Genomic DNA, 57671 nt, shown 5'->3' on the forward strand with positions numbered 1-57671 from the left:
CTTTCCACCTGTCAAACACTTTTGCGAAGAAATTTGTATTTTTCTGCAACACAGCAAAAGTGTGTTCCAACCACCCCACAAGACGACGAAAACAAGCCTCTGAAGCACAAGGATTTTTTTCAGAGTTGCACAAAAAACAGGCTCCAGAAGGAGCCCTGAAAATATTTCATTTTTTTGACTCCCAAGCCCTTTAAAAAGAGCTTTGAACCCATTTAATTCCAATTTAATTCAAATTAATTTGGAAAATTCGGTCTTATTTGTTCTTGAAGTCGGGCTTCCGCTTCTCAACGAAGGCCGCCATGCCCTCTTTTTGATCTTCAGTAGCAAACAAACTGTGGAACATGCGGCGCTCAAAAAGCATTCCTTCGGACAAAGACCCTTCAAATGCCCGATTGATGCTTTCCTTGGCCATCATTACAGAGGGATTTGAATAGGCGGCAATCACCGTGGCCGCCTCAATGGCCTCGTCCAGGCACTTGTCAGCGGGGACGACACGGGAAACCAGGCCTGCACGCTCGGCTTCTGCGGCATCCATGAGGCGACCAGTCAAACAGAGGTCCATGGCTTTGGCTTTGCTGATTGCACGGGGCAAACGCTGAGTGCCGCCAGCGCCTGGAATAATGCCGAGCTTGATTTCAGGTTGACCAAATTTGGCAGTGTCGGCACAAATAATGAAATCGGTCATCATTGCCAACTCGCAACCACCGCCCAAAGCAAAACCCCGGACAGCGGCAATCACCGGTTTACGAATGTTGCGGATGGTTTCCCAGTTGCGAGTGATGTATTCGCTTTTATAGACATCCATGTAAGTAAATGTGGCCATGGCGCCAATGTCGGCCCCAGCTGCAAAGGCCTTGTCGTTGCCAGTGATGACCATGGCACCGATGTTGTCATCGGAATCGAAGTCCATCAAAGCCTGGCCCAACTCCGTCATCAACTGGTCGTTCAGCGCATTCAGCACTTGGGGGCGGTTCAAGCGCACCAAGCCCACCTTGCCGAGGGTTTCTACAAGGATGGTTTCATAGGTCATGTTCAGTCTCCTGCTTATTAATTAATAGGGATGGAGAAAGTCTAACCGTTCAAATTCGAGGAATTGACGACTGAAAAGAGTTTTGAAGGAAGACGTGACTTTATTTTCTGTCTAGGACAAAATAGGGGCACTTTGGACAAAACAGGCAGTAAAGAATGACAAAGTGCATATTTGTAATGGGCGCCAACAGTGCAATCGCCCAGGAATTGATTCAGTTGTGCGTGAATTCGGGCCAGGAGGTGATTGCTGCGGGACGAAACACTGCGGTACTTGAGGCCCTGTACGGCAGCACGTCGGGCGTACATATAGTAGAAGTTCTGGCCTGTGACTCCAGTTCAGTGGACGCGGCTTTTCAGGCTGTGGTTGCAGAAGGCCGGCATGTTGATGGCTACGCACATTGCGTGGGTTCCATTTTGGTGGCTCCACTCGTTAAAACCAGCGACGCTCAACTTGACAGCGTCATGCAGGTCAACCTGCTTTCGGCCATGTACGGCTTGAGGGCGTTTTTGAAACAAGCGAAGGCTCAAGGTGTAGGTGGCTCAGCAGTGCTGGTGTCGACCTGTGCAACGGGGATCGGTGTACCCAATCACGAGGCGATTGCAGCGGCGAAGGCTGGCGTTGAAGGCCTGGCCAAATCAGCAGCTGCCACACATGCGGCTGACAATATTCGGATTAATGTGGTTGCACCGGGTTTGACCGACTCACCCATTGCTTCGGCGTTCCTGAAAAGTGACATGATGCGGGCAGCAAGTGCCAAGCAATACCCACTCCAGGGCGTCAACACCCCAGCTGAAGTTGCACAAGCGATGCATTGGCTGCTGAGCGAGGGCTCTAGCAGGATGACCGGCGCCGTATTGAATATCGATGGGGGATTCCGAAATATCCGCCCTCTTGTGAAGTAAACCCCATCCGATTGACAGAAGGGCTAGCCATGCAGTACCAGACACCCAACAAATTTGAACCGAGCCGCCATGCCGCATTGGATGCATTGGCAAAGGTAGACCCGACACTTTACAGTCGCACCCGAAATTTTCTGGACGGAGCAGTGACCGGCCTGTCGCCATGGATTACCCATGGTTACTTGAGCGTTCGGGAGGCCACCCAAGTGCTGATGGAGAAATATCGCCTGAGTTTTGAGGACAAGCTGATTTTTGAATTCGCTTGGCGAGAGTTCTTCAAACATGCGCATGCTGAATTAGGCAATGGGATTCTGAGTGATGTACGCAGACCCGTTTGGTCAGGCAGGTATAACCAACAATTGCCGGACGATATCCGGGAAGGCCGAACCGGGGTTGAAGCAATTGATGCCGGAGTGGCCTTGCTTTACGAGACTGGCTATTTGCACAACCATGTGCGGATGTGGATTGCCTCGTACGTAGTACACATGCGCAAGGTGCACTGGAAAGTGGGCGCTGACTGGATGTATACCCATTTGCTGGATGGGGACCTGGCTTCCAACCATTTGAGCTGGCAGTGGGTGGCTGGCACGTTCAGCCACAAGCCTTACGTGTTCAACGCGGACAATGTAAAGAAATACGCGCAAAAATGGGATTGTAGTGACACTGCGATCGACACCGACTATGAAGACCTTGAATCGATCGCTCGGAGCAAGCGCGATGTGGGGCGCGAGAGAAATGCGCCACCCGTTGGAGTCGCTGAGCCGACTAGCCACCGCTTCGATCTTGAGCTATTGAGCGACACGCTAAAGCGCAAGACGGTGGATCTTCGCCAGCAGGCTGGTGTTGACTCGTGCAGCGCACTGATGAGCAACTTCAAGAAGATCAATTTGGTTCACCCTTGGGATCTGAAAGCTTGTTTTGATTTGACGCAAAACGGGGAGTTGCGCGTGGGACTGATTGACTGTGCGTTTCACAAAGCGCACCCGTGGAATAAACAGCGATGGGATTTTGTGTTGAACGCCATGGAAACGGGCTGCGACCAGATCTGGGTTGTAAACACGGATGACATTGGACACTGCACAAGCATGTTGGCCAGCTTTATTAAAACCGGTGCCGAGTTTGAATTAAGAGAAACATTGAATTCAGGCTACTTGATGATGGGGCGATGCTTTCCGGTGCGATGGGCGCTAGAGGACAAGCTCCTACCAAACCCGACCCGCTTTCAACAGAGTTTTTCGCGCTTTTACAGAGAAGCCACCTTGATGGCAGGTAGCCTAGAAGAGGCGATACATGGCGGCATTTTGGTGGATTGACAAATGGCACAGGCATTGAAAACGCACTGGATGAATGTTCTTGGTTACGCAGGCTTGATTCCTTTTTTGGGTTTGGCCGTACTGACCGGGATTTACACCGGCACGGAGACTGCCGACCAACTGGCCAACTACAACCTGATTTATGCCTTGTGCATTGTTTCGTTTCTGGGTGCTGTGCATTGGGGATTGGCCATTTCGCTGAGTAGCCAGGACCAAGCCACTTACCTAGCAGGGTTGGACCAAGCGGAATTTGAAACTCGAAGTTTTATCTGGGGTGTGACGCCCTCGCTGTTGGCCTGGTTGGCAGGCGCATTTTCACCACCCCAGTTCACCCTGTGGATTCTTGTACTGATTCTGGTTTTGGTGTGGCTAGTTGACCAGCGCTTTTTAAAACCCATGAAAGCGTTTGATGCTTACCTGCGCTTGAGAAACCACCTGACTTTGGGTGCAATTCTTGGATTGCTGGTGACCGCCTGCTTTGCCTAATGGTGTAGTCTTGAATCAAGACTGATCAGAAGCAAGGATGGAAAAAGTATGTTCAAGGCTGTATTTCTTCAGAAAAACGAACAAGGCGAATTCAAGGCCAGTGTTCAAGAGCTGGACGAGAGTCAGCTACCTGGATCTGGCGATGTGCTGGTTCAAATTTCCCACTCTACGCTCAATTACAAAGACGGCCTGGCTATTTGCAACAAGTCGCCCGTGGTGCGCCAGTGGCCCATGGTGGCGGGTATTGACGGCGCGGGTACTGTTCTGGAAAGCGCCCACTCAGGGTTCAAGCCTGGAGATGAAGTGATTCTGAATGGGTTCGGTGTGGGTGAAACGCATTGGGGCTGCTTGGCAGAAAAAGCCAAATTGAAAGGTGACTGGCTGATCAAACGCCCCGAGGGCCTGAGTGCGGCGCAGGCGATGGCAATTGGCACTGCGGGCTACACGGCTATGTTGTGTGTGCTGGGCCTGGAGAAAAGCGGTGTGAAACCGGAGAATGGAGAAGTTTTGGTGACGGGTGCGACCGGTGGTGTCGGCAGCATTGCTATTGTGCTGTTGAACAAGCTTGGATACACCGTTGTTGCCACCAGTGGAAAACCTGAGCAAGCCGAGTTTCTGAAGGGCTTGGGTGCCAGCGAGGTATTGGACCGCAAGTTGCTGAGTGAACCCGGGAAATCCTTGCAACGGGAGCGCTGGGCTGGTGTAGTGGACTGTGTTGGTTCGCACACTTTGGCCAATGCTTGTGCACAAACAAAATACGGCGGCACAGTGACCGCTTGTGGGTTGGCTCAAGGCATGGATTTGCCCTCTTCGGTGGCGCCGTTCATTTTGAGAGGTGTTGCCTTGAAAGGTATTGATTCAGTGATGGCGCCGCTTGCGGTACGTGAAGAGGCATGGCGCAGACTGGCTTCAGACCTCGATTTGAACAAGCTGAATGATTTGACCCGCACCCTTTCATTGGAGGGCGCGATTGAGGCTGCCGCGGAAATTATGGCGGGAACAAACACTGGCCGAGTGTTGATCAAAATTTAATCTACAGACAATTGACATGTTGCATTACCAAATCACGGTGGCAGACCCGAAAGGCCACTATTTCGATGTTCAGCTGCAATTCGAAATTGCACCGCAACAACTGCAAGGCCCTGAGGACAAGCGCTGGATTGATTTGAGCTTGCCCACCTGGATTCCGGGTAGCTACCTGATTCGGGAATTTTCCCGAAACGTGCTGTATGTGCGAGCGAGTGTGGGATCGGTTGAAACTGCTTGCAGCCGGAAAAAAAAGGACATTTGGCGTGTTCACGTGGATGCCGCGCAACTTGTGCCGGCTTCGCAATCACTGTTAATTCAGTGCGAATGGCGAGTGTACGCCTGGGATTTGTCAGTGCGCGGTGCACACCTGGATGATACTCATGGTTTTTTCAACGGGACCAGCTTGTTTTTGTGCCCAAAGGGATTTGAACAAGAAGCAGTTGAATTAACCATTTCAAGACCTGGGGAGTATTTGCGGGATTGGCTAATTGCCTGTGGTTTGCCCAGCCAGCCAGGCACATTGAAAGACCGTCATGGTTGCCCGGTGTTGCGGGCGGGAGGCTCAGTCAGGTTTAAGGCGAACGACTTTGACAGCTTGATTGATCACCCAGTGGAAATGGGTGAATTGCAGGTTGAAAGTTTCTTGGCCTTCGGCGTTGAACATGTATTCGCCGTGTATGGCGCCGATACAGACCTGGACTTGCAGCGCATTTGCAATGACATGAAACCGGTGTGCGAAGCGCAAATTGCCCTGTTCGAGCCAGAAACCAGGCAAGCGCCATTTGAACGCTATGTGTTTATGCTGCATGCGACCGACAACGGCTATGGTGGACTGGAACACAGAAACAGCACCGCCCTGCTTTTTAACGCGGGAGAGTTGCCACAACGCGGCGTTGAAAAAGCGCCCAAAGGGTACGAAGGCTTTTTGGGGCTTTGCAGTCATGAGTACTTTCATTCCTGGAACGTGAAGCGGATGAAGCCAACCGCATTTGTTCCCTACGACTTGACCCGGGAAAACTACACTCGACTACTTTGGATTTTTGAAGGCTTCACTTCCTATTACGACGATGTGATGCTGGCACGCGCCGGCAAATTGAGTGAAGAGGCTTACCTGAAAAGCGTGGGTAGAAACATTGCGCAGGTGATGAAGGGACCTGGCCGCTTGAACCAAAGCGTGGCCGACAGTTCTTTCGATGCCTGGACCAAATACTACCGGCAGGACGAAAACGCACCCAACGCCATTGTGAGTTATTACACCAAAGGCGCGCTGGTGGCTTTGTGTATTGATTCCGCACTTCGACGGCAAACCGGCGGACAAAAATGCCTGGACGATGTGATGCGATTGATGTGGCAAAGAAAGGGATTGAGCGGAGAGGGATTACAGGAAAACGAATTTCCAGGTTTGGTGCTTGAAGCCACCGGAGTTGACCTTGGACAGGAAATTTCGCAATGGACACAGAGCACGGAAGAGCTGCCAGTGGGCGATGCGTTAAAGGCTTATGGTTTTACACTCAACCAAACCCAAAATGATGAGCAGATTTACCTCGGCTTACACGGCCAATTCAAAGCCGAAGGCATGTTGGTAAAACAGGTGATCAACGGCAGCCCAGCGCATGCAAGCGGAATTTCAGCAGGCGATTTACTGGTGGCTTTGGGCGAAAAAAAACTGACCGAAACGCACTACAAACGGCTGTTGGCAGCAAGCAAGCCAGGCGCTGAACTGCGGGCAGTTGCATTTCGAGCGGAGCGATTGCTGGAATTTAAGTTGGTGGCAGGCAAACCGGCGTCCAATGAATGGACGATCCAGAAACTGGAACAGATTGAGGGCGATACTGTTCCTGCTCCATGGCTTTAATAAAAAAGATCGGCCAATGCCTGACCTGGCGAGGGTGCTCTCATGAACGCCTCGCCTACCAAGAACGCATGGACGTCGTTTGATCTCATCAATGCCACATCTTCACGGGTGGCTATGCCACTCTCGGTAATCAACAAATGTTCAGGGCCCACCCTGCCCTTTAGGTCGAGCGTGGTTTGCAATGAGGTTTCGAAGGTTCGCAAATTGCGGTTGTTCACGCCGATTAAAGGTGTTTTCAACTGCAAAGCGATGTCCATTTCTGGTGCGTCGTGCACTTCCACCAGCACATCCATACCCAGTTCATTGGCGCACTGCTCGAGTTCCAGCAGTTGAGGCAGCTGCAAGGCCGAAACAATCAACAAGATGGCGTCAGCACCCAAACCACGGGCTTGCACAACCTGATAGGTGTCGATGATGAAATCTTTTCGGATGCAAGGCAGGCCGCTGGCTTCGCGGGCCATGTCAAGGTACTGGGGCGCGCCTTTGAAGTATTGAATATCGGTGAGAACTGACAGGCAGGTTGCACCATGCTCGGCGTAACTTTTCGCAATTTCAACGGGGTCGAAGGGTTCGCGCAAAATACCTTTGCTGGGGCTGGCACGTTTTACCTCTGCAATCACAGCGGGCAAACCTTTGGCCACTGCCGTTTTCATGGCGTTGGCGAAACCCCGCGTCGGCGCCAGCCGCGCGGCTTTGGTCAACCATTGCACTTCAGACAATACCTGTTTGCCCTGCGCAATCTCTTGGCGTTTTGTGGCGAGAATTTGGTCAAGAATGTCGCTCATGATGCTGCCTTGTTTCATTGCTCAATCGACTTGGTAAAGTCGACGAATTCATTGAGTTTGCGTATCGCTGCTCCACTGGATACTGTTGCGCGGGCGATATCGATGCCCTCCTTCAGGCTGCTAGCGACTCCTGCTGTATACAGGCCTGCTGCGCTATTGAGCAACACGATGTCACCGATGGCACCACCCTTGCCGTTCAATGCATGGAAAATTTTGTCGCGAGACTCTTGAACAGAACCGGCATGCAAGCTGCCATGTGAGGCACGAGTGAGGCCGAAATCTTCGGGTTTGATGCTGTAGTGCCTGATTTCACCATCACGCAGCTCCGCAATATTTGAGTCGCATTCGATACACAATTCATCCATGCCATTTTCACCATGAACAATCAGCGCTTGAACCGAACCCAATCGCCGAAGCACTTCAACCTGCAATTCCAGTAAATTGGCGCTGTACACACCCATGACCTGTCTCTTGGCATTGGCGGGATTGGTAAGCGGACCCAGAATATTGAACACAGTGCGCACACCCAATTCTTTGCGGACTGGACCTGCAAAACGCATGGCGCTGTGATGATTTGGGGCAAACATGAACCCGATGCCGACCTGATCGATCGACTGTGCAACCTGTTCTGGTTTCAGATTGATGTTGGCACCCAGCAATTCAAGCACATCGGCGCTGCCGGAATTCGAGGACACGCTGCGACCACCATGCTTGCCCACTTTTGCACCAGCACCAGCCAGCACAAACATACAGGCTGTTGAAATGTTGAATGTTTGTGCACCATCGCCACCGGTGCCGCACAAGTCAACAACCTCGACACCAGCGGGCAATTCAACCGGTGTTACCAGATCTCGCATCACCTGCGCAGCCGCGGCCACTTCCTCTGCTGTTTCGCCTTTGACCCGCAAACCCACCAGCAAGCCAGCGATTTGCGCTGTGCTTAGACCGCCACTCAACAATTGCTGAAATGCAGCACGTGTGAGTTCGTGCGACAAATCTTGCCCGGCAAGCAGCTGGTTCAATGTTGCGGAGTAATTAAAGGGTTGCGACATGACGTTTGAAATTAAAAAAGTTGGATTCATTAAGCGCTTGGGAAATCAGGCGGCCGTAGGCGATTTGACGCGCTTTAAAAAATTCTTCAGAAGGTCATGACCGCGATCACTCAAAATAGACTCGGGGTGAAACTGAACCCCTTCAATATCCAGTGTTTTGTGTCGCACACCCATAATTTCACCGTCCGCCGTTTCTGCCGTGATTTCGAGACAGTCGGGCAGGCTTGCCCGCTCAATGGCAAGTGAATGATAACGAATGCATGTGAGTGGATTGGGCAAACCCTCGAAAACACCCACGTTGCTGTGATGAATCGGTGATGTTTTTCCGTGCATGATGGTTTTTGCACGCACAACCTTGCCACCAAAAGCCTCGCCAATGGCCTGATGCCCAAGACACACGCCCAAAAGCGGCACCACACCGGCCATGCGCTGAATAATTTCAATCGACACGCCAGCCTGCGCCGGCGAACAAGGGCCTGGGGATACGCACACGGCACGGGGTTTCAAAGCCAGCGCTTCATCGACGGTGATCGCGTCGTTCCGAACAACATGAACCTGTTGACCCAACTCGCCAAAGTACTGGACTAGGTTGAAGGTAAAACTGTCGTAGTTGTCGATCATCAACAGCATGGCGGGCCTGCATTTCAAATAAAGGGGGGATGAACAAGTGCGTGTTTGATTAAAATGTTAACACAAGCACTACCAAGCCCCCTTGCGGGTAGAAACAATCACGACAGCTCTCCATCCAGCCCAGCTTGTACAAGCTCAGCGGCACGCATGACCGCACGTGCCTTGTTTTCAGTTTCAAGCCATTCACTTTCGGCAACCGAGTCGGCGACCACGCCAGCTCCAGCCTGAACATAGAGAGTTTGATCCTTGACCACCCCAGTACGAATGGCAATTGCCACATCCATGGTGCCTGTGAAGCTGAGATAACCGCAAGCACCACCATAAACGCCTCGTTTGGTGGGCTCGAGTTCGTCGATAATTTCCATGGCGCGAACCTTGGGTGCACCGGAAAGCGTGCCAGCTGGGAACGTAGCGCGCAGTACGTTCATAGCGCCCATGCCCGGCTTCAAATCACCCTGAACATTGCTGACGATGTGCATGACATGTGAATAGCGCTCAATGATCATTTTCTCGGTGACCTGCACTGAACCCACTTGAGCAATGCGACCCACATCGTTGCGGGCCAGATCGATCAACATGACGTGCTCTGCAATTTCCTTGGGATCGGCCAACAGTTCTTCTGCCAGCGCAGCGTCTTCTTGTGGTGTTTTTCCGCGAGGGCGAGTACCGGCAATCGGGCGCAGTGTGACCAAAGGAGACTTGCCTTCGACCTGATCTTGCCGCACCAAAATTTCCGGTGATGAACCCACCACCTGAAAGCTGCCAAAGTTGTAGTAGAACAAATACGGCGATGGATTCAAGGAGCGCAAGGCGCGGTACAACATGAGCGCGTCTTGCGTGAAGCGCTTGCTGAGCCTTTGGCCCAGAACCACCTGCATCACATCGCCAGCGGCAATGTATTCCTTGGCTTTGGCAACCATGTCAAAGAAATAGTCTTTGCCCATGCTGCGTTCGATGGGCGTGCTTTCGCTGTTGCCAGACGCAGGAATGGCGATGGGCTGACGAAGTTGACCCATCAGCCGCTTGACCTCAGCGACGCCATTTTCATAGGCGTTGGGCTTGGCCGGATCGACAAACACGATGAGCTGAATGGTGCCCTGAATGTTGTCCACCACCGCCATGCGATCGGTGAACATGAGCAAAATATCGGGAATTCCGAGGTCATCCGCCTTGCGACTGGCTTCCAGGCGTGGCTCCATGTAGCGCACCGTGTCATAACCGAAATACCCGGCGAGCCCGCCAAAAAAACGAGGGCTTCCCTTGACCGGCGGCACTTTGAAACGGGCATGGTATTGCTCGATGAATTGCAGCGGATCGCCGTTGAATGTTTCCAGCGTTTCCAGTGTGCCGTTTGCATGTTGCTGTTGCACCAACACCGTATGCTCGATCACCTTGATTGTGATGCTGGAAGGCAAACCCACGAAGGAATACCGGCCCGAGCGTTCGCCACCGACCACCGATTCAAGCAAGAAGGTGTTGGGCTTGTTGGCCAGTTTGAAGTACACCGACAAAGGTGTATCGAGGTCGGCATAACAGCGCGCAATCAGTGGGATGCGGTTGTAACCTTGCGCGGCAAATTCATCGAATTCAGTTTGAGAAATCATTGTGGTACCCGTGCGCCCAGCAGGCGTTGTGCAGCTTCCTCGATTGTGTTCACGATGCCATCGCACTGTGTTTCATGAACAGATCGCCCTTCGTTGTAACCGTAGGGCAACAGCCAGCACTCAACGCCTGCAGCATTGGCAGCCAGCGCATCGTTCACGGAATCGCCGATCATCAAGGCTTGCGAAGGATCAACGCCGAGCAGCTTGCAGGCATGGGTTACAGGCATGGGGTCCGGTTTTTTTACCGGGCAGGTGTCGCCACCCACCACAACCTCGAAGTAATGGGCAATGCCGGTGCGCTCCAACAGGGGTTTTGTGAAACGCTCAGGCTTGTTGGTCACCACCGCCAGCTTGTAACCCCCATTTTTCAACAACTCCAGCCCTTCTTTCACGCCGGGATAAAACACCGAGTGATTGCCGTTGATATGGGTGTAGTGGTTTTGCCAGTTGGCCATGGCCTGTGCATACAGGTCAGGTGATGCTTTTTCAGTCATGCTGCCAGTCAGGCTTCGGTTAACCAGGTTTTCCGCGCCCTTGCCCACATACACGGCCACTGTTTCCTCAGGCAAAACAGGTTTGCCCAAGTCAACCAACATGGCGTTCACTGCGGCGGCCAGATCGGGCACGGTGTGTAAAAGTGTTCCATCCAGGTCGAACAATACTGCTTGCTTGGTCATGATTGTTTATCTCGTAGTGGCGAGCTCGGCGCGCATTTGATCGATCACGGCCTTGTAGTCGGGCTTGCCGAAAATGGCTGAGCCAGCAACAAAGGTGTCGGCACCTGCACGCGCGACTTGCGCTATGTTGTCGGGCTTTACGCCACCATCGACCTCAAGACGAATATTCTGGCCACCCTTGGCCACATGGGCATCAATACGCTTGCGCAATTCGGCCAGCTTGACCAAAGCTTGAGGGATGAAACTTTGACCGCCAAAACCGGGATTCACTGACATCACCAAAACAAGGTCAAGCTTGTCCATGACGTGATCCACCCAGGAAATTGGGGTGGCCGGGTTCAGCACAATACCGGCCTGACAGCCAGAATCACGGATCAGGCCCAAAGTGCGGTCGAGGTGATCTGTGCCTTCGGGGTGAACACTGATGAGGTTTGCGCCAGCCTTTGCAAAGTCGGGAATAATTCGATCCACAGGACGAACCATGAGGTGGACATCAATCATTGCGGTGGTGTGGGGGCGCAGGGCTTCGCAAACCAAAGGGCCAATCGTGAGGTTGGGTACATAATGATTGTCCATCACGTCGAAGTGAACCCAGTCCGCGCCAGCTGCAATCACATTTTTCACCTCGTCGCCCAAGCGGGCAAAGTCGGCAGAAAGGATACTGGGGGCGATAACAAACGGGTTCATGGTTGGCCTTCGATGGAGAATTCGACAATCAAAGCAAGAGTTTAAACGAAACTACCCCCACGAAAAGGCTTTGCAAGCGGCTTCGGATTTGTGAAATCGGGGGTTTGAAGTCATACTTGAAATCTATAGCAACATTCACAAGCCACACCGCATGAGCAGCCCGTCACCGTATCAGTTTGAAGTTCGAGTCAGCACCCAGTTTCTGGAAGAGCAAAGTGACAAAGACAAAGGCCCTTATGTGTTCGCCTACACCATTGAAATTGAAAATGTGGGCGAGAGAACTGCGCAATTGTTAAGCCGCCACTGGATTATCACCGATGCGCACAATATTGTTCAGGAGGTGAAAGGCGATGGGGTGGTGGGCGAGCAACCCACTCTGCGACCAGGCGAGCGATTTGAGTACACCAGTGGCTGCCCCTTGCCCACCCCGGTGGGTACAATGAAAGGCAAATACACCTTTGTGGGCGAAGGCGGCGAGCAGTTTGATGTGCCAGTGCCCGAGTTTTTGCTGTCAATGCCCCGGGTGCTGCACTAATCCTTGTCGGGGGGCGTGCTTGGTGCTGATGATTCTTCGTCGGGTTTTTCGACTGGATGATCTACCCTGGCCCTCAACGTCCACCACATAATGAACACGATCAGGCCCAAAGCCAAAACCATTTCCGCAATGAGTAACCACATGTCCAATCCACTCCGTTGTTGGTGGCCCAGCACCGTGCTGGCCGCCTTGATTCTATCTGGATGCGCTACTGCTCCGACCCCGAAAACGGCTGAATGTTCATGCCCGGCAGGAGAAAAACAGGCCCAGACCGAGAAAAAAGATGAAAAACCGGCCCTGCCTCTGTTTGTGAAGTCTGACTTTTCAAGCTTGCCAGGATGGAGCACCGCCAACCACGGGCGTTTTCTGGAGGCATTTTCAGAGCAGTGCTCAGTCAATGGCAATGCCTTGGCCAAACGCAAAGCCACCCCCACCGGTTTGCTGGAAGCTTGCCGCAAAGCCCGACAAAACCTGAGCGGGAATGCGCTGCTGCCAGCACAAATCTGGATGGAGGCGAACTTTGATGTGTGGCAGCTTCAGCAGGAAGACGGCAAGAAAGAAGGTTTGCTGACCGGTTACTTTGAACCCCTGTTAAAAGGTGCACGCCAGGCACAGGGTGCATACAATGCGCCACTTTACGGCGTGCCCGCGGATTTGATCACCGTGAAGCTAGACGAACAGTACCCGGAACTGAAAGGAAAGCGTCTGCGTGGCCGTCTGCAGGGCAATACGCTGGTTCCTTTCTTTGACAGGGCGGAATGGGAGCGCTTGGGACCAGACCGTGAAAAACCGATTGTTTGGGTAAACGACAAACTGGACGCATTTTTGTTGCAGGTGCAGGGTTCAGGCCGGGTGACCTTGCCAGACGGCAGCGTGATTCGCTTGAGTTACGCCGAGCAGAACGGCCACCCATATAAATCCATTGGGAAAGTGCTGGTGGATCGCGGAGAGTTGACCGCTGCGCAGGCTACCATTCCGGGCATCAGAAACTGGGCAAAAGCCAACCCCGGCAAGCTGGATGATTTGCTGAATGCCAATCCGAGCGTGGTGTTTTTCAAGGAAAACAAAGTACTGCGCCCACAAGAAGGCCCCGTGGGCGCCATGGGTGTTCCCTTGACTGGCCAACTCAGCCTGGCGATTGACCGTGAAAAAATACCTTATGGCAGCCCGATCTGGATTGAATCCAGCAACCCGGTGACCAACGCGCCCATCGCGCAGGGCACCTTGGCACAAGACACGGGCGGCGCCATTCGGGGCCGGGTACGTGCTGACTATTTCTGGGGAACAGGTGAAGAGGCTGGTACAGCCGCTGGCCTGACCCGCCAACCCTTGAAAATGTGGCTGATTTGGCCCAAGGGCACGCCCCTGCCTGAAAGCGGAAGCTGAAAACCCCAAGGCCTTGCATCAGTTTTTATTTGGCCCTTGACGCTGCTGCAATACGGCGATTCAGGTCAGCGGAAGGAATGGCACCGCTGACGCGTGTGCCATCCTGGAAAAATACGGTTGGCGTACCTGATACGCCCATTCCCCGACCCAAACTGACCAGATCTTCAATTGGTGGATTGCAATTGCCGTTTCCAGTGGGAGATTGGTCTTTCAGCATCCAGTCATCCCACATCTTGGACTTGTCACTGGCACACATTACTTTTTGCGCCTTATCGACGGAATCGCGGCCCAGGACTGGATACACGTAGGTGTACACCGTGGTGTCTTGCAGTTTGGTCAAAGTTTCCTTGCGAAAACGTTTGCAATAACCGCAGTTGGGATCTTCAAACACGGCAATTTTCCGGCTGCCGGTCCCGTAAACGGTTTTCAAGGCCAAACCCAATGGAAGATCTTTCTCGAAGTTGATGGCATTGAGCTTGTCCAGCCTGGCTTCGGTCAAATTGGCCATGGATTTGCTTTCCATAAGCTCGCCCAAAATGAGATGGCTGCCACTGGCATTGGTGTAAATGATTTTTTTGGTGCCATTGTGATTGACCACCACCTCAAACAAACCATCGATAAACTCGATGTCGCTGACCGATACCACCTTGACACCGGATGCCCCCAAAGACTCATTCACAGCTGCCGTAATGCGTTCAACCTGCGACTTGCTTGCCGCCGCCTGCACAGGCTGAACTGATTGGGACAAGGCCCACGCGCCCGCTGACAAGGCAATTACAGAGAAAACAACAGCACTGCTGCGCTTGCGAAGGGACAAAGGTAGATTGAATTTCATAGGCCTGCTTGGGTAAAAATGATGAATTGTAGTTAGGACACGCTTGAAGGCAATTTGTTCATTGCGCCAGGACTTTTCAGTTGCAGCTAGCGCATGGCTTGTTGGGACAACCAACGTTTGAGCATGGGCAATTGGTTGACAAGGTGCATGCCTTTGTTGCGCACCCAGGCAGCACCTGGCAGGTCGAGACGAAACAAGGTGTGCAGGCCATCGGTAAGAAAATGCACAGGCGTGCAAGCCGCTTTGCGACGACGCTCCCAGGCGCGCCACAATTGCTCGTCAGCAAGGCCCAGGCGCTGCACGGCCAGAAGGCGCTTGCGTGAGGTGAGCAAATTGGCCAACTCGGCTGCGTCCTCAAGCCCGAGGTTCAGACCTTGACCCGCCAGGGGGTGAATGACGTGAGCGGCATCGCCCATCAATACAACGCCGTTGTCGAACCAAACCGGCGCAACACCATGCTTGAGCGGAAATGCGTAAGTTTTACCCACCAGCACCAGATCACCGTAAAGTTCTTGAACCGCGGCGCCCGAGAGGGACTTCACACGATTGACCATGTCTGCCGGGCTGAGTTGTAGCAACGCCTGGGATTGCGACAAGGGCATGGACCACACCATGGACACATGTGGCCCCGGCAGCGGCAACATGGCCAAGACGGAATCGCCAGCAAACCATTGGCGTGCAGCCCCGTGATGCGGCTTCTCAATGGCGAAGGTGGTAACCACGCCTTCAGCACTGTAGTCATCAAGCGCGAAATCGAGACCAGCCTGCTTGCGGGTTTGGCTTTGCGCACCGTCTGCGGCGATCAGCAGGGGAACACGCACTGTTTTCAGGTTGGTCACCACGGCCCATCCCTCTTTTTCGCGGGAAAGGCCCTCTACCCTTGCATCAAGCCAATCAATGCCGGGCTGGTAGCGCATGGCTGAGAACAACACATCGAAGAGGCAACTTTGCTCAATAATCCAGGTGAGGTAGTCAACCCCAGTGTCACTCGCGTTAAAACGCAAATGGCCCTGCGCATCGCCGCTGGAATCGCCCCACACCTGCATCTCGGTGACGGGCTGCACTTTCTCGCTGGGAATGTTGTCCCATACCCTTAGCCGGTCAAGCACGCGTTGGCTTCGATGTGACAAGGCAAAAACCCGGGGATCGAATCGCTGATCGGGATTGGGCTGAAACTGGGGCGGACGTGCTCCAACCACCAGCACTTTGAAACCAGAACTGGCCAATACCAGAGAAGCAACCAGCCCCACCACACCGCAACCAATAATAGCCACATCGTAGCTGGACGTTTGTAGAGGCTGCACGCTTGTAAGATTGCTCATGGGTCGGGAGGACTGGCTTTATTAATTATTGAACATGCTACAGCGATTTTGCATTTGTTGTTTGCGCAACGTCAAAGTTTCGGATAAACTTGCGGGCTTCGGTAGTGAACACCACCGAAAACGCGTGGCCGAGTAGCTCAGTCGGTAGAGCAGAGGATTGAAAATCCTTGTGTCGGCAGTTCGATTCTGTCCTCGGCCACCACCCACCCCTTGTACTGCCTGGTACACCACAAAAGGGGAGCCTCCTAATGTATTTTCCAAGTGCATTTCAACGCTTTCATTAGCTGCTACACTTGTTCCACAAGAAATAAATCAAAACTGGCGCCACGCCCTGCTTCACAACGCCACACTGCGCACGAATGGATCGATGACCAAGCCCAATGAGGTGGCCGAGGCTTTAAGACTGGCCGAGCTATATCAACTTGCGATTCTTGACACTCAACCCGAGGAGGGTTTTGAGGCGGTGGTTGATTTGGGCGTATCTGCCTTCAATTGCTCAAGTTGCATTGTTTCATTTGTCGACTCGGACCGCCAATGGTTCAAGGCTCGCCGTGGCTTTAACAGCCTGCATGCAGACGAGACCCCGCGCGATATTTCAATTTGCACCCACACAATCAAGAAGGACGAACCCATGGTCATCCCGGACTGCACCCAGGATGAACGCGTGAAAGACAGTCCGCTGGTGACCGGGTCGCCCTGGATTAGGGCCTATTTGGGCGTACCCATCAAAACCCCCACGGGTGCCAGAGTAGGTTCATTCTGCCTGATCGACACAAGCCCCAGAACCTGGAGCAGTGCTGAAATCAAAATGGCGAAATCGATGGCTGCCTTGGTGGAAGTATCGCTGGCCAACCGACAACAACAGGCACAGGGCGCTTATTCACGAGAGCCAATTTTCCAGGATGGACATAGAAGCGACTTTGCAGGCCATGAACAATCCTATGCAAGCTGGAGACGACACGGCGACGAGAGTTTTATTGCATTGTCACCCAACCTGGAGGATTGGCTTTGCTTAAGCCACAGCCCGAGGGTGAGTTGGGCCTGGTTCAACGGCTTGATTGTGAGAGAGCACCTCCACGATGTTGAACTGGCCAGGGAACTTGGCAACGGCCAGGTGTTTCAATATCAAATCCAGTTGCCCAATGGCCGGCTGTTGACCCTGAAAGAACGAACCTACAAAACCCCCGAAGAGGAAGGTGAAGCACTGACGGTGGGCTTGCTACAAAATATTGCTGTGGCTGCACAGCTGCCGCGCACCGCCGTACAAGGCCGCCCCAACCCCCTGGACACCTTGAAAACAAACACCTTGAGTTTTCTTGCGGAATCAACTCGAGGGAAACTGGTGTTGGATTTGAACTTCAAATTAGTGCAACTTGGACAAGTTGACGACAGTGAGCTTCACCGGGTGAAAGACAACCCGTCGGTTCTCGATTTTATATATGAGGAAGACAGGGAAAATTTAGTTCGGGAAATGGAAACGGTATTGGGAACGCGCCTGAAGAAAAAAGCATTCGCCAGAATCAGGCTACCTGACAGCAAACCCGTGTGGGCGCGCTTTGTGATTGACCGCCCCGCCCCCGGAATTGAAACCAGCCGCAAGGCACTGGTGCTTCAGTACACCAAGATGGTGAATGAATCGACGATGGTCGACCGCAATCTGTTTGACCAAACCTTGTTGGGGATGACCGAAAAACTAGGAGGCTTGGGCACCTGGTTTTACCATGTCGACAGCGGTTTGCTGAAGGTGAGCGATCAGTTCAAAGCCATCTGCAAAGCCACCGAGCTGCCTTTGGGCAGTATCTTTGAGCTGACAGAACTGTTGACCCGATTGACCGGGAAGAACATGGCATCGACCTTGATCGAATGCATCAACAACCGCCAGGCCGCCCACATTGAATGCGAGGTGAACTTCGAAAGACTCACTGGGCAACGCTGGTTTCGCTTCAGCTTTCAACCCATTAGCAACGGCCTGGGCAGCAGCAGTGGCTTGTACGGCTCGGTTGAAGACATCACCCACACCAAGCACCTGGCGCAGGAGTTGTCCCGAAAAAGCACAGCACTCAACCAGGTACTGAATACCCTGACCGACGGCACGCTTGAACTGGATGAGGCCTTGCAGGTTGAGGCCATGGATGCGAAAGCTCGGCCTTTGATTTTGGGCAAAGAAACCTTCATTCACCAGGCAGCCATTGCCGATGTGTTGCCAGGATTGGACTTATTGGAGTTTCGAAAACGCCAATCCGAACTTCGACGGCAGGGCACGACAGGAGATTTTGAATTTTTCAACACTCGAACCAATCGTTGGTTGCGATTGAAATTTTTGCCTCGGGAAGACGGGCTGACTATTTTGCTGCGAGACATTACCCAACGCAAAGCGATGTACCGGGATTTGTTCATGGTGGGCTCTGCAATTGAGCAGATTAATGAAGTGATTATGGTGACCAATGACCTTGGCAGCAATGCCACTTCTTTTCAGTGCATTTACCTGAACTCGGCATTTGAAAACGTAACCGGACAAGCTGTGGCAAAGTGGTTGGGCCGTAACCCGTACCCCTTGATTGCGGACCGCCTGCCGCTGCGCGACTTCAGAAAACTGCTGGTCTCCCTGTTAAAGCGAGAGAAGCTGACCATCAAAACCCGTTATGAAACCGACAATGGTGCGCATGTACCCTGCGAGATATTGGTGTCGCCTTTTGTCGACAAAGAAACCGGAACGCCTTGGTCTTTGATTGTTTTCAGGCCATCGAGCACCTGATAATGGGCGCAATCAAAAAATAATATGTACTGAGCCTGCTTTTGAACCTTGCCCTCACATTGCCCAAATTGCTAAAGGCCGTGGTACTCGCCACGGGCCTTGCGCTCGCCCATGGGCAGGCCATGGCGGTGGATTATTCGCTTAGCGGATTCGGCACTGTTCAATACACACTGGGCGACAACGAGCAGAAATACCTGCGATTCATCAACGAAGACGGCACCTTCAAAGTCAACTCGATTTTGGGGGCGCAGCTGGATGTCAAGTTCAATCCCCAACTCAGTGCGACCGTTCAATATGTTGTTGCACCGAAGCTGGACAACGACGAAGACGTTGAAATTGACACCCGCTGGGCTTTCGTCACCTACAAGCCCAATGACAACTGGAGCTTTAAGGTTGGCCGCCAGCGACTGAATTTTTATCTGGATTCCGAGAATCTGGACGTTGGCCAAACCTATGTACCCGCGAATTTAAGCCCCGAAATCTACTACAACGCGGGTGTTCTTGGCACAGATGGATTTTCAGCGAGCTACCAGTTTGAAGACACTGGTGGCCGTTATTGGCGACTGCAGGCAATCGCTGGCAACAGGGATATTATTCAACGCTTATCCAACACCACCGCAGATTTTCCAACCAATCGATATGAAGTGGCCGGTTTTGTCATCGGTGTAGATGGTGACCGATACCGATTGCAACTTGCACATCATGAATCACAGCTGGATCGGGAAATACGCCAGTTCAACGGGCGACGGGTGGTTGGAGGCTCGCTCAATGCGAGACTACATTTCACCAACTTGGGTGCAGAGTACGACTGGCAACGCTACACGCTTCGTGCGGAATTAAGCCAACTCGAATTTTCATCCACCAACAAAGGCGTAATTCCTGACTTTGGACCACAAGTTATTATCGTGGACACTCCCGAGTTTGAAGAGCATGGTGGCAACCTTACACTGATTCGTAAAATTGGTGGGCAGCATGCGATTTACACCAGCTTGGGCCGGTTCATTTCCGAATTTGATGACCAGTACTCGATCGCGATTGGTGGAAAGTATGCGCTGAGTGCATCTGACTCGCTCAAAGCAGAAATTCAACATGTGGTGGAAAAAAATACTCGACCGCAGTTGTCTGACAACCGCATTCCCAACACTACGTTCAATTTCCTGAGCGTGTCTTACAACTGGGTGTGGCAATGATTGCGCGCACGACCAGTTTTGTGAAGGCCGCTGCATCAATTGCCCTGTATTTGATGTTGGGGGTGGTTGGTGCCGCCTCGGCTGAGGTGTATGTGGTGTCGTCGGCAAGCCACCCGGTGAATGAAATCGCGATTCGTGAACTGCGCAGCATTTACAAAGGCCGTTTAAGCCAGGTGAATGGGCACCGCCTGACGCCGGTGAATACAGCCCCGGGCACCACGGATCGTGATGAGTTTTTACAACGTATCATGAATTTGAACGAACTGGACTACACGGGCTACTGGCATGTACGCCGATACACGGGCCAAGGTACCCCCCCAGTTGAGGTGGACAGCAAGGAAGAGCTATTTGCCACACTGAAAGAGCAGCCTGATGGAATTGGTTATGTGTGGGTACCACCTGGCAGCAAGCCGAGGCTGCCAGATGGCTTCAAAGTGATTCGCCTGAAATAAGGCAAAAATCAGATTGGTACGATCTTTTTATTCTTTGGTGTAGCCTTTGCTCAAGGGCAGCCACCACGTGAAACCAAACACCAGTGTTTTCAATACCACTTTGCCCACAGGAAGATTGAGTGCGCGCAAACGGTTGATGGCCAACGGAATTTCAAGCACATGCGCCAGCAAGATGATGGCTGCAAAAATTGTGAGAAAGGGAACATGAAAACCCAGCAACCCGACCAATGGAACGATCAGCCAAAAAACCACCAAGCCCGCTTGAAGCCCGTACCAAACCCGTTGTTCGCCCATGAGTGTGCCCCACTTTTGTTGATGTAGGGGAAAGTGTAACTCAACGGGTCAGCACTGCCGTGTTGAAGCAATCCATGTTATCGACTTGAACATAAACTTCATTGGCTTCCAGCCCCAGTACTTCAAGAATTTCATCAAGACTGCTGCCCAACGAGTTCAAACCAGCCCGCAAAACCGGGTTAGTGGCGAGTACGTTGAGAATTCCGTTCAGGGCATTCACACCGGTATTCAAATTGGTCAGCAAATTGCCAACGCCCTGGGAAGCCTCAAAGCTGTAGGAAGTGGTCACGGTTGGATCTGGATAGCCCACCATGGCGATATCATTTGCGCTGCCACTGCCCACATTCGCATTCACTGTACGTTGCCCCAACAGAGGCAAAGAGGGCAAGCGCAGCGCAGCAGCGATTGGGGTCGAATCCAGATCAACTGCAACCGAAGAATCGGACTGAGGCAGCTTGCAGTCAATGTCTTTGATATCGACGGAGCCACCACCGGCAGTCACGGTTAAATCAAGCACACCAATTCGGCTCGAAACCGCAACTTGTTCTGTACGTGCCGTAGCGATTACTCTCCCATCCGTGTTCCGCTTGGTAGCGACAAACAACTGGGGGGGACTCAGCACTGAAACATTCAGGGTGTTACCCAAATTAAGGCGAATGCCATTCCCACCCACCCCACTTGCCGCGGCGAAGCTGGAGGCGAAGGCCAAATTACCCAAGCGAACCGAGGCGCCGGCAAACTCGGAGTCTCCACTGGTATCCGCGGACAATATTTCACTGAGCAAAAAGTCGACTGTGTCTGCCGGACCATTGCCAGGAATTGCAATGACTGGAGCCTCCGGACCTGCAACACTCAATGCAGCATCCAGCAGGCGGGCAGCGGTAACCTCGGTGTTCAATAAACGCGCCATGTCCAGTTGATCACCAGTTCCAAACACGCCCAACTCAACGCCCAATTGCAGCAAGTCCACCTGGGCGTTTGACGCCAACAGGCCCTGAAACCCCAACAAATTCAAGCGCAATTCGGTACCGATGGCGCTCATCAAGGGTGACAAACTTGATCCATTCAAATTCAAAGCCAATAAATTGGTACCCACCAAACCCGAGATCACCGGGGTGACAGTGGCTTCAGCCACGGCCACAACCGGTTCTGTGCCCAGAAACGCAGCGGGCACATTACGCACCAGACGCACCAACACGGAACGGTCGCAAGCGTTGGCTGGCAGCAAGGTATCTGTGCCCCTGACATTGCAATTGATCGAGATATTGTCAGTGCTGTCGTCAAGGCCATTGCGCCTTGCATAATCAACAGCCGCGGTGAAGCCTTGAGGGGCGTTGCCAATGTCGCTGGCAGCCGCCTTGGCGGCCAGATCAGCAATACGTTGCACTTCCTCCTTCTCCCACACCACTTGCCCCAAACCCAACACGGCCAAGGCACCCACGGTCATCAGCATGATGAATACTGTGAGAATGGTCATGGCTCCGCGCTGGCGGGACGACACTAAAACGGACCTGGAATGTTGTGTGGACATGTCAATGCTGCAATGGCGAACAAGCTTGATTTTGCATGAAAAACCATCAATTTGATATCCGAAGCTGGCGGGAAATCTGCATTCAGATCGTGTTTTCAGTACCGGCTTATTTGCTGTCTTTGAGGAACTTACCAAGTATTCGTTTGCTGGGTTTGAGGCGACCAACCAATGCTTTGGCCACACTGGCGATGATTTCCATGGGAGCAGCCAGCGGAGAGGTTTGCGCATGCGCGCCCAGTTCAATCAAAGTGGCGGCGTCAATAACACCTGTTTTGCCTTGCAGCAAAACAACACCCAATTCGGGATTGTTGGCCTTGATTTGGTGAAGCAGCGGGGATTGACTGGCTTGCTCCGCATCAATCAACATGACTTTTACTTCATATTGCTGGATTGAACTCTCAGCCAGCTGCAATCCTGAACTGGACAGAACACGCTCAAACTGGTTTGATGCGGCCAGTTGAGCCTCTAGCGCCAAACGTGAGTCTTTGTTTGAATCGACGATAAGCACCGTTGTCATTGCCCCCTCCCTTTGGTATTTGGAAGTTGTTTAGCAATTAAGGTGCCAGAAACACAGAGGAAAAAAGGCCCTTTTTGGTGCAGGCCCTGGTTTCGACCTCGAGATCAGGCCCTGCCGAGCATGGCCTTGATTTCCCGCCACAAACTGTCAATTTCCGCAGCCGATTTGGAATTCGGCGCGAATTCATTGACCGATTTACCCAAGCCGACACTGATCACAAAGTCGTTTCGCTCATGCACAATAGTGCGACAAATCTTGGCTGTGGCCTTGAGCTGTTCAAACACGATTTCCGGGGTGCTGCTGAACACCGAAGCACCGTTGATGACCCAGGTTACTTTACTACCAGCGTCTGATGCCCACTCTAGTGTGCTGCTTGCGCTGTGAATGTCCAGCGGGCTAGCCTTGGTGGGAATTAACACCAGGTCAGCATGCTCCATGGCGTCCTTGACCCATTTTTTATCTGTGGGGGGCATGTCAATAAACACATAGTCATAGCCCTCGTCCTCAAGTTCGGAAAGCGCAATCACGATGTCATTGAAACCCACCTTTCGTACATCTGGATAATCGGCTTCACGCAATGAATCCCAAAAGCGGCTGGACCCCTGAGGATCCAGATCAAGCAAAGCCACTTTCTTTTTGCCCTGCTGGCTGGCCAAGGCAGAAAGATTCAAGGAAAGCGTTGTTTTCCCAGCCCCGCCTTTGCGGCTGCTAATGATGATGGTTTTCATGGGTGGACATCCTGTGCAATAGGAAATTAAAGCAATATCGAGAATTTATTCTAACCTGCCGATGCAGTGGGGAAAAAGTTGTTCGATGCGGCTTGGCCGCAACGGCATTTGAATGCTCTGCCGGGTCTGCCACAGGGGAATTTGATCAGTCAATAATTGGCTTCCCACCCAGCCGTCTTGCCCACCCAGCAGCACAAAATAATTTTCATCGGGATCGGAAAGGTCGGAGAGGTGCCGACTTTGAGAACCGTAGCTGGTCTCATCAAAACCCCGAATCAAGTTGTGTGCGTTTTTCATTAAGGTTTCCCGGGAACCCGCAGCAGGAAACGATTTCGAAGAAAACAACTTACCCAGCAAAGGCACATGCCCAAGCACATGACGCAAGCGGATTTTGTGCAAATTACCCCAAAGTTGCCAATGCTGAGCCTTGCGGTTTGCCTCGTCTACACACAGCGACACAATTTTAACCCGCTCCGCGTCGGTGAGATTTTCAAGGTCTTCCATCAAACAGGCTGACAGATAAGACCATTGATCCATGAGGCTGGGTGTTCGGCCCGCGTAGCGCAAAACTGACAGTTGCTTTACCAACGCAGCCAATAAAAATTCGAATTGAAGCGCGGCAAAACTGTCGGCGGTGTAGGCACCGCCCCACAAATCAATTGAATTGCACAACACAGCCTGTTCACTGTTGCGCAAGTAGGGGCGGCAAAACTCAGCCAGTTGACTGGACAATTGATCGGCTAGCGGTGAGGTCACATCCAGTTGCAGAGCCAATAGGGTTTGTGGAGTGAATCTTTTTTGAGAATTGAACAAAGCCCGTGCCCGCATGACGCGATCGTCGCCATTGAACAGAAACCCCAAGCCGGTTACCTCTGAAGGCCGGTTGTTGGCAGACACAATAAAACCAGCAGCCGGGTTGATCACACTGGGGAAATCGCGGGCACACACCTGCACCGACCAGTGTTCACTGGCCATGGACTCGGCCAATACCCAATCGTCTTCCGGGAAACCGGGCCGCTTGGGCAAGGTGGCTGCCAACACATGACCAATATTTCCAGCCGTATCAGCCCCCAGCACATTGAGCGGAGTGACGCCCACGCCATGCATGGCTTGCTGCAACTGTTCTACCTTCTGCGCCTGCATGCCCTGCAAAAAACTGGTGATTTCATCGGTAGGCCAGTGCCCTGCCCAACGCAACGCCAGGTTGTCTTTGCCGCACAAACGCCCCAAAGCCGCGCAATCTGTAAGCACAGGGCCATGGGGGGAGAACCTGAGTTTTCGAGTTCGAGACCATGAAAAGCGGACCCGAATTTTTACCACCTGCTCGGCCGTATTGTGCAAGGTGCTGTCGTCCAGGCGCACCAGATCTGACGATGCGGCACGCAAATTGGTGCCGCCCCAAGCCAGGTTTGGGTTTCTCCCAAGGCCCAGTATGGGCACGCCCGGAAACATCAAACCCACACACTGGTAAGTGGGCGTGCGCAGCCCCACCATCATCCACACATTGGGCAAGTGCTGACCCAGGTGGGGGTCGTTCACCATGAGCGGCTTGCCGCTTTGTGTGCGTGTGCCATGTACCACGATTGAATTGCTGCCAGAACGAGAGAGACTATTCAGAAACTCGCCAATTTGCTGGGCTGTGCTGGGCTTGCCGGAATTCGGACTGTCGAAACTGGTGGACACACCTGCCCCCACTCGGCGAAGCCGGTTCCACCATTCGATGAAGTCACCCGACAGGCGATGCTCAATCAGCGAGAAATAAATAGGCCAGTTCACATCGGCGCCCGCCAGCCGCCCAAACAGCAAAATATCCAAAGGGGTGTACGGTTCAGGTTGAATGCCCAAAAACTTTTCATCGACCCCACGCTTGCGCTGGGCTTGAACACAGTTCAACCCAGCCACAAAGCCTTCGACCCATTCCTGGCTGCTTTTGGGCATATTGGACCAAATCTCAGGTGCGGCACGGCCAAAATTGAGCAAGCGAATCAGGTGGTCCATGTCGACAAAGCCACGCCCACCCATTTCAGCCAGGCGGCCTTGAGCAAGGCGCTTCAGGAACTGCAACTGCGGGCCACGTTGAAACTCTGTGATTGTGCCCAGTGCGAAAGCACCATCGCGGTCCGAACCAGAAAAAACGTAGGGCACAAAAAATTCGTTGAATCGAATGAATGTGCCCGCAGGAAACGGCAAGCTTAAAGCCTTGAATTGTTGCAGCCGGTCTTCAAGTGTGTAGGTGGGATAGCGAACTGACAACCAGCCCATGGAGCTGGACAAGCGGGCCAGCCCCCGTGCGAGTTTGCGAAGCAGGGGGTTTTGGGAAGGACCTAGGGATTTGAGCAAAACAGGTCAGGCTGAAGGATTGTAGATACTCCTGAGGCGACCCTTAAGAGAGGCCGTAGGAAACCAGTTTCCCCAGGCGTTTCTGGAGTTTCTTCTGAAGGCGCTGTTGGCGAGCCGCTTTGAATTGCCCACCCAGCTTGTTAACCCAAACCATGGCTTGGCGCATTGAACACACTCACATTGAATTGACGTCAAAGTGTGATTGTGCAGCTCTCAGGTTGCAGGGATATGACAGAAAGGGCTTGAAGAAGATTACGCCACTTTCTTTTTGCGCTTTGCAGCGGCCGCCTCGATCTCAGTGTGCATGGCCACAAATTCGTGGCTAAGCTTGTGCACGGGCATGAAATGAATCATCGGCTTGGCCGCTTCATGGCTTTCACGAATTTTCACGGAAGAGGACAAGCAGGTGTTCAACACCGGGTGCCCCTCCTCCAACAATTCAGCCACCAATTTTTGCGGCAGGCTTGCGCGGGGCTGAAACTGGTTGACCACAATGCCCTCCACCTCAAGCGCGGGGTTGTGGTCGGCGCGTATTTCATTAAGCGCATCCATGAGGTTGTACAAGGCGCGACGAGAGAATTCATCACAATCGAAAGGAATGAGCACTGAATCAGCCGCAATAAGCGCAGAGCGCGAGAAGAAGTTCAAAGCGGGGGGCGTGTCGATATAAACACGGTCATATTGACCTTTTAGTTCATCGAGCGCTTCGCGCAGCTTGAAAATTTTGTAGCGAGATTCAAGCTTCACCTGTAGCTCTTCAAGTGCGGGGTGGCTACCGAGCAAATCAAGATTCTCATAGGGTGTTTCAACCACAAATTCAGCGCTTTTTTTGGGGCGAATTTTGAAGTTCAAGGCTTGATCGAAAAAATCAGCCAAGGAATATTCAAGAGGCGCCGAACCGCGACCCATGATGTATTGGGTGCTGTTGCCTTGCGGATCAAGATCGATCAACAGGGTTTTCAAGCCACTGTTGGCTGAGATCGCCGCCAGGTTGCTGGTAATGGTGGATTTGCCAACCCCACCTTTTTGGTTGAAGACCACCCGACGCATGCGCAATTCCCCTTAGACGATTTTTTTCAATACTGTAACAACTTTTTCGAACACTTTGCCATAGGGAGCGCGCAGCAGGGGCGCCGCATTGAATCTGGATTGCTCCAGAACAGGTTTAAGCTGAGACATTGCATTGAAACCCACCAAGCCGTGATACGCACCCATGCCGCTGGCACCCACCCCACCAAAGGGCATGTGGTCGTTCAGCACATGCCACATGGCATCGTTCACAGTAACACCACCAGACACGGTTTGACTCAATACCAGTTCCTTTTCAGCCTGTTTGCTGGCAAACAAATAAAGCGCAATCGCTCTTTCTTTGGATTGCACCTGAGCCACAGCCTCCTCGAGTGTCCGATACGCCAGAATTGGCAGAATGGAGCCAAATACTTCTTCCTGCATCACGCGCATATCCGCACTTGGATTGATGACGAGGGTTAAAGGAAACTTTTTGGCTGCTGGCTCGAACACCTCGTGAGCCGGATTAATCTCGATGATTTCTGCCCCCTTTTTTCGGGCATCTTCGACCAGGTCGCGCAAACGTTCCATGTGCCTGGAATTAATAACGCATGACACATCGGGGTTGTTTCGAATGGTAGGGTACTGCTTGTGGGAAGCCCGCTTCACCTCAGAAATAAAACGCCTGAGCTGACTTTCATGCACCATGGCGTAATCGGGTGCAACACACACCTGCCCGGCATTGATCATTTTGCCGTGCGCAGCACATGCAGCGGCCTGCGCCACATTGCCGCTGGGCGCAACAATCAAGGGGGACTTCCCCCCCATTTCCAGGGTCACCGGGGTCAGGTTCTCGGCTGCCGCCTTGGCCACCAGACGCCCTACCCTTTGCGAACCTGTGAACAACAAATGGTCAAAAGGCAGGCGAGAAAAAGCCTCTGCAACAGTTTCATCACCCTCGATCACGGCCACATGTTCTTCGCCAAAATTGCCTTCCAGCAAACGGGCCATCAACGCGGAAGTTCTTGGGCTGTACTCGCTGGGTTTGAGCATGCAGCAATTGCCCGCGGCCAGCGCTGAGGCCAGGCCCGCAAAGCTGAGATACACCGGAAAATTCCAGGGAGTAATAATGCCAATCACGCCCAGGGGCTGGGGTTTGATGTAAGAAACCGACGGGCGAAGCTGCAAGGGCGTGGGCACTTTGCGCACCTTCATCCACAAACCCAGGTGCTTTCGGCTGTGCCGGACAGCAGACAGGCTGCTGACGATATCGAGCATGGTGGATTCATGGCGGGAACGATGGCCGAAATCTTCAGACATTGCATCGAGCAACTCCTCTTCATTGCGAAGAATGATTTCTTCAAGCAAATCCAGGTTGCTGATTCGTTCTTGTTTGGTGGGGTGGGGATTGGCCCGGTAGGATCGCTGTTGGCAATCGAACACATCCTGCAATCGTCCACTGACCAGTTGTAGGTTATCGACTCGATCCAACAATCCATTCTCCGTATCACTGAGATTTGATTGTGAGGGCGCTTACAGTTGTACACAACCCCCTCAAATGAACTGTGTGGAAAAGAAAAAACGGGCCGATAAAGCCCGTTTTTTCAATAACTTACAGCTTTCTTACAAAAATCAGGCTTTCTCGCCCCGGCGATCGAGGAAGTAGGCCAATGCCGGCAGGAATACCACTGCGCCCACCATGTTCCACAAGAACATGAAAGTAAGCAGCAAGCCCATGTCGGCCTGGAACTTGATGGGCGAGAATGCCCAGGTGGCCACACCGATACCCAGAGTAAGACCTGTGAATACAACAGCCTTGCCCGTGGATTTCAGGGTTTCAAAATAGGCATCGGCAAACGGCATGCCCTCTTTCAAATACTCCTCAAGCTTGCCGTAGATATAAATGCCGTAATCCACACCGATACCCACACCCAGCGCAATCACTGGCAAGGTAGCTACTTTTACGCCAATGCCCAGTGCAACCATCAGTGCTGAACACAGCAAGGAGGTGAGTGCCAGGGGCGCGATGATACAAATAACAGTGCGCACCGAGCGGAAGGCCAGCCAAACCAGAATGGCCACTACACCATAAACCCAAATCAGCATCTCGGTTTGAGCACGTTCCACCACTTCATTGGTGGCTGCTTCAATACCGGCGTTGCCCGCTGCCAGTTTAAACACAGCATCACCCGTGTCGTTTTTGGCAATGAAGTCTTCGGCTGCTGCGACCACGCGCTTTAGCGTGTCAGCCTTGTGATCTTCAAGGAAAACAATGATTGGCATGAAAGAACAGTCGGAACTGAACAAACCGTCGGACAGGTTCATGCCACTGATGGTGCCGTTCAACACGAACTGGTTGCGGTTCAAAGCATTCCATTTCAAGTCGCCCTCGCTATAGGCGCTGATGACAAACTTGGAACGATCGGCCAATGAAATACTGCTTTGTACCCCGGGTACCTGCTCAATCGTCCACTGGAACAAATCCACAGCCGCCAGCGTGTTGTACTTGATACAACCGTCCATCTCGGTTTCAACCATGACCACAAACACATCGGTACTGGTGGAGTAGTTGTCGGTGACGTAGGCGTTGTCCAAGTTGTAGCGCGAATCGGCACGCAGCTCGGGGGCGCCTTTGTCAAGGTCACCAATTTGTACATTGGCATTGCCCCACAGGCCCACGGCCAACAAGGCCAGGGCAACTGCCAATGCACCTTTTGCCATTTTGGCTTGCGCAAAACCAGCCAGAAAGTGCCACAACTTGTTGCTGCCAGACTCGTCTTGCTGAAGCTTGGCAACCGCTTTCTCGTCGACACCTGTGTAGCTCATAATCAGCGGCAACAACACCAGGTTGGTAAGAATGATGACGGCCACACCCACCGAGGCTGCAATTGCCAAATCGCGAATCACAGGAATGTCGATCACCATCAGGGTCGCGAAACCGAAACCATCGGATACCAGCGCAGTTAAACCGGCAATGTACAAACCACGGAAAGCCAAACGGGCTGAGTCTAACCTGTTGTGCCCTTCACCCTGCTTGTGAGCGATGGCGCCCACAATTTGAACACCATGGCTTACACCGATCGCGAAAACGAGAAAAGGCACCAACATGGAATACGGGTCAAGCCCCATGCCCATGGCATTGAGCAAGCCCAACTGCCAGATAACAGCAGTGATTGAACAGGCCAGTGTGGCCAATGTGCTTTTTACACTGCGGGAATAGAAAAACAACATGACCAAAGTGATGAGCACCGCGATGCCAAAAAACATCACCACCTGGGTTGCACCCTCGATGAGGTCACCTACAATTTTCGCAAAACCAGTGACCCGGATTTCAATTTTGTCGGAATTAAACTCATTGCGAAGTTCGGCTTCAATGCGCTCGGAGAACTCTTTGTAGTCCAGACGATTGCCGGTCTCAGGATTAATTTCCAGCAGCGGCAGGTAAACAATCGTACTTTTGAAATCGTTGCCCACCAAGCGACCGATTTGCCCGGAAAGCTCAACGTTCTGACGGACCTGGGCAATGCTTTCTGCATCACCGTTGTAAGTGGCAGGGATCACCTGCCCGCCTTCCAGACCTTCCTCAGTCACCGAGGTCCAGCGGGTATTCGCTGTCCACAACGACGCCATTTCCGGGCGATTGACACCAGGAATGTAAAAGGCTTTGTCGGTCACCTGCTTCAGGGTTTCAAGGTACTCGGCATCAAAAATATCGCCTTCCTTGGTTTGTACCGTGACGCGCACCACGTTGCCAAGGCTGGTCAAGTCGGCCCTGTTTTCAAGAAAGTTGACCACATACTCGTGGTTGGTCGGAATCATTTTTTCAAAGCTGGCAGCTACTTTCAGCTGCGTGGCCTGCCAGGCCAGCACGATTGTTGCGATCAGCATCAGCAACATGACCAAGGGTCGTTTACTGAAAATCAATCGCTCGGCCAAAGGGGCTTTGGTTTTTGTTGAGTCTGGAGAAGTCATTGTTGTGTTGCGTCCGTGTGTTGGGTCCGTTTATTTGAATTCAGACAGGGGCAAGGTTTTGAAACCACGCAGACCCGCCAACAGAATTTCTTGGTCGTTCAGTTGCACCACGCTGGCGGAGGGCAACTTGTCGGCTCGACGAGTGACTTGAATGGAGCGGAAGTCGTCTGTGCTGCGCGCTAAAATACCGCGCGATCCCACTACCACCATCGAGCCATCAGCCAACACAGTAGCGCCACTGAAAGTCTCTCTCAATTTGGTGTCCACTTCTTCCCACTGATCGCTACCGAATGGCAAGCGGAATGCGTGACCACGCAGGCCGACAGCGACTACAGTGCGAGTATCGGGCGCTTCCAGCAATGCAAACACTGAACCATCGTAATCAATTTTTTTGCTGGTCCAGGTTTCGCCTTCATCGGCGCTCACCAACACAGTGCCTTGCTCGCCAGCCACCCAGATTTCGCCAGTTTTGGAAAGCAACATGGTGTTCAGATGGTAATTGTTGGGGTTGCTGGTTCGGTCGCCCAAGTAGGTCCAGCTTGCGCCTTGATCTGTACTTTTCAGCAATTGGCCGTAAGCACCTGCCACAAATACATTGCCGTTTCCATTCACAATTACATCCAGCAGCGGCTTGGATGGGCCAACCTCAAAATCGCCTTGTGCCAGATCAAGGGTAAACATGGCTTCTTCAGCGGCCACCTCAAGCGCCTCGCGCACATCGGCGGGTGCGTTTTCGGGCAGATTATCCACTTGTTCTTGCAGCGCATCTGCTTTGGCTTGAACAATGTCGAGCACAAACTGGTTAATGGTTCCACCGTCGATCAACTTGACCCAGTTCACGCCACCATCTTCAGTTTTCAGCACCACACCATCATGACCCACCGCGTAGCCCACCGCATCGTTGGCAAAGGCCACCGAGGTCAAAGTGACTGAAACAGGCACTTTGCCCGCAGTCCAGGTTTGTCCGTTGTCTTCGCTTTTCAGAACCTGACCAAACTCGCCCGCTGCAAACAGGTTTTTGCCGACACGCTCTACATCAATCAGCAATGAGCGGGTTGCATTTGCGCTAGGAATTGCAGGAATTTGAAGCAGATCAACCTTGGCAGTAGACAGACTGCCATAGGTAATTAAACCCGCGCACAGCAAGGCGCCCATTAGCAGCGTAGAAGCCGCTTTGTTGGAAAAACGATTCCGGAGAAACATTGAAGATCCTTTGAAATTAAAAAAGGCTACAAAGGGACCATGCCCCCTTGTAGCCTGAACTTACCCGCGATTACTGAACGCCGAGTCGACGCAGGCCGGCCGGTGTATAGTTGGCGCGGTCTGGCGTGAAGTCGAATACGAACGGCTGTTCTGCTTCATTGGTCAAACCAATGGTCAGGTAACGGCCAGACTGCAAGTCGTACAAGGCTTCAGCAGCGTAGAAAGGAACCATTTCGTTGTAATACTGAATGTTGTGGGCTTCAGCAACGCGCCACAATGCACCTTTGCCATCGTAGTGGTCGATGATGGAGGCTTGCCAGTTGTCTTCGTTCACGAAGAATACGCGCTTGGCGTAAATATGGCGTGCATCGTTCTTCAAGGTTGCTTCCACTTCCCATACACGGTGCAACTCGTAGCGCAGGTTCTCCGGGTTCATGTGCAGAGGTTGGTGAATTTCCTTGTAAGTCAGCTTGTTGTTGGCCAAACGGTAGGCGTTGTACGGAATGTACATTTCCTTCTTGCCCTTCAACTTCCACTCGTAACGGTCTGGTGCGCCGTTGTACAAGTCGTAGTTGTCGGTTGTACGCAGGCCGTCAGCCGCTGTTCCCGGTGAGTCGTAGGCCACTTGGGGTGCACGGCGTACGCGGCGTTGACCAGCGTTGTACTGCCATGCACGGCGCCCTTCCTTTACCTGGTCCAGTGTGTCGTGCACCAGCAGTACGTTGCCGGAAACAGAAACCGGGCTCTTCAGGATTTGATAGAAGTAGAAGTTGATGTTTTCATCTTCACCGGCCTTGTAGAAATTGGGCAGGTTGCGAGGGAATACCAGGGTGTCTTCAATGCGGTTGATAATGAAGGTGCCATCGCGCTCCACTGGTACCTGAACGAAATCGCGCTTGGCTGCACCGCCACGATAACGGGTCAAGTGATTCCAAATAACCTCAACACCATTTTGTGGAATTGGGAAAGGAATGGCCTGCTCAAAACCAACCACGGAGTTACCGTCGTTTTCAGTTTTTGCGTTGGTTGCGTTTTTCTTGGCGGCGTCCAACACTTTCTTGGGGTAAGCCGTGGTGCGGTGTGTTTTATACACATTCATTTTGAATGTGGGGTACTTTTTCAGCATTTCCAGCTGACCTGGTGACAGGTTGGCTTTGTACTGCTCTGCGTTTGCACCAGTGATGGTGAACAATGGCTTTTCATTGGCGAATGGATCCACCAAGTGTTGCCCTGGCTTGTAGCCTGCTGGTGCCTTGGTCAGGCCGCCGGTGTAGGCAGGAATGGTACCAGCGGCATTGCCCGCTTTTTCAGCACCAAATTCAGTCAGGGTTGTGCCCAGCTTTGCCGCTTCTTGCGCGCTGACAGCCGCTTGCGCGGTGCCAACGGCAAACAAGCTTGCCAGAGCCAGTGCTGTGAGTTTTGTTTGAAACTTCAACATAAAAATTCCTCCAGTGTGTCTCTGTTCTTAGAATGAGTAAGATGCGCTCAAAGAGATGAAATCGCGGTCGCGAAGTACATCGTAATCAGCTGCATTGGTGAACGTGGTGTAGTTGATTGATGCACGGGTGTTGGCATCAAATTCAAAACCCAATCCCAAACCAACCGACTGCCGGCCTTCGTTGAAGGCCTGACCGGGCTCAGGTGACCAGCCATCGACATCGTGTGACCATGCGATGCTTGGAATCAAATCTACGCCCATGAATACATCACGGTAAGTGGCTTGGGTGCGCATGCGATAACCCCAAGAGAACTCCGTGACGAAGCCGTTGAAGTCGCCTGTTTGTGTGGCCGAACCAAATACAGGCTGACGACCATAACGGATACCGCCGTTCCTAACATCGGGCAAACCGTCTACAAACACCGCAGCGACTTCACCGACGAACACAACCTGACTTGAACCCAAAGCACGGTCAAATGTCTTGATGAAGGTGTTCTGAATTTGCGTGACGTCGAAACGATCAAAACCATTGACGATCGAATTCAATGGAGCATTGGCTACGCGCTGGTTTAGCGCTGTTGGCACGGTTGCTCCACCTAAGGCGCCTGCCAATGCATTGGAGTTACCGTTAGTCAAACCGGCACGCAACAAATCCGTCGCATTGATCTGAATCGGCAGGTCTTGCACCAGTGATGCCTCACCGGACCATGCCCAACCGCCAACGTTAGTCGCAAAACTAACACCAAATACTTTTTGATCTTCTGGGTAATCGATCACATAGGCTGAGTCAGACAAGGGGCCAAAAGTACTGTTGGGGTTGCTGCCTTTACTCAAGCTCGCCAAGGGCAGGCGTGTGTGATATTGCATTGCATACACACCGAGTTCAGCATCCAGCGACTCAAAGTAACTTCTCAAGGCCAAACCAAACTGACCACCATCGTCAGGTTGACGATCCAAAGTCCGATTGATAAAGAAACCAGCTGGGAAGTTCGCTGAATCTGTCAAAGCAGGCTGGAAGGCCAGACGATCACAACCGTCGGCAGCAAAGTCTGCCCCAGAAAAGTATGTACCACATCCCTCGGGAACCGTTTTGCGCCATTTCAACTGAACGAAGCCTTCCAGACTGGTAGTGTCAGTCAAACCAAGGTTCGCATACAACATTTCAGCTGGCGTGAAACCTTCCTTCAGTTCAGCGCCGGGGCGGCGGAATGCTGATACGTCAACTGTATTCAAGCCAGCGATCGGACTCAAAATAAAAGTGCTTTCACCCCAGCTAACAACTTGTTTACCCAAACGAAGATCTAGTGGCATGCCACCTACATTGGTGTTGATATAACCAAATGCGTCCAACAAATCAATGCCATCAAAACGCGCGTACGGGTGGAATCCGCTGTCCTCCAGTTTTTGGTTTCTGGCATTACCTGTTGGCTCATGACCATGAAATACTTCGTCGTTGTTCAAAGTGTGGTCATAAAACCATTTGACGCGAGTAAAGAAGCCGTAATTGTCCTTCTTCAATTCAAAGTCGTGAACGCCTTTAATAATGGTTGAGAATGGATCGCCTTTCTCGAAGTTCAAATTGCCGTCATCGCCCGTATTGGATGCGCCAGTTCCGCGCAATCCTTCAGCATTAGTATTACCCGGGGAATACAGAGTGCGGTCTGCGCCCTGGATACGAAAGCTGGTACCCACGCTTACGGTGGAATTTACGCTAAGGTCGAAATCGCCAACTTGAAAATTGGCAGCCTGTACAGGCATTACAGCCGCGGCTAATACACCTGCCGCGATCATGTTGCGCACGGCAACGTGTGTTCTTGTTTTAGTAAAAGAATGTTTATTCATGTAGCCCCCAAATAATTATCGAGTCAGCAGGCGCAATGCACCTGCAATCGCCGAACAACCCCAGAACCGAGGATGTCGGAAAATCAACTGAAAAATCGAATAGTTGTTCCGGCCTGCAACAGGCGCGAACCAACCTTATGGGGAACTTCGAGAACCTTGAGAAAAATAAGACATGTCACCTCCAGTAATTGCACCTTGATTGATGCTTTTTGCTAATTTTTTGCTTAGTGTAAAGCAGCTTCCCAAAAAATAAAACCGTAATTACAGTTTTAGTAATTTAGAGCGCCTTATCTAAAAATGTACCACCGGAGTAACATGAAATGTTGCGCGAATTGTCAATACTCGCAATTTAGTAGTAATTTCACTACAAGGCTTGTCAGGACTTGATTCCGAGATATCGGCTTACCACATTCTGAATTCGTGTTTCAAATTCTTGGGTGCGAAATTTGATGGGGCCCGCATCGCGCAAGCGGGCATTGTGCAAGGCACCGTAAACCATCTGAATGGCAAAAGCCAAGGCCCGCAACGGGTCTGGGTGAACGGTGCTGTCGATGTGTTGCAACAGGGGCTTTGAAACCGTGGTGATAAAACCAAAACCCACATCCCTCATGGGCGTGGATTCGATAAAGCCTTTGGATTCCCGAATGAAAGCTTCGGTCAAGATTGAGCTGTATTCGCCCTGAAAAATACCTACAAGAAAACTGACTACTTCGTCGCAAATCAATTTGCCTTCCACGCCAACCCAGTTGCGGTCGTCAAACTGGCTGGCGGCGCTCATCAGCAACTCTTGGCAGCTTTCGGCGATCAAGGCGTCAAAGTAGCTTTCTTTGTCTTCAAACCGGCTGTAGAACGAACCCACGGTGCAACCCGCTTCAGTGCAAATGTCCTTGATTGAAATTTCCTCAAGCACGCGGGTGTGTAAAAGCTTGCGCCCGGCTTTCAGCAGGTCGTGCCGCTTTTGAAGGCTGCGCGCCTGCATGGCTGGGCGTACACCTTGGGTATTTTCTATAGCTTCAGCTTTGGCTTGGTTTTTCACTGGAAATAAGAGCGCCCACGTGGAGTGGGCGCTGCAAGTAATCGATTAACAGCCGGATTATGGCATTAAATTTTGCAATGTGGGTAAATTCAAAGTGCCACGCAGCGCCACCAAAGGGGTGACCAGGTCGCGAGAGGCGGTTACCAAATATTGCGGGTGATAGCCGTAAACCAGCAGGCCCAGTGTTTCGCCTTCAGCCAACCGTTCAGCCACGCCAGCCAATTCCACATGGCGCTTGCCGAAACCGCGAATGGGCGTCACCTGATCATCGATCAAGCGCCATGCTCCATTTCGATTCACGCCCAACCCGACGAACAACATGGGGTCGCAGCCTGGCTCAAGCCCAGCCAACCCAATGGGCGACATGGCTGTTGCTGAATAGATTTGACTGCACAGCGGATTCATCAACATGTCAACCGGTGCCGCGATTTCAAAGGTCGCAGTTGGAATACCTGCCACCACATTAACACCAGCGGGCAAGTCGATGGGCATGACCGCGGGTGCAAACGGATAACGCAAAATACCAGTGACCGCACTGGTGAGCACATTCAATGGATCCGCCCCTGGCGTGAAATCGATTGCCACTGGCTGGGTATTGCTGTTGGTCGGCTGGCCCTTGGCTTGTGGACCCAGGTTGCTGAAGAATGTGTTTTCGTTCACCCACACTGCGGCGTTTTCACTGGCTGTGCCTTGGCCCACATCGTCATTCAGGCTTAGGCAAACTTTGCCTTTGTTCGCAGCCAAGGTTGTGAAAGCATTGGACTCGCTGGCATTTTTAATTGCAGCTGCCTCTTGGGGCGTAAACAACTTTTCAACCAGAAATGCAAATTGGGCCTCGGGAATGCTAAGGGCACCACAAGCAAAAGGGCCACCTGGCTTCTGGAACTCAATTTCATTGAGACCATTTTGTGCGCCCTGCTCAGTTAGGTCAGCCAAACCGGGGACCATCGAAGGCGACAGAGGCAGAATGTGACCACTTTGGTGGGTCAGCAAACGTACATCCGCTTTTTTGCCTTTGTCATCCTCAAGCGCGCGGTAGCAGCTGAAATTGTGGAATGCGTCGTTAAAGTTGAACAAAGTGTCCCGAAAGCCTTGCGTGAACAAGATATCGACTGGATCAGGTGTTTTCTGGGCCAGGCCAGGCGTGACTTCGCTTTGAAGGAAAGTTTGTGCACCAGCTGCTTCAGAGTCGCACCAATAACTTGGACTGTGGTAACGGAAAAACTCCAGCGCACCTTCCGGAAAACGATTGGCGGTGGCGCCGCGCAACAGGGTTTCGCGGATTAAGTTGTCTTGCCCGCTGGTTTGCAAAGCCATGGGGTCGCCTGCTTGCAGCTTTGGGCTCAAAGAACCCAATTCGCCGCCGGCCACCAACAGCAAGGCCCATCCCGACTTCACGGTGCCGATGGGCTTGACATTGCCCCCAGCGGGCTCAAAATTTTCGATGCCATACGCGCCGCCAGGGTTCAAGCTGTAGCGCAGGTCATTCCATGCAATGTCGGGGGTAAGCGCATCCAGGCGTTTCAGTGGATCAATGTTGTGAATCAGCAATTGATAGCCACCACCGTAACTGCCACCCGTGGCACCAGCCACCATGTTGAATTCACGATTGCCCGCGGGTTTGGGCGAACTGGCGTAACGCAGCCAGTCCAGATTGGCCTCGGCCCAGTCGAGAATTTGAAGCAAATCCTGACCTTCAAAATCTGGATCAAGAACACGAACTGAACCGCCGCTTTCACCAAAGCCGCGCTGGTCAATACTGATTACTCCCGCACCGGCCTCGATCAGGTCACCCATAATTCCCCGCGGGCTGCTGGCGCGTGAACCGCCGTAGCCATGGCCTTCCAGCACCAATGGGTTGCCACGTTCGCAGTTGAACTCGGCAGGCTCAAACACGGTGAATGCAATGTTGTGGCCGCTGGCCGACTGCAAGTTGACGCTGTATATTCCACCACCTTCGCGGGGCTCTTCACTGCTGGCGCTGCAAGCGGGGGCCGTGAAATCACGGGGGGCTCCCTCGAAATCTGGGTTATTGGCATTCACCAACACCACCACGGCTTGCTCAACTTCTTCGTTGGGGTTCGTGGGGTTGTTGGGGCCTGCAACCCCCGCCGGGGTGTCGTCGCTGCCACAGGCTGCAAGGCCCAAGGTGGCGCCCAAAAGGGCGACAAGCAACAGTTTGCTGAAGGGTACTACGGTCATGAGTGTCTCCTGCCATCTCCGCCCCGTGTAACTTGGGCATTGTGGATTTGTGTTTGTATCCACTTGTTACCGGGAGATGACAGGATTTAGATGCACCCGAAGTGTCGCTAAGCCGACACTAGGTCGACACTAAGCAGCCCTACACCCGATTTATACCTGGTGGTACATGCGATACCAGGTGGCAAATTCGGCAATGCCTTGCGCCAGGGGGGTGACCGGCCGGAATTGTGTGGCCAATTGCAACGCACTGACATCGGCACAGCTTTGGCTTTTCTCCAGAATTGGCCCCGTGATGTATTCCTTGATCGCGGTTTTGTCCAAAGCATGTTCAAGTGCTGCGATCAATTCTTCAATCGACACCGGCAAGCTGTTGCCCACATTTAAAATTCGCCAGGGCGCATTGCTCGTGGCCTGATCTGGGGCTTCAACCAGCCACACCGGGTTCGGCTCGGCCGGGGTGTCGCTGGCGCGCAATACCGCTTCAACCAAATCGGAAATGTAGGTGTAATCGCGGGTGTTGCGGCCGTCGTTGTAAATTTGAATGGGCTTGCCTTCCAGAATACGTTTGGTGAAAGCAAACAACACAGAATCAGGTCTGCCCCAAGGACCGTACACCGAGAAAAACCTTAGGCCAGTGGTGGGCAAATTAAACAGGTGACTGTAGGAATGGGCCATTAATTCGCAGGCACGTTGAGTGGCTGCATCCAGGCGCTGAGGGTGATTGGCGCTGTCGCGCTCGCTCATGGGTTTCTGAAAACCCGCGCCGTACACGGCATGGCTGCTGGCGTAGGTTAGGTGGTGAATCTTGAAATGCCGGCACGCTTCCAGCAACGACACAAAACTGTTGATGTTGTTTTGCACACATTCGGCGGGCTTGTCTTGCGACAAAAATTTATCGGTTTGACCTGCCAGGTGAATGACCCGCTGAACCTTGTAAGTTTCCAGGCATTCATGCAGTTGTGTGCTGTCGCAAAGGTCGGCGCGCACTGTGTGATACTTAGAACCTGTGGCTTTGGCAATTTCATCAAGCATGGTCAAGCGCTCGCGCTTGAGCCGAGTGTCGTAATGGCTGTTCAGTGAATCAAAACCGATAACCTTGTCGCCGCGTTCCAGCAATGCCTTGGCCGTGTGAAAACCGATGAAGCCAGCATGGCCGGTCACCAGCACGGTTTGTTTTTGGCGGGCCTGTTTGACCAAGCCTGGATCAACCGCCTCAAGCTCGGCCAATTCCTCAGTTTGCAGTTCCTCTGTTTTGGGTGCTGCATTTTTGAGCTGATCCGGGGCCGGGGAGGCCTCCATTTTGATTCCCATATTGGTTCTGCGTGTGGGTTGGAGGAACCTAACCTTACCCGAAACCAATTGATTGTCAATCGGCTTGTTAATTCACTGAGCGCCTTTTCAATGCGGGTTCCAACATGGCGAGAAGTCTCTCAAGGCAGTCCGAAACACTGAGTGCTTGAGTTTGCAGCACCAAGTGCGGACTCCCTGGTACCTCGTACGCAGCGCTGATTCCGGTGAACTGCGTAATGTCGCCGCCGCGCGCCTTGCGATACAGGCCCTTGGGATCGCGTTGTTCGCACACCTCCAGAGGCGTGTTCAAATACACCTCAAAAAACTGATCTTCATTGAACAAGGAACGTGCCTTGTTGCGGCTTTCCGCCTGCGGCGAAATAAGCGATACAATTACCACTAAACCAGCGTCAACCATCAATTTACTCACCTGCGCTGTGCGCTGTACATTGGTGGCACGGTCTTCTGGCGAGAAACCTAGATCGTTGTTCAAACCAAGACGCAAGCTGTCGCCATCCAGCACGGCAGTGTGAATACCCTTGCGACGCAAAGCATCGTCAAGCGCGAATGCGAGCGTGGTTTTCCCCGCACCGCTCAAGCCGGTGAACCACACCACGCATGCGGCATGCCGCTTCATCAATTCATGCTGGCACGGGGAGCTCATTTTGCGCACAGGTGATCAGTTGCGGGTGTTGGGCTTCATCCAGGTTCATGATCACCCCATTTTGACAATCTGGGATGACAACGGTATCAAAAAACTCGCGTGCAGCACCTTCAAAAGTAACCGCTTGAATAACCTGGCCTGTTTTCAAATTAACGGCGATCAGTTGGCAACGGTCTGGCATTCGCAGCGCTTTCAAGCGATCATGCAAGGGGAAGTTGGGTATGTAGCCATCGTGCCTCGGTTTGCTGATACCAAAAATTGCATAATCGCCAACAAAGCTTAAACCCCGACCATACCCACCCACGAATGCAATGCAATCGTAGCGTCCGCTTGCCAGGTCAATACGCCCTATTTCGCCAGCACCGCTGTTTAAAACATACAACTCGCCGTTGTACAAACGTGGGCTGTGTGGCTGAACCAACCCGGTGCACACGGCCTCTTGATCGCTTGTTGACCAAACCTGCCCACTGTTGAATGGCAAGTTGCGCCAACCTTGTGGCTCGGCGGTTGCAGCAAACATGCTGACGTATTTCAATTCACCTTGGTCCATACAAAGACCATTGAGGTGGCAACAATCCTCGGGGGTTAATTGGGTGATGAACTTGGGTTGCCACACGGGCTTGAAGCTGTGTACCGGGCTAAGCGATGCAACACAACCGTAGCGCGCTGCGACAAACAGCGGCTGCCCATGTTGATCAAAATCCAGTTCATGGGTATCCAGGTCGCCCGTGAAATGAATACTGCGCGGGCTGTAGCTACGCTGGTAAACCGGACTGGACACTTGTGGGTGAGCCAGTAAATCGTAATACAGGCGAATGTCTGTTTTACAAGCCACCGCCAGGTGGTTGCCATGAATGGCCATGCCCATGCACAGGGGAAACTTGACCACGTGAAAATTCAAACTGCCAGAGTTTTGCGCACTCAACACATGCAAGTCGCCCATGCTGCGTGTGCCCAACAAAACTGTGAAACCAAGCTGTTGCTGCAACGCTACCCACTCGGGATCACAATGCACTTGCGTATGCGCTAAAGGGTTTGTTGGCTGAAGAAGCTGGTTTTGCACTGTCGCACCTTCGTTTGAAGAATGATAGGAACAGAACCAGATTATTCGAGCCTGAAGGTTTCGCCTTCACCCTTCGCGGTTACCCCATTTTGATCCAGCTGGCTTTGATCGATTTGCCCGCCGCGATCACCTTCACCTGATTGCCTTCGGCATACAGTTCAATGCCCTCACTGGCGACTGATACTACTTTGGCTTGCCCGGCATTCACGATCACGGTTGCAGTGGCATAGCTGCCATCGAGTGCACTGGTGCTGACGGTGTAGTGACCATCCGATTTGGCAGCAAACAGCACGGCGGGTAAACCCACCCCGGCATAAACCTGAGCCGACCCTGTATTCACTTGTTCGGCCTGCACCGTATTGGCTACAGCTGAATTGGCCTTTAAGTTATTCACTTCCAGGTCTGCAATTCGCGCCATTTCAGCTTCAAGCCGTTGCGAATAAACTGAATTTGCACGCAACTGCTGCGCTGTGAAATTGCTGACCTTCAACTCAACTGCATTCACGGTCAGCAGCGAACCGTCTGCCGACTCGCTGAAGTTTTTTGCCCAGCGTGAATTGATGTTGTTGATCAAATCTGAATTGTTTTTCACTTGTCCATCCAGCGTGAACAAGGCGTCATCCAGCCGCTCAATTGCGACTGAATTGGTTTGAATGGCCACAGCATTCTCGGCAATTTTCTGAATGTTCAAATCAATTGCAGTTTGCATGCCGTCCATGCGTTTGCTGGCATCGGTTCTCCAGCTTTCAAGCGATGTAATGCGAGTGTCGTGTTGATTGATTTGCTCATCGAGCACTGTGATTCGCTGGCCTTGATCTGCGACCGTTTTGTCGAGTACTTTGACCTGCTTGCTTAACTGGCCAACACCCATGGCTGCCATGGCACCCAAGGCGCTGTAGTCCACCGACATCATGCCGTCAGCGCGAGTGGCCACCGCCTCAGGAAACAGGCTCTGAATTTCTTGCGCAATAACACCAATGCGACGCCCCAGGTTGGGATTGGCCAGGTATTCGTAACTGTAAGTTTGCAGTTGTTCAAGCCGGCCTAAAACAGAACCCGAATCTTGCGCCTGAATATTGGTTTTAAGCCTGCGATCGGAACTGACGTTGAAGGCTGTGGCTTGCATGTAACCACTTGCGATGACATCGCCATTGCCTGCTACGCGGAATACAGGATTGAAGGAATCATCTGAGTTCAAACGACCCACTTGAAATTCATCTGTGGTTCCGGTTCCAAAAGTATTCGCATTGTCACCTATTCCAATTCGCAACAGCGATTGATCAGATGCTGTGTTGGTTCGATAAATCGCAACGGTATCCGTTCCCTCTTGATTACCACCAAAACGCAGCAGTTGGTTCGAAGACACTTGAGCACCGCCTGTTGCGTACAACATAGACGAAAAATTGGACACGCCCGCGACATGGAAAATGGTGTTGGAAATGGAGTCGTTGCGAGAGGTTGTACCGATGACGACCTGATCATTGACTGAGGAAACCACACCGTCTTTACCGACACCCAAGGCACCCAGCACCAGCGTATTTGAAGTGGTAACACGTGCGAAGGCACCAATTGCGGATGCATAGTTCAAGTTATTTAGCAAAACATCAGTCGAAGTTCCTACACCCATGTTGTAACTGCCCGTTGCATTGCCAAACAGGGCGTTTTTACCCAAGGCCAAATTTGCATTGCCAGTTGTGTTGGAGTACAGGGAATTAAAACCCACACTAGTATTGTCAAAGCCGGTTGTGCTGCCAAACATGGAGAAAGTACCCAAAGCCGTGTTGTTCAAGCCCGTGGTGTTGTTTTGCAAAGCGTTGCGACCCAAAGCTGAGTTGTTGTAACCGGTGGTGTTGAAAATAAGGCTGTTGTAACCCAAAGCACTGTTGTTGTAACCGGTGCTGTTGGTGAGCAGGGCATTTCGGCCTACTGCAATGTTGTAATAACCCGTGGTGTTGTTGTACAAGGCACCACGACCCATTGCTGCATTGGAATGGCCTGTAGTGTTCTCGAACAAGGCATTGTCACCCACAGCAGTATTTTCATTGCCCGTGGTGTTTTTCAACATTGCGTTAACACCGATCGCCACGTTGCTAGAACCTGTGGTGTTTGCTTGCAAAGTATTAAAGCCCATTGCAACATTTCGCTCGCCCAAGGTGTTGCTCAACATCGCGTTGACGCCCACAGCACTATTGAGATCACCGCCAGTGTTGGCGAGAAGGGCATTCACACCAAACGCACTATTCTGAAAACCATCTGTGTTGTTCAGCAACGCATTTGCACCCACTGCGGTATTGCGATACCCCGTGGTGTTGCTGCGTTGCGAGTTGTAGCCAATCGCTATGTTTTGATGACCAGTGGTGTTGTTGTACAAGGCATCTGGACCTACGGCCACATTCTGATAACCCAGGGAGTTTGTGTACAAGGCATTGTCACCCATAGCCACGTTTTGATAACCGGTGGTATTTGAAAACAAGGAATTTGTACCCAGCGCATTGTTTTTTTCGCCGCTGCTGTTGCTGAAAAGTGCGTTTACCCCAATCGCATTGTTGCGGTTGCCGGTGGTGTTGGAATTCAGTGTGTTGACACCCACACCTGTGTTGTCAAAGCCTGTGGTGGTGTTCACCATGGCGTACACACCAATGGCCGTGTTGGCATAGCCTGTTGTGTTGCGGTTTAAAGTATAGGTGCCTACCGCGGTATTGTTTGAACCAGTGCTGTTCAGGGTGAGGGCATTAAAACCTACACCCGTGTTGAAAATACCTTCGGTATTTATTGCACTGGGCGACAAACTGGTCAGTACTCCCTCGCCGATTGCGATGTTGCCTGCACGGGGATCTGCATCCAGCGCGTTGACACCCAGGGCCAAACTGCTTTGCGGGTAGGCAGCGCCCACCGTGCTTGCAAATGTAAGTGCAGTATCAATATTTGCCTTATTCACTGGTGCGATTTGTTCACCGTTTACATACAGGCTTTGAACATCTACACGACCTGTAAACACTGCGGATTGATCAGGTTTTAGCGTAAGCACAGTGTTGTAGGTTTGGTCGCCTACTCCGCCAGAACCACCTTGACCAACACGGAATACCAAACCGTCCTCTGCACCACCTGCATCAATTGAAGTTTTCCGCCCACGGGTATAAATGCGAAGATGATCCCAGCCTGCATCATCTACGGAAGACATCACTCGCAGATCTCTCAACTGCGTGTGATTGGCAGCATTGTCTGTGTTAAGTAATACATTGCCCGATGCACGCAACCCGCCAGTCACTTGAAGTTTGTTGCCGCTACCATCATCGCCAGTGGCACCCATTACGATGTTATCGACGGTGCGGCCCAGCACGACTGTGTTGCTTGTAGTGATCAGGGCTTCAGCACCAATCGCCGTGGCATGGCCCAGCTGTGTGGCGGTACCCGGCATGGCATAAGCACCCAAAAACGTGTTCAAACTGCCAGTGGTATTGGCGTTGCTTGTATTGTCAACAAAATCGGCATAACCTGCGTAGCGACCCAGGGCGGTGTTGTATTGCCCGGTGGTGTTGCCACGCAACGCATCTGAACCCACAGCGGTGTTGCGATCGCCCCCCGTGTTGTTACCCAAGGCATAATTACCCAGAGCAACGTTTAATATTCCAGTGGTATTGGCCTGTAAGCTACGCACACCAAGACTAGTGTTTCCAAAACCCGTGGTGTTGCTCACCATCGCAGCCTGACCTAATGCAGTGTTCGAATAACCAGTGGTGTTAAGTTGCAACGCGGCATCCCCCATCGCCGTGTTGAAAGCACCTGTGGTGCTATCTCTCAACGCAGTACGACCAACCGCTACGTTATATTCACCGGTGGAGTTGTATAACATAGCGTCGGTGCCAAGTGCCACGTTGTAAGCGCCGCTCGTATTATTGCGAAGCGCGTTGATACCAAGAGCGACGTTGGCACCGTTACCACTTTGCGCACCAGCCAGGGCATTAACACCCACGATGGTGTTCATGAAGACGACACCGTCTGCGGTACCTACATCAATGCGTGAGGCGCCCACAGCGCCTGAAAATGTTGCGCTGGGTGCAGTTAAGGTGCCTCCGATTTCAAAATTACCCGTGGCACCAATGTCGCCGGTTACTTGCAATTTTTTATCCAACAACACCCCTGAGGTGGCTGTACCTGTGGCACCTATGACGATGTTATCGATGGTGCGGCCGAGCACAATTGTATTACTCGTGGTGATCAGCGCATCGGATCCCAAGGCTGTAGCGTAATTCAACTGTGTAGCCACTCCCGGCACGGCATTCGCGCCAAGGAAGGTGTTGTTGCTACCCGAGATATTTGCATTTGTTGTGGCGAATGCAGAATTTGCATAACCGGCATCGTCACCCAAAGCCACATTTCGAGAACCTGTTGTGTTGCCGCGCAAACTGCTTTGGCCAATGGCAACGTTTCTAAAGCCAGTCGTGTTACTACGCAATGAATCATCACCCAAGGCTGCGTTTTTCTCACCTGTGGTATTGAAGTAGAGCGAGGAATCCCCAACCGCAGTGTTGCTGATACCTGTGGTATTACTCAACAAACTCAAAGTACCAATCGCAGTATTGTCACGACCAGTACTGTTTGAGAATAGCGCCTGAGCGCCGATGGCAGTATTTTGGTAGCCCGTAGTGTTGTAGTACAAAGCTGCCTGACCCACCACCGTATTCATGTAACCCGTGGTATTGCTGTACATGGCGGCCTGGCCAATCGCAGTGTTCTCCTCTCCCGAGGTGTTGCTGAACATGGCAATTTGACCCAAAGCCGTGTTGTTATCGCCAGTAGTCATGCTAAAAGCGACACCATCACCCACTGCTGTATTGTTGCTACCCGTCGTATTCCCGTGCAAAGCACCGAAGCCCAAGCCTGTATTTTTGCTGCCAACCGTATTGTTGAAAAGTGCAATATTTCCAACCGCAACGTTCTTGAAGCCTGATGTATTTTGATTCAACGCATTAATACCAATGGCTGTATTGGCCCCGCCACCAGAGGCAACTCCGGCCATCGCACCAACGCCGATGATTACATTGGGTTCAACTACACCTCCTGAAGAATCACTCAACAACAAGCGAGTTGCGGAAACTGTACCGCTTGCAATGACATCGCCATTGCCTGCAACACGAAATACTGGTGTGTAAGTGAGTTGATCCCCTTCCAATCGACCAATCTGAAACTCATCAGCCTGCGGATGCCCGAATGTGTTTGGATTATCCCCGATGACCACACGCATTAAAGTTTGATCATCTGCGAGATTGGATCGATAGATAAACTGTGAATCTGAGTTCTCGAAGTCTCCACCAAAACGCAGCTTTTGGTCGGTTGGAACCAAAACGCCACCTTGAAAATTGACAGCCCCGGTGAATATGGCATTGGATGCAGTTAATGTTCCGCTGATTTCTAAATTACCAGCCACTCCAGTGTCACCGGTTACTTGAAGTTTTTTACCGAGCAACATACCACTGGTGGCTGTGCCGGTCGCACCAATTACGGTGTCATCGTTTGTACGACCAAGCACAATTGTATTCGAGGTGCTGACCGACGAATTATTACCAATAGCTATGGCATAGTTGAGATCGTCTGAAATAGTGATTTCATGCCCAATCGCAATATTATTAGTACTGGTTACAGTACCATTCGCAGCATAGTCGCCAATCAGAATGTTTCTGCTGCCAGTTGTAACGGTGTTTCCAGCACGATGACCAATTGCGATATTGGTTTCACCGCTAGTTAATGACGGCATTGAATAATGCCCAAGTGCTGTATTCGAACTGCCTGTACGCAACTCAGAGAATGTGTTGTTACCCACAGCGACGTTGTATAACCCTTCTGAGCGATAAAGAGAGCTTGTGCCGATCGCAACGCTTTCTCCACCTGTGGACGCAGACATTGACAATGCGCCAATCGAAGTGACATAGGCTCCAGTACTTGCGCTTGAGGCAGCATAAGTGCCGATTGCTGTGTTGTAGAAGCCTGTTGTATTACTGTTTAATGCGAAACCACCCACGGATGTGTTGTAGTGACCTGTGGTGTTGTAGTACATCGCACCGCGACCCAACGCTACATTTCGATAACCTGTCGTATTGTTACGAAGTGAAGAGACACCCAGCGACGTATTGCTGCTACCTGTCGTGTTCATTCGCATGGCGTCGTAACCAATGGCTGTGTTTGACCTGCCTGTAGTATTCGACAACATCGACTGCGAACCCATCGCGGTGTTGTAATAGCCTGTGGTATTGGCATACAGGCTTTTATAACCCACGGCAGTATTTTCGTCGCCATAGTCGTTGCTGTACAAAGCTTGATATCCAACACCCGTATTCCAGGTTCCGGATTCGCTGCCATACCCAAGTGTGGCCATTCTCCCCAATACATCCATACCGATGGCCACATTGCCCGCACTTTTCAGACCTGCCAATGCACCTGTTCCCAGCCCAAGATTGGGTTCGGCATAGAAGGTGGAGCCTGTATCGCTTGCATACTGAAAGGCCAATGTGGCAGGCACCCCCGCTTGGCTAATCGAAGCAACATCAATATTTCCATTGAACATTGCACCTGCAAATGTGGGCGTGCTGGTGGTGGCAATGTCTTGCGGCAAACTGAGCACTACATCGCCATTCATGGCACTTGCAATCACTTGGTTGTTGGTGCCGGTAACGCTGAGTACACCTGTGTTGGAAATGGTGATACTGCCAGCACCGTTGAGAACACCAATTCCATCGCCTGCGCTGATTGCGCCCAAAGCGAAACCCGCGCCGGTACCAATCAGCAAACTGCCCTGCGCAGCGGCACTTGAATCAACGCCTGTACCACCAAATGCTGCGCCCAACACACCACTGTTCACATTGCTTGCATTCAGGTCGGTTAAAGCTGCGCCATTGCCAATAAAACTGTTGGCAGTCACGCTGCTGGTGAATGTGGCAGCGCTTCCAGACAATGCACCCGTGATGGTTGCACTTGCAGCTTGAAAATCAGCCACAGTGACTTTACCAGTGGTGTAAGCAATTGCACCTGCACCGTTGGCTGCGGAGTCGTCATTGAATTTGCTGGCATCCACAGGCTGCCAGGCACCACCCACGTAGCTGTACAATTTGTTGGTTTCCAGCACCAGGCGAATGTCACCTTCCTCACCGGGCATCGCGGTTAATTCAGAATAGGTACCCACAGCACTTTTAAACTGTTTGGACGATGTTTGCGAAGGTGCAGTCACCTGCACATAATCGTCGCCCAAGCCCCTGCGATTGGCGAGAATATAGGCGCAACTCGTTTCCATACTGCCGTTCAACCCAGGCGACACCACGGCATACACCAACGGATTTGCCACACCCTGCCCGGCCAGAAAACTGCTGTTGGATGTGGAAGCGCTGTTGTCCCACGCACAGTAACCCAAAGGCCTGCCAGCACCATCTCGCTGAGGCAGATTAACCGATGACGGAACGGAACCCATGTCCACCGGGTAGCCGCTCACCACACCTCCCATTTCATTGGCCCTTAATACACCATTGAACTCGGCCACATAACCTTGCATGCCCTGGCTTACCTGAGCCACAGTGTTTTTCAGGGTGAACTGGCGAATAAGCTGCGTAGCAGTAAAAGCAGCCGCAGAATCGCCTGAACGGCCCACCGCAGGCGAAATGACAGCAGCACCCAAACCGAGAGCCACCAGGTAAGGCAAGGCATGTTGTACGGCCAAAACAATGGGTTTCGGTTTGAAATTGATCGGGCTAACTGTGGGCTTGTTCTTTTTCATGTGAACCTCTAGTTCAAAACCGCAAACACAATTTCATCGCCATTGGCGATGATTGAACCGTCGTACTGACGAAGCAAACGTTCTCGGGTCGCTGCTGCGCCACCGCTTAATCGCGGTATTAACCGAAGCCGTATGCCGCCAGCCTCGGTGTGTTCATACACCCACTCCTCGAAATCGGGTGGGCTGACTGGCAATGGAATTCCATCTGGCATTAAGGCGAGAGACAAAGGCCCATTCGGCGTGGGGCAGGCCACAGCTGAAATAACCGCAACATTGCCTGTTGTGGCCGGAGCCGGGTAGGCGTGGCGTGTATCGAACTGAGCATGATCACCATCGGGATACACTGCTGCGCACAACATGATTTTTCCCTTGATGACTTCAAGTTGTACAGCAACCTCATTGACTGTGTCTTGAACCGATTGCCCTTGTTGGGCATTGGTATTCAAACGTGCATAGGCAGCGCCCACAATTGCCAGCAAACCAATGCCGTACAAAATGTAGGAAGCGATGAATCCGCTTTGTTGCTGAAAGAATTTCCTGTTCACAATTTTTTAACCTCGGTTTCTCGCACGGATTTCGGTGCATACCGGGTTAACGGGTGAATGCATACAAGCCCACATCCCTTGCTTTGGTGAAACACGGCGAAAAAAAAGCCCGCTATTGCGGGCTTGGTGAAGGTGCAGTGGTTTAATTTTCCTGAATCACCTTGAAATACACATACTTGGTGTCGCTGGTTGCGATACAACCTTCGGGCCAACCTGCGGGATCTGGCGCAGTACTAATTGCAGAAATGCCGGCATCGGTGCTGCCTGTTGTCCAAACAGACAAAGCGGTACCCGCGACTGGAATAGAAGAGGTCCCATACAACAAGGTATTGACTCGTCCGCACACGTCTGCCCTCAAGCCTGGCAAGATCACCATTGGATCTTCACTTGACGTTGCCAACCCTTTGCCTGGAGTCACTTTGTTGATGTACCAGTGCCCCGCCGACAATGCAGAAGGTGACTTGATTGTCGTGTCCTCACCATTGGCAAAAGCTGTGGTGGGCATGATTTGTGGGGAAGCATATCGCGCGGTGGGATCGAACAGCCCCTGGTTGGCGGTGTTCGAAAAATCAAGTGTCGATTGAACAGCCGACGAGCCAAAATCACTCGAGTACCTGGCCACACCGTCGCGCAAATCACTGGCCTGTTTCAAAATTACAGACGCATTTACTTTCGCTTGCTCCACATCGGTTTGTGAAGTTGGGCTTCGGTTGGCCAGTGCAAAACCACCCAGCACTGCTGTCATCAAGGCAATGCCGAACAGCAAAGCCGCCTGGATAAAACCCGCCTGTTTTTGCTTTCGCAAAAAGGCTGCGGGATTGGAAATAGACTTCATGACGTTCTCCTTAATTACCTATGTTGCTCAAGCCTTGTTGACTTCACTTAGTTAACCCAACTCCACCTTGGCTTGCCTGCGGGCTTGCTCAAGTTCAGCGTTGAATTTCTCTAAAGCAAGGGCTTGAACAATGTCTTGCTTCAATTCTTCCAAAGTGGGTTTTTTGAGTTGTTTGCTGTCTTCAATCTTCAGCACCAAAAGGCCGTTGCGCAAACGCAGCACCTCACTGAATTCACCCTTTTTCATTTTCGACACCACGCGCCCGAGGTTGTAGGGCATTGCCTGAGCCACGGCAAAACCGTCACCCTGCTCCACCAATGGCTTTAACTGATCAAGCGCGTCCTTGTCCCCCTTCTTCAACTTGTCCAGGGTTTGTTGCACATCGTTTTGATCATTGCTCAGGTAATAACTGACTTTCCACTGCTGAAAATTTTGATCAAGAACGTTGGCATCGTAGTAAGCTTTTACATCATCATCGCTCACGGCTTTGCGTAACTCGTCCATTCGTTTGGTGGTGTACAGGGTAGAAAGTACTTCTCTTTCTGCCGCACGAAGGGCCGCTTTGGCTTCTTCCACATACATCTCACGACCACGCTCCGCAGCCACCACCTTGTTAATGTAGCGGTCAATGACAATGGCTCGGTCCACGCCCGATTGCAGCATGCCACCCAATTCCATTTCGGTAATTTTCATGCCATTGATGCTGGCCACTTGGCGGTCTGATTGCCCTGAAGAATCACCTGCCGCAAATGCGCTGGCTACAGGCGAAACACTTGGACTGGAAGAGCCCTGAAAAGCAGTCCAACCCGCCCAAGACACCAAACCTGCCAGGCCCAGTGCTGCAACCCCAAGGGTTAACTTTTGTTTGGCAAATGACATGCCCACTTTGTTGTCCGATTCATTCATCGCCCTGCCCCCTCAATTTAACTTCCACTTTCTCGGTCATCCCTTTGACAATTGCCAACGAAGCCTGCCCCGCGCAACCCGCCAGACAAATTTCCTCGGCATGCCACACCACATCTTTCGAAATACCCTGAATACTGTTCAACACGTACATGAACTCGGCATACTTGGAAGGGTCAGCAATATCAATCTTGATGCTGTCGCGATTGGCAACTACCCGAACATCCGGGCTCAACCTGGCCAGCACACGGGCGTAATCTTCGTAAACCACCTTCCCCACCGGCACACGTTTCAAGGTGAATTCAGGCAGCTCCTGACTTTTCCGTTCAATCTCGTTGGTGCGCAAGAAGTCGTTGACTGAAAAGGCAGCAAGAATCACCATGACCACAGCACACATCATCGCGAACACAGGTGCCAATCCCATCAGACGACTGGCTTCGGTTATCCACAAAGTACTGTTGTTTTTTAAATCCAGTTTCACTTGACTGACTCCTTCTTGCCTTGTTTACGTACACTGAGAAGCCCTTCCATATCCCTTAGATCGGTGACCACGTCGCGCCCCAGGGAATCAAGGTAGTCTTGACTCACCCAACTGGGCAGGATCAACTCAAAAGACTCATCGTTCTCCCCCTTCATGCTGTATTTCTCGATCCAGCCCCCCGATCGCACCACGGTTGCGGATACTTTTTGTATTCTGGAAATTTGGCGTGCAAGGGGTTGCTGTACGCTGAGCTTGATCAAGGTGGCATTCAAATCGTTTTCAACAGCTTGGGCATTCAGCCCACTTGCAGCCTGGCTGTTGGTGTAGGCACTTGCTGCCTGCGCCCCCAAAAACACCATGGATGCTGAAATCAACACGCCAATTGATCCTTTCATCATCAAGGAACTAAAACGCTCGGTAATGCCCTGAATGGCTTGCGGAATGCTGGTGAGCGGTTTGCCGCCTTTGTGTTCAATTTCGACAATTTGCAGATCAAGCCCGATCAAATAGTCTTTCAGTACATCCTGGTCGTTGCACAACAAACGGACGCTGCCACCTTCGATAATCAAGGCGACTGAATAGTCAGCACCGTGCATCAGGTAAATTGCATCGCCCACATGCAAAGGGCCATCGGGCAACACGTCTACAAAAGGCAAGTTAAAACCAGGCGCTGAACTAAGCCATGCACTTTCAATGGCGAAGTAATACACATGGCCCGCACGTTCGGCAATGTAGGCGTGCAGGCGGTTGGTGCCCAAAATCGCGTAGGCCTGGTTCATGACCACTTTCTGTGCACTGCCTGTACCCACAGGCAAACGCCCAGCAATCAGGTTGGAGTAAATGCTTTTTAGATTGATTGCTTCCACGGCTTAGGCTCCCGACAACACAACTTCATTTTGCAAATACACCACGGCCAGGCTGAACAACACCGCAATACCCGAGTACGCAAGAGAGGCCACAAATGCGATGACTGCAAATTTGCGCGCGGCGCTGTTGGCTTTGTCATCCCGGGTTTGTGAAATCGAGGCCAGGCATTCGGCCAGTTGCGCCTGGTCTTTGTGCGCGCGAATCAGCAAGCGTTCGCTGCTGTCCAGCAAGGGATGATTGAAGGCAACAGCAGGCTGCTCTCCAATTTCACTGCGATCGGTGATGGTTTGCCAGAACAGGGACACGGTGGGCGTAATGGTGCCTTTTCGCGCAATTTGTACCGCATTCAAAAAAGCCACGCCACCTGTTAACAAGGAGCCCAACACACGGGTGGTTGCGGCAATGCCCGAGCAAATGAGCAGCTCACCGATCACGGGTACTTTTTCCAGAATTCCGAAGGCTTGCGTGCGGGTTTTTTGATCAGGCGACAACACCAGCATGGTGAAATAAATCAGGATCAGAAAGAATACGAATGAGAAAACCAGCAAACCATTGTTCACCCATTCAGCCAAGGCAAGAGAGCTGTTGTATTGCGCAACCTTGGCGGGGTCTTCGCTCATCAATGGTGTTGCTTTCAATTGCTCAATCAAACCAAAACGCATGCCAATTACCGTAGACACTGCCATGATCAAATCCAGTGCAGTCCAGGTGACGGCACCAAACATCAGCTTCAGTGTTGCTGAGCCCTTCTCATAAAAACTCACTGCTGTTTCAAGGGCCTCACTCAACTGGCCAGCCGCCTCGCCTGCGCTTAACACCGCGAGTGTGGAATCATCAAACCAGTTCAACAGCTCCACAGCCGCCACAAAACCAAAACCCTGGCGCAATGCATTCAAAGCCTGGTTCAAGATCAAACGCGGCTCGCCCAGCTCACCCAGTATCACTTGCTCCAGCGACTTCTCGGGCGACAAACCCGAACGCACATTGAATGCAAGCGCCTGCAAGAATTTTTGTTTGTAACTTCGGCTCACTTTCGATCCAAACAGGCGAGACAACCTGCCTTTGGCTTGCAGTTCGATCACATCCAGCACCACACCGCCACGGTCAATGACTTGCTGAATTGCCTCACGCTTTCTGGATGCGGTAATCACCAATTGGTGGCGAAAATAACCGCTCAAGCGATCGTCAGGCCGAGCGGTTGCATCCAGCATTTGCGGAGCAAGGTAATCCACACGAAAATTTGAAATTGACATGCTCAGTCCCCCGCCACACCAAGTATCTGAAGAACGCTGGGCCAGTCGACCATGCCTTGGTCCAAAAGGGTTTGCAGGGTTTGAAGCCGGCTGGTGTAGTCCACCCCGTTCTCTTCGCATAAATCAACGGGAAGCTCCAGGTTGTGGCTTTTGAAAGCCTTTACGAAACGGCCCCGCATGGTTTCCTCGGCTGGCACATGCATGGTTTCATGCGCAGCAACCCGACCTGAATACCCCAGGCCAGCGCAACGAGTACAGCCCACCTTGTGACGCAAACCAGTGCGCGGTTGAATCAGGCCACCTGTAAGCCGAACCGCCTGTGACTGAAAGTGTTCAAGCATTTCACCCTGTACGGGTTTGGCGCAAGAACACAGGCGGCGTACCAAACGCTGATGAATAACCACGCGCAGAAAATGTGCAAGCAAAAATTCAGAATCGGTGCGGTGGGCGGGGTCGATCATCGACAGGAAACGTTCACTGACCTGCAACACGCTGTTGGCGTGAATGGTGGAAATCACCAGGTGACCACTTTCGGCAAAAGCCAAGGCAGCGCGGGCTGAGTCTGCATCACGCACCTCGCCAAAAATAAGAATGTCCGGGTCTTGGCGAAGTATCGAGCGCTCAAGCTCAATGGCTTTTTGCTTGACCAAGGCCTGCAATTGAATTTGTTTGGCAAAAGGCAAAATGTATTCGACTGGATCTTCCACAGTGATCACATTCATGGCGTCTCGCCGAAAGCCACACGCCACTGTGTATTGCGTGGTACTTTTGCCCGAGCCCGTCGCGCCGGAAATAAACACCAGCCCCCCGGTTTTGCCGGTTTGGTTGGTGATGCTTTTGATCAACTCGGTCATTTTAGGTTGCCCAGGAAACAGGGCACCCAAGCTCGGCAACAGCGAGGCGTCCAATGCACGGAGCACCACCGATTCGCCATCCACCAAGGGTTGCGTGGAAATTCGAAAATCCACCACGCGACCTTCGTGCTCGACAGTCAAGCGACCATCCTGGGCTGTGCGGCTATTGGATGCATCCATGCCCGCTTCAATCTTGATACGAGCCACCAGCGATTGCATCAACAACTCGGGCAGCAAATGGGTTTGCCGCATCACCGAATCCACCCGGTACGCAATCCAGGCATCGGGATCACCTTTGCGACTCAGGTGTATGTCGCTGGCGCGAAGCGACAAGGCCTCTTTCAACACGGCGTACACCAGGCTGCGCAAACGGCCAGCCTCCAGCCCCTCATGCCGAAGTACCGTGATCAGGCCGTTGACCGAGCCGGATTGTTCGATGCGCAACAGCAAGTCACACACCTCCTGACGGCTGGAGGGCAAAAACTTCAATGCAGAAACAGGGGCGCGCAGAATTTGACGGATACGATCCTGTTGAGCCGCTTTCAAGGGCTGCGCACAACGCAAGGTAAGCACCCCCTTTGAGAACTCGGTGGGCACACACACAAATCGACGACAAAACTCCAGCGGCAAAATGGTTTGCAAGGTGAAATGATCGCCAATGACATTGGAGTCTTCCTGGGAACCGGAGTCGACCAAGTCATCCAGATTCAGAAATCGTGAGCGCAAGGCGAGGCTGCCCAACTCGGCCGACCGACCCTCTCCACGCAAGTGTGTGTGTTGTTGGCGAAGCAAATTGAGCTGGTGGTCATCCAGCCCGGCTTGTACCAAATCTGCCTCAAGTGATTTCATGCGGATTGTTTCCTTCAGTTGGGAAAGCCGGTGCCAAAACCAGGTTGATTGTTGCCACCCAGATTGCCGCCAAAACCACCATTGCCACCACCAAACCCGGAGCCAAAGTTGCCGCCTTGCTGCCCCCCCAAAGTGCCTGAAGGCGAGAAGGTTTGTGTTCGCAGCACGGGCACCAAATGATCAAACTGATCGGTTTCCACTTTCAGCAACTGTGAATCGCTGGGCACTTGCGGCAGGCCACCTGCACTCGACTCAAGCGCGCCATAAAACACATTGACCCAGGTCCCGTTTTCACTTAACCAATCTACTGTGATGTCTTGCCCGTTAACCGTGGCCCGCAAAGGGTAGCCGCTGACATTTTCTGTTTTACCCACTCGCAAACGAAGTGCACCCGACGAACGCGACACCGGGCGAGGCACCACCACAGCAGGGGGAGGTTCGCCACGGCCATTGCCAGTCTGTTGAGCGGCAGCAGGCTGACTGACTTGCTGGGGCGTGAAATCGTTTTCGACCCGACGCATCACAATTGCACCCTGAAAATAGGCGGTTACCTGCATATTGCTGAACAGGTTGATGAGGGGCACCGGCAATACCGGGGAGTTCAAGGCTTGTTGGCGAATGTTCAAATCTTCTTGAGTAATTCGTCGCTCGGCCTGCCGGCGCAACTCGGCAGCATCGCCGGTGGCTGCTGGTTCTGCCGGGCGCTGCGTGGCTACGGCAGAATCTGGCCCATTCGCTGCGGGCGCACCCTGCAACATGGCAGGGCGAATCAAGGGATTCGCAATGGTTTGCTGCGACAACACACCACCCGACCATGCCGCGCAAGTACTGGCCAGGCAATAACTAACAAAGTTTTTCTGAAAGGCATGCATGAATTCACTGCTCCTGAAACGGGGTCAGTTTCGAGATCATTTGAACTTGCGAGGGCACAAAACCCAGGCTTGTCGACAAACGCAAGGGACCACCCACGGCCGCTGCCACGGGTTCAACTGCGCTGGGTGCCTTGGGTTCAATTCGGCGTTTGATCGGGGCTGGCGTTTCCAGCACGGGCAACTGCGCTGCAGGTTGTTCCAGCTTGGCCACTTCACCGAACAACAACAAACGCGGGCGAATGGTCACCACCAGTTCGGTTTGCTTGGTGCTCTCGGTGCGGCTGCGTGTGCCCAGCCCACTTTGAAAATCATCTTGGGCGCGCGAAACAGTAATACCACCCAGCAAAATAGTGTCGCCGGGGCGACAACGCACTTGGGTTTTCAGTTCGCGGTCGGCTACTTCAGGTAAGTTCAGATCGACACCCAGCGCAGTAAAACGCTTGAGCGCCAGGAGCTCGGTGATTGAAATATTGATGCGGGTGTAAATGGTGGAATCGTGTGCCTCGCCTGTTAGCGACACTTCAAGGCCGGTGCGCAAATTCTGCGTGTCGGCGGTCGATTGCGCCACTCCGTTCACAATTTGCGAACCCACACGCGACACAAATGTGGTGGACTGGCCCACGCGAATATTGCCGTTGGTGCCATTCATCAAACCAATTTTTGGTTGGCTCAATGTTTTGACATCGCCTTGCGACTTTAAAAAATCAATCAGGAAATTGGTCGAAAAGTTTTCACCAAAAATCAGGGTTTCAATGCCAGTGGCAGTGCGTGTCAACTGCGTAATTCGGTCGGCTGTACTT

At 52.3% G+C, this 57671-nt stretch carries 47 protein-coding genes and 1 tRNA gene (1 of these 48 running past the window's edge); 12 read left to right on the top strand and 36 right to left on the bottom strand.

Features of this window, described 5'->3' with window-relative positions; translation table 11 throughout:
- On the top strand, positions 1–194 hold a 194-nt coding region (locus B4C79_RS00190; RefSeq protein WP_291762175.1), incomplete at its 5' end, for a hypothetical protein.
- 59 nt (positions 195–253) lie between these two features.
- On the opposite strand, the gene B4C79_RS00195 is transcribed toward B4C79_RS00190, so the two are convergent.
- Positions 254–1030: an enoyl-CoA hydratase gene (locus B4C79_RS00195; protein WP_171100619.1), complete on the bottom strand. Its 777-nt coding sequence runs from the start codon at positions 1028–1030 to the stop codon at positions 254–256.
- A gap of 155 nt (positions 1031–1185) precedes the next feature.
- Here B4C79_RS00195 and B4C79_RS00200 point away from each other — a divergent pair, with 155 nt between their 5' ends.
- Genes B4C79_RS00200 through B4C79_RS00220 form a run of 5 tightly spaced genes read left to right on the top strand, consistent with a single transcriptional unit; the run spans position 1186 to position 6612 of the window.
- A complete protein-coding gene (locus tag B4C79_RS00200; RefSeq protein ID WP_291741849.1) occupies positions 1186–1932 on the top strand; it encodes an SDR family NAD(P)-dependent oxidoreductase in 747 nt (248 codons plus the stop codon).
- Between the two features lie 29 nt (positions 1933–1961).
- Positions 1962–3242: an FAD-binding domain-containing protein gene (locus B4C79_RS00205; protein ID WP_291751204.1), complete on the top strand. Its 1281-nt coding sequence runs from the start codon at positions 1962–1964 to the stop codon at positions 3240–3242.
- Between the two features lie 3 nt (positions 3243–3245).
- Entirely contained in the window at positions 3246–3728 is a 483-nt protein-coding gene (locus B4C79_RS00210) for a DUF3429 domain-containing protein (RefSeq protein WP_171100626.1), read from the top strand.
- Between the two features lie 48 nt (positions 3729–3776).
- Entirely contained in the window at positions 3777–4760 is a 984-nt protein-coding gene (locus B4C79_RS00215; RefSeq protein ID WP_291739952.1) for an MDR family oxidoreductase, read from the top strand.
- Between the two features lie 16 nt (positions 4761–4776).
- On the top strand, positions 4777–6612 hold the full coding sequence (locus B4C79_RS00220) for a M61 family metallopeptidase (protein ID WP_291739954.1): 1836 nt from the start codon (positions 4777–4779) through the stop codon (positions 6610–6612).
- Here B4C79_RS00220 and trpC read toward each other — a convergent pair.
- The 6 genes from trpC to rpe form a co-directional block, all read right to left on the bottom strand.
- A complete protein-coding gene (gene trpC / locus B4C79_RS00225) occupies positions 6609–7397 on the bottom strand; it encodes an indole-3-glycerol phosphate synthase TrpC (RefSeq protein WP_291739966.1) in 789 nt (262 codons plus the stop codon). The two genes, B4C79_RS00220 and trpC, sit on opposite strands and share 4 nt — an antisense overlap.
- Positions 7398–7411: 14 nt before the next feature.
- Entirely contained in the window at positions 7412–8449 is a 1038-nt protein-coding gene (gene trpD, locus B4C79_RS00230) for an anthranilate phosphoribosyltransferase (protein WP_291739955.1), read from the bottom strand.
- Between the two features lie 45 nt (positions 8450–8494).
- Positions 8495–9079 (bottom strand): aminodeoxychorismate/anthranilate synthase component II, encoded by a 585-nt coding sequence (locus B4C79_RS00235; RefSeq protein WP_171100633.1) that lies wholly within the window; start codon positions 9077–9079, stop codon positions 8495–8497.
- Positions 9080–9177: 98 nt separating this feature from the next.
- Complete coding sequence (gene trpE, locus B4C79_RS00240; RefSeq protein WP_171101538.1) at positions 9178–10680, bottom strand: anthranilate synthase component I; 1503 nt, start codon at positions 10678–10680, stop codon at positions 9178–9180.
- On the bottom strand, positions 10680–11360 hold the full coding sequence (locus tag B4C79_RS00245; RefSeq protein ID WP_291739957.1) for a phosphoglycolate phosphatase: 681 nt from the start codon (positions 11358–11360) through the stop codon (positions 10680–10682). The genes trpE and B4C79_RS00245 overlap by 1 nt, the downstream gene beginning before the upstream one ends.
- 6 nt (positions 11361–11366) lie before the next feature.
- The gene (gene rpe, locus B4C79_RS00250; RefSeq protein ID WP_291739959.1) at positions 11367–12047 is read right to left on the bottom strand and encodes a ribulose-phosphate 3-epimerase; all 681 of its coding nucleotides are present in this window, start codon (positions 12045–12047) and stop codon (positions 11367–11369) included.
- A gap of 151 nt (positions 12048–12198) precedes the next feature.
- Here rpe and apaG point away from each other — a divergent pair, with 151 nt between their 5' ends.
- A complete protein-coding gene (gene apaG / locus B4C79_RS00255; protein WP_105027306.1) occupies positions 12199–12582 on the top strand; it encodes a Co2+/Mg2+ efflux protein ApaG in 384 nt (127 codons plus the stop codon).
- On the opposite strand, the gene B4C79_RS00260 is transcribed toward apaG, so the two are convergent.
- Positions 12579–12725: a hypothetical protein gene (locus B4C79_RS00260; protein WP_168426807.1), complete on the bottom strand. Its 147-nt coding sequence runs from the start codon at positions 12723–12725 to the stop codon at positions 12579–12581. The two genes, apaG and B4C79_RS00260, sit on opposite strands and share 4 nt — an antisense overlap.
- Between B4C79_RS00260 and B4C79_RS00265 the strand changes: the two genes are divergently transcribed.
- Positions 12724–13968, top strand: coding sequence for a murein transglycosylase A (locus tag B4C79_RS00265; protein WP_168426808.1), 1245 nt, complete (start codon positions 12724–12726; stop codon positions 13966–13968). The two genes, B4C79_RS00260 and B4C79_RS00265, sit on opposite strands and share 2 nt — an antisense overlap.
- Positions 13969–13993: 25 nt before the next feature.
- On the opposite strand, the gene B4C79_RS00270 is transcribed toward B4C79_RS00265, so the two are convergent.
- A complete protein-coding gene (locus tag B4C79_RS00270; RefSeq protein WP_105027308.1) occupies positions 13994–14803 on the bottom strand; it encodes a DsbC family protein in 810 nt (269 codons plus the stop codon).
- A gap of 86 nt (positions 14804–14889) precedes the next feature.
- On the bottom strand, positions 14890–16125 hold the full coding sequence (locus B4C79_RS00275) for an FAD-dependent monooxygenase (RefSeq protein WP_291739964.1): 1236 nt from the start codon (positions 16123–16125) through the stop codon (positions 14890–14892).
- A 126-nt stretch (positions 16126–16251) separates the two neighbouring features.
- Between B4C79_RS00275 and B4C79_RS00280 the strand changes: the two genes are divergently transcribed.
- The 4 genes from B4C79_RS00280 to B4C79_RS00295 all read left to right on the top strand — a co-directional run bounded on the left by B4C79_RS00280 (position 16252) and on the right by B4C79_RS00295 (position 20522).
- Positions 16252–16327, top strand: a tRNA-Phe gene (locus tag B4C79_RS00280).
- A gap of 165 nt (positions 16328–16492) precedes the next feature.
- Positions 16493–18880 (top strand): GAF domain-containing protein, encoded by a 2388-nt coding sequence (locus B4C79_RS00285; RefSeq protein ID WP_291762179.1) that lies wholly within the window; start codon positions 16493–16495, stop codon positions 18878–18880.
- Positions 18881–18921: 41 nt separating this feature from the next.
- Positions 18922–20070 carry a hypothetical protein gene (locus B4C79_RS00290; RefSeq protein ID WP_105027311.1) on the top strand — a complete coding sequence of 383 codons (1149 nt, stop codon included), beginning with the start codon at positions 18922–18924 and terminating at the stop codon, positions 20068–20070.
- Positions 20067–20522: a hypothetical protein gene (locus tag B4C79_RS00295; RefSeq protein WP_291741337.1), complete on the top strand. Its 456-nt coding sequence runs from the start codon at positions 20067–20069 to the stop codon at positions 20520–20522. Before B4C79_RS00290 ends, B4C79_RS00295 begins: the two co-directional genes overlap by 4 nt.
- 27 nt (positions 20523–20549) lie before the next feature.
- On the opposite strand, the gene B4C79_RS00300 is transcribed toward B4C79_RS00295, so the two are convergent.
- The 26 genes from B4C79_RS00300 to B4C79_RS00425 form a co-directional block, all read right to left on the bottom strand.
- Positions 20550–20816: a hypothetical protein gene (locus B4C79_RS00300; RefSeq protein ID WP_105027313.1), complete on the bottom strand. Its 267-nt coding sequence runs from the start codon at positions 20814–20816 to the stop codon at positions 20550–20552.
- Positions 20817–20856: 40 nt separating this feature from the next.
- On the bottom strand, positions 20857–22293 hold the full coding sequence (locus B4C79_RS00305; protein WP_105027314.1) for a pilus assembly protein TadG-related protein: 1437 nt from the start codon (positions 22291–22293) through the stop codon (positions 20857–20859).
- Positions 22294–22453: 160 nt separating this feature from the next.
- Complete coding sequence (locus B4C79_RS00310; RefSeq protein ID WP_291741346.1) at positions 22454–22864, bottom strand: response regulator; 411 nt, start codon at positions 22862–22864, stop codon at positions 22454–22456.
- 104 nt (positions 22865–22968) lie between these two features.
- Positions 22969–23592, bottom strand: a complete 624-nt coding sequence (locus B4C79_RS00315) for a ParA family protein (protein ID WP_105027316.1) — start codon at positions 23590–23592, stop codon at positions 22969–22971.
- Positions 23593–23637: 45 nt separating this feature from the next.
- Complete coding sequence (locus tag B4C79_RS00320) at positions 23638–25866, bottom strand: penicillin acylase family protein (RefSeq protein ID WP_291751196.1); 2229 nt, start codon at positions 25864–25866, stop codon at positions 23638–23640.
- A gap of 318 nt (positions 25867–26184) precedes the next feature.
- Positions 26185–26982, bottom strand: a complete 798-nt coding sequence (locus B4C79_RS00325) for a ParA family protein (RefSeq protein WP_291741353.1) — start codon at positions 26980–26982, stop codon at positions 26185–26187.
- 12 nt (positions 26983–26994) lie between these two features.
- Entirely contained in the window at positions 26995–28434 is a 1440-nt protein-coding gene (locus B4C79_RS00330) for a coniferyl aldehyde dehydrogenase (protein WP_291762182.1), read from the bottom strand.
- A 138-nt stretch (positions 28435–28572) separates the two neighbouring features.
- A complete protein-coding gene (locus B4C79_RS00335; RefSeq protein WP_171100661.1) occupies positions 28573–30912 on the bottom strand; it encodes an efflux RND transporter permease subunit in 2340 nt (779 codons plus the stop codon).
- 30 nt (positions 30913–30942) lie between these two features.
- A complete protein-coding gene (locus B4C79_RS00340) occupies positions 30943–32115 on the bottom strand; it encodes a WD40/YVTN/BNR-like repeat-containing protein (protein WP_171100663.1) in 1173 nt (390 codons plus the stop codon).
- Positions 32116–32185: 70 nt separating this feature from the next.
- Positions 32186–33553 carry a DUF1329 domain-containing protein gene (locus B4C79_RS00345; protein WP_171100665.1) on the bottom strand — a complete coding sequence of 456 codons (1368 nt, stop codon included), beginning with the start codon at positions 33551–33553 and terminating at the stop codon, positions 32186–32188.
- A 27-nt stretch (positions 33554–33580) separates the two neighbouring features.
- Entirely contained in the window at positions 33581–35395 is a 1815-nt protein-coding gene (locus tag B4C79_RS00350) for a DUF1302 domain-containing protein (protein ID WP_291740446.1), read from the bottom strand.
- A 376-nt stretch (positions 35396–35771) separates the two neighbouring features.
- Positions 35772–36431, bottom strand: coding sequence for a TetR/AcrR family transcriptional regulator (locus B4C79_RS00355; protein ID WP_171100669.1), 660 nt, complete (start codon positions 36429–36431; stop codon positions 35772–35774).
- 57 nt (positions 36432–36488) lie between these two features.
- A complete protein-coding gene (locus B4C79_RS00360; RefSeq protein WP_291740443.1) occupies positions 36489–38633 on the bottom strand; it encodes a CocE/NonD family hydrolase in 2145 nt (714 codons plus the stop codon).
- A gap of 150 nt (positions 38634–38783) precedes the next feature.
- Positions 38784–39944, bottom strand: a complete 1161-nt coding sequence (locus B4C79_RS00365; RefSeq protein WP_291740442.1) for an NAD-dependent epimerase/dehydratase family protein — start codon at positions 39942–39944, stop codon at positions 38784–38786.
- A 67-nt stretch (positions 39945–40011) separates the two neighbouring features.
- On the bottom strand, positions 40012–40560 hold the full coding sequence (cysC, locus tag B4C79_RS00370; RefSeq protein WP_291740440.1) for an adenylyl-sulfate kinase: 549 nt from the start codon (positions 40558–40560) through the stop codon (positions 40012–40014).
- Positions 40561–40564: 4 nt separating this feature from the next.
- Positions 40565–41650, bottom strand: a complete 1086-nt coding sequence (locus B4C79_RS00375) for a TIGR03032 family protein (RefSeq protein ID WP_348676543.1) — start codon at positions 41648–41650, stop codon at positions 40565–40567.
- A gap of 79 nt (positions 41651–41729) precedes the next feature.
- Complete coding sequence (locus B4C79_RS00380; protein ID WP_291751191.1) at positions 41730–49412, bottom strand: tail fiber domain-containing protein; 7683 nt, start codon at positions 49410–49412, stop codon at positions 41730–41732.
- 8 nt (positions 49413–49420) lie between these two features.
- Positions 49421–49957 carry a hypothetical protein gene (locus tag B4C79_RS00385; protein WP_291742143.1) on the bottom strand — a complete coding sequence of 179 codons (537 nt, stop codon included), beginning with the start codon at positions 49955–49957 and terminating at the stop codon, positions 49421–49423.
- Positions 49958–50099: 142 nt separating this feature from the next.
- Positions 50100–50792: a type II secretion system protein gene (locus tag B4C79_RS00390; protein WP_171100682.1), complete on the bottom strand. Its 693-nt coding sequence runs from the start codon at positions 50790–50792 to the stop codon at positions 50100–50102.
- 51 nt (positions 50793–50843) lie between these two features.
- Positions 50844–51698 (bottom strand): peptidylprolyl isomerase, encoded by an 855-nt coding sequence (locus B4C79_RS00395; RefSeq protein WP_291742140.1) that lies wholly within the window; start codon positions 51696–51698, stop codon positions 50844–50846.
- Positions 51691–52176 (bottom strand): hypothetical protein, encoded by a 486-nt coding sequence (locus tag B4C79_RS00400; protein ID WP_171100686.1) that lies wholly within the window; start codon positions 52174–52176, stop codon positions 51691–51693. Before B4C79_RS00400 ends, B4C79_RS00395 begins: the two co-directional genes overlap by 8 nt.
- Positions 52173–53042 (bottom strand): hypothetical protein, encoded by an 870-nt coding sequence (locus B4C79_RS00405; protein WP_291742135.1) that lies wholly within the window; start codon positions 53040–53042, stop codon positions 52173–52175. Before B4C79_RS00405 ends, B4C79_RS00400 begins: the two co-directional genes overlap by 4 nt.
- A gap of 3 nt (positions 53043–53045) precedes the next feature.
- A complete protein-coding gene (locus B4C79_RS00410) occupies positions 53046–54296 on the bottom strand; it encodes a type II secretion system F family protein (protein WP_105027335.1) in 1251 nt (416 codons plus the stop codon).
- Between the two features lie 2 nt (positions 54297–54298).
- The gene (locus B4C79_RS00415) at positions 54299–55999 is read right to left on the bottom strand and encodes a GspE/PulE family protein (RefSeq protein ID WP_291751188.1); all 1701 of its coding nucleotides are present in this window, start codon (positions 55997–55999) and stop codon (positions 54299–54301) included.
- A 14-nt stretch (positions 56000–56013) separates the two neighbouring features.
- Positions 56014–56871, bottom strand: a complete 858-nt coding sequence (locus B4C79_RS00420; protein WP_205882435.1) for a hypothetical protein — start codon at positions 56869–56871, stop codon at positions 56014–56016.
- A 4-nt stretch (positions 56872–56875) separates the two neighbouring features.
- On the bottom strand, positions 56876–57671 hold the 3' portion of the coding sequence (locus B4C79_RS00425) for a type II secretion system protein GspD (protein ID WP_171100692.1). It continues 818 nt past the right edge of the window; 796 of the gene's 1614 nt are visible here — the last part of the coding sequence; its start codon lies beyond the right edge, outside the window; the stop codon is at positions 56876–56878.

It is taken from the genome of Limnobacter sp. UBA7229 (genome assembly GCF_002473065.1).
Lineage (GTDB): Bacteria > Pseudomonadota > Gammaproteobacteria > Burkholderiales > Burkholderiaceae_B > Limnobacter > Limnobacter profundi.

Coding starts and splice junctions, on each gene's coding strand:
- B4C79_RS00195 (WP_171100619.1), bottom strand. CDS start 1,030: ATGACCTATGAAACCATCCTTGTAGAAACCCTCGGCAAGGTGGGCTTG.
- B4C79_RS00200 (WP_291741849.1), top strand. CDS start 1,186: ATGACAAAGTGCATATTTGTAATGGGCGCCAACAGTGCAATCGCCCAG.
- B4C79_RS00205 (WP_291751204.1), top strand. CDS start 1,962: ATGCAGTACCAGACACCCAACAAATTTGAACCGAGCCGCCATGCCGCA.
- B4C79_RS00210 (WP_171100626.1), top strand. CDS start 3,246: ATGGCACAGGCATTGAAAACGCACTGGATGAATGTTCTTGGTTACGCA.
- B4C79_RS00215 (WP_291739952.1), top strand. CDS start 3,777: ATGTTCAAGGCTGTATTTCTTCAGAAAAACGAACAAGGCGAATTCAAG.
- B4C79_RS00220 (WP_291739954.1), top strand. CDS start 4,777: ATGTTGCATTACCAAATCACGGTGGCAGACCCGAAAGGCCACTATTTC.
- trpC (WP_291739966.1), bottom strand. CDS start 7,397: ATGAGCGACATTCTTGACCAAATTCTCGCCACAAAACGCCAAGAGATT.
- trpD (WP_291739955.1), bottom strand. CDS start 8,449: ATGTCGCAACCCTTTAATTACTCCGCAACATTGAACCAGCTGCTTGCC.
- B4C79_RS00235 (WP_171100633.1), bottom strand. CDS start 9,079: ATGCTGTTGATGATCGACAACTACGACAGTTTTACCTTCAACCTAGTC.
- B4C79_RS00245 (WP_291739957.1), bottom strand. CDS start 11,360: ATGACCAAGCAAGCAGTATTGTTCGACCTGGATGGAACACTTTTACAC.
- rpe (WP_291739959.1), bottom strand. CDS start 12,047: ATGAACCCGTTTGTTATCGCCCCCAGTATCCTTTCTGCCGACTTTGCC.
- apaG (WP_105027306.1), top strand. CDS start 12,199: ATGAGCAGCCCGTCACCGTATCAGTTTGAAGTTCGAGTCAGCACCCAG.
- B4C79_RS00265 (WP_168426808.1), top strand. CDS start 12,724: ATGTCCAATCCACTCCGTTGTTGGTGGCCCAGCACCGTGCTGGCCGCC.
- B4C79_RS00260 (WP_168426807.1), bottom strand. CDS start 12,725: ATGTGGTTACTCATTGCGGAAATGGTTTTGGCTTTGGGCCTGATCGTG.
- B4C79_RS00270 (WP_105027308.1), bottom strand. CDS start 14,803: ATGAAATTCAATCTACCTTTGTCCCTTCGCAAGCGCAGCAGTGCTGTT.
- B4C79_RS00275 (WP_291739964.1), bottom strand. CDS start 16,125: ATGAGCAATCTTACAAGCGTGCAGCCTCTACAAACGTCCAGCTACGAT.
- B4C79_RS00285 (WP_291762179.1), top strand. CDS start 16,493: ATGACCAAGCCCAATGAGGTGGCCGAGGCTTTAAGACTGGCCGAGCTA.
- B4C79_RS00295 (WP_291741337.1), top strand. CDS start 20,067: ATGATTGCGCGCACGACCAGTTTTGTGAAGGCCGCTGCATCAATTGCC.
- B4C79_RS00300 (WP_105027313.1), bottom strand. CDS start 20,816: ATGGGCGAACAACGGGTTTGGTACGGGCTTCAAGCGGGCTTGGTGGTT.
- B4C79_RS00305 (WP_105027314.1), bottom strand. CDS start 22,293: ATGACCATTCTCACAGTATTCATCATGCTGATGACCGTGGGTGCCTTG.
- B4C79_RS00310 (WP_291741346.1), bottom strand. CDS start 22,864: ATGACAACGGTGCTTATCGTCGATTCAAACAAAGACTCACGTTTGGCG.
- B4C79_RS00315 (WP_105027316.1), bottom strand. CDS start 23,592: ATGAAAACCATCATCATTAGCAGCCGCAAAGGCGGGGCTGGGAAAACA.
- B4C79_RS00325 (WP_291741353.1), bottom strand. CDS start 26,982: ATGCGTCGGGTGGTCTTCAACCAAAAAGGTGGGGTTGGCAAATCCACC.
- B4C79_RS00335 (WP_171100661.1), bottom strand. CDS start 30,912: ATGACTTCTCCAGACTCAACAAAAACCAAAGCCCCTTTGGCCGAGCGA.
- B4C79_RS00340 (WP_171100663.1), bottom strand. CDS start 32,115: ATGTTTCTCCGGAATCGTTTTTCCAACAAAGCGGCTTCTACGCTGCTA.
- B4C79_RS00345 (WP_171100665.1), bottom strand. CDS start 33,553: ATGTTGAAGTTTCAAACAAAACTCACAGCACTGGCTCTGGCAAGCTTG.
- B4C79_RS00350 (WP_291740446.1), bottom strand. CDS start 35,395: ATGAATAAACATTCTTTTACTAAAACAAGAACACACGTTGCCGTGCGC.
- B4C79_RS00360 (WP_291740443.1), bottom strand. CDS start 38,633: ATGACCGTAGTACCCTTCAGCAAACTGTTGCTTGTCGCCCTTTTGGGC.
- B4C79_RS00365 (WP_291740442.1), bottom strand. CDS start 39,944: ATGGGAATCAAAATGGAGGCCTCCCCGGCCCCGGATCAGCTCAAAAAT.
- cysC (WP_291740440.1), bottom strand. CDS start 40,560: ATGAAGCGGCATGCCGCATGCGTGGTGTGGTTCACCGGCTTGAGCGGT.
- B4C79_RS00380 (WP_291751191.1), bottom strand. CDS start 49,412: ATGAAAAAGAACAAGCCCACAGTTAGCCCGATCAATTTCAAACCGAAA.
- B4C79_RS00390 (WP_171100682.1), bottom strand. CDS start 50,792: ATGAAGTCTATTTCCAATCCCGCAGCCTTTTTGCGAAAGCAAAAACAG.
- B4C79_RS00395 (WP_291742140.1), bottom strand. CDS start 51,698: ATGAATGAATCGGACAACAAAGTGGGCATGTCATTTGCCAAACAAAAG.
- B4C79_RS00410 (WP_105027335.1), bottom strand. CDS start 54,296: ATGTCAATTTCAAATTTTCGTGTGGATTACCTTGCTCCGCAAATGCTG.
- B4C79_RS00415 (WP_291751188.1), bottom strand. CDS start 55,999: ATGAAATCACTTGAGGCAGATTTGGTACAAGCCGGGCTGGATGACCAC.
- B4C79_RS00420 (WP_205882435.1), bottom strand. CDS start 56,871: ATGCATGCCTTTCAGAAAAACTTTGTTAGTTATTGCCTGGCCAGTACT.